The sequence below is a fragment of the Curtobacterium sp. MCJR17_043 genome (assembly GCF_003224315.2).
GTDB lineage: Bacteria > Actinomycetota > Actinomycetes > Actinomycetales > Microbacteriaceae > Curtobacterium.
Map to the genome: position 1 here is coordinate 516,383 of NZ_CP126259.1, position 56,053 is coordinate 572,435.

Genomic DNA, 56,053 nt, shown 5'->3' on the forward strand with positions numbered 1-56,053 from the left:
CGCGACGGCTGAGATCGCGGTGTCGACGATCCACGTGACGACGGGTCCGGCGGCCTCGACCGCGTGCTCGACGTGGTGCAGCAGCTCGTACGGGCCCGCCCAGAACGTCTCCGCCATGTTGGCGATGACCAGGTGCCCACCGACCCAGAGCATCGCCACGGTCCCGACGATGCTGATGAACCGGAAGACCGCGGGCATCGCGCTGACGATGCGGGCGCCCGTGCGCCGGGTGCCGCGCGACGGGTTCTTCATCATCTGCAGGCCGATGTCGTCGACCTTGACCAGGAGCGCGACGGCGCCGTAGACGATCAGGGTCATGCCGAGACCGATGACCGCCAGGGCACCGAGCGTCGGCCAGAAGCCGAGGTCCGGGTCCAGGCTCGCCAGGCCGATGAGCATGATCTCGGTGCTCAGGATGAGGTCGGTGCGGATGGCCCCGAACACGAGCTTCGGTTCGGAGACCGTGGTGTCGCTGCTGGCCTCGTGGTGGACGCCGAACCACTCGGTGACCTTCTCGGCACCCTCGAAGCACAGGTACGTGCCGCCGATGACGAGCAGCCACGGCAGCACCCACGGCGCGAACGCCGACAGCAGGAGCGCCAGCGGGATGATGATGACGAACTTGTTGAACAGGCTGCCGAGGGCGATCCGTCCGACCACCGGCAGCTCCCGGGCCGGCTGGAGGCCCTGCACGTACTGCGGGGTGACGGCGGCGTCGTCGATCACGACACCCGCGGTCTTCGCGCTGGCCTTGAGGGCCGCGCTGAGGATGTCGTCCACGACGGCGAGCAGTCCGACTGACATGTGGTGGTCCCCTCGTCGCTTCCCGAACACTGTCCGATCGCACAGACTACTGGCGGCTGCCCGCGAACTCGTCTCCCGGCCGCCGAGGCGCGAGGATGGCCGGATGACACGCGCCGAGACCGTCCGCGACGCCGTCGTGGCCGAGGTCGCCCGGACCGGCTTCCGAGCGCACGGTCTGCACGTGCTCGTGGGCGACGACGACGCCGAGCACCGCTGGACGCCCGACGTGCGGGAGGACGTGCAGTCCATCGCCAAGGGCGTCTGCGTCATCGCGACCGGCATCGCCGTCGCTGACGGGGCGATCGACCCGGACGCTCCGGTGTCGGCGTCCCTCACCGACGTGGACTTCGGAGCGGGTACCGACGCGGTCACACTGCGTCACCTGCTGACCATGACGAGCGGCGTCGACCTGCCGTGGTCGCCGACCCTGCTGACCGACTGGCCGGACCTGGCGCGCGAGTTCCTCGGCCGACCCTCACACGGGCGGGTGTTCCAGTACTCGAACGCCAGCACCTACACGGCCATGCGGGTCCTCGGGGCCCGGGTCGGCGACGTCGGCCGCTTCGTGCAGGAACGGCTGCTCACCCCGCTCGGCATCGACGACGCGGAGTGGGAGCGCTGCCCGAACGGCCACATCGCGGGCGGAGGCGGACTCCTGCTCCGGACGGCGGAGGTCGCACGTCTGGGTCGGCTCGTCCGGGACGGCGGCAGGGTCGCGGACCGGCAGCTCGTCGCGCCGGAGTGGGTCGCGGCGATGCACGGCGACTGGGTCGCCGCCGGACGGAGCCCGGCGTACGAGCGGTACGCGCTCGCCGGGTGGGACGGCCCGGGCCGGCTGTGGCGGATGCACGGGGCGAACGGGCAGCTGCAGCTGTTCGACGAGGCCGCGGGCGCGGTCGTGACGATCACGGCGGACGACCACGCCGGTGCCGACGCGGTGGCGGCGTCGGTCGCGGTGCTGCTCGCAGGCGGAGCCCGCTGACGCGTCGGCACACCACCGATGTCGGTGGTACCCGGCAGGCTCGTCCGCAGTTCGATGTTCCTGTTCGGGTCAGGCGCACGAGCCAACGGTGTCGGTACCTGTGGGCAGGTACCGACACCGCCTTCCGTCCGCGTCGCCCTGCTCGCGCTCAGCCGTCGGCGTCGCGCGCCAGCACCGCCACGGTCACGTCGTCCTCGGCGTGCTCCGCGGCGCGGAGGCGCACGGTCTGGAGGAACGCGGCGGTGTCCGGCGCGCGCCGCAGGGTCCGTCCGATGTCGGTCAGCGTGTCGATGGTCCCGTCGCCCAGGTCGAGCGCACCGTCACTCGTGACGACGAGCGTGTCCCCGGGCTCGAGGACGAGCGCTCCGGCCCGGAAGGGGATGCCGCCCGGGTGCAGGCCGAGCGGGAGGTCCCGCGACCGGCGGATCTCCGACGTGCCGTCGGATCGCAGGTGCAGCACGAGGCCGTGTCCGGCGTCGACGAAGTCCAGACGGCCGGTGCTCGGCGTCAGGCGCGCGTGGAACAGCGTCGCGAAGGCCGAGGCGCGGCTGAGGTCCTCGCTGATCCGCGGCTCGATCGCGGCGACGGCTGCGACGGGCAAGAGGTCCTCGTGCTGCCGGAGTGCTGCGCGGAGCCCGGCGGCGAGCAGTGCCGCGGGCTGCTCCTTGCCCATGATGTCGGCGAGGGTGAACGTCACGGCGTCGTCGCCCGCAGTCCAGTCGTGTACGTCCCCGCTGAGGTCGCCGTACGGCACGCTGATGCCGGCGAGACGGTAGCCCGGCACGTCCAGGGGCTGCGGAGCGAGGGCTTCGACGACCTCGAGCAACCGGTCGTGCTGGAGGCCCATGGCCAGGGCCCGCTCGGTCCAGTGACCGAGGTCGATGAGGGCCGCTTCGTCCTGGGGGGCTGAACTCCCGCGGCTCGACGTCCATCAAGCACAGGGTCCCGATGGCGACGTCGCCCGGCATGGTCAGGGGGGACACCGGCGTAGAAGCGGATGCCCCGGCTCGTGACGCCCGGCAGGTCGGCGGTGCGCGGATCGGCGGCGGTGTCGGGCACGACGGTCGGCCCGGGCCGCTGCACGGTGAGCTGGCAGAACGACCACTCGAGCGGCACGGTCGTGGCCTCGCCCGGGACGTTCGGCGTCAGCGTGTGCAGGAGCGCGTCGTCGAGCAGGTTCACGTACGACATCGGCACGGCGAAGAGGTCGCGCGCGATGCGGACGATGCGTTCGAGGCGCTCGGTCGGGGCCGCGTCGACGATGTCCAACGCCGCCACGAGTGCCGCGCGCGCGGACGGCGAACCGTCGGTGTCCATCTGCTCCCCCCACGAGGTCGATCGGAGGCATCCTCCCACGCCCGTCCCGGGCACGGTCAGGTGTCTCCCGGATCGGGCCCGCCCTCGGTGTCGGTGTCGGTGTCGACCGGACCGAGCGCGTCGAGAACGCGGTGCGAGACCGACCGGAGGGTCTCCGCATCCGCCGCCACGGGCCTCCAGAACAGCTGCTCGAGGGCGGCGGTGTGCGCGCGGATGCCGGCGAGGACCGCCCGGCGGCCGTCCGGGGTCATGACCACCCAGCTGCCGCGGCCGTCCGACGGGCAGTCGGCGCGCTCGACGAGTCCCCTGGCGACCATGCGCGTGACCTGGTGGCTGACGCGCGACTTCTCCCACCCGATGCCGGCGGCCACGTCGCGGACCCGCAGGCGGTGCTCGGGGTCGCGGTGCAGCCCGATGAGGATCTCGAACTCGGGCACGGAGATGCCCGCACCGCGCTGCACGGCCAGGTCCAGCGCCCGGTCGAGGCCGCGCCAGACGTCGTGGAACGCGTCCCACGTGGCCCAGTCGTGGCCGTCGACGCCGTGCTCCACCATCGGGCCAGCGTATCGACGGCGGCGGCGGTCGGGGCCGAGGATCATCCGTCCGGCTGACTCCTGGGCGGCACACGGCGGCCTCCGAGGAGACGTCGGGGGGAGCGGCCTACGATCGAGAGCATGCCGCCCGCACGCCTCCAGGACTGCACCGACGACGCACTCGCCCTCGTCGGGCGGTGGCTGGACGCCTCCCGGGGCGCGAAGCCCGACGCCGGGGCGGCCCGACTCGCCGAGGTCCTGCGCGACGACCGCGGTCTCGACTTCGCCCGCGGGTTCATCGACAAGGTGATCCGCCCTGACGACCCGAAGGTCGCGGCGCGGAACCTCGAGAAGGCCAGCCGGGACGTCCCCGACTTCCTCGCCTGGTACCTCCGCGGAGCGGTCACGGTCGGCGGCGGGTTCGCGACCATGGCACCGTGGGCCGTCATCCCGTCCGCGCGACGTGTGCTGCGACGACTCGCCGGGCACCTGGTGGTCGACGCGCCACCCGCGCGGCTCGGGTCGGCGCTCGCCAAGGTCGCCGGGACCGGCAGCCGCCTCGACGTCGTCCCGCTCGGCCCGGCCGTGCTCGGCCCGGACGAGAGTGCTCGCCGCCTCCGCTGGATCACCGACCTGCTCGGTCGTCCCGACGTGCCGGCCGTGTCCTTCGCGGTGTCCGAGGTCCTGCCGCCGTCGTCGCCGTGGGCGCTCGACACCGCCACCGAGCAGGCCGTCGAACGGCTCGTCCCGGTGGTCCGCGCCGCCGTCGCGGGGGGACAGCATGATCACGTTCCGGACCGGTGACCCGCGCGACCTCGACCTGACCGCGGCGGTCTTCCGCGAGCTGCTCGACATGGACGAGTTCGCCCACACCACCGCCGGGATCACCCTGCCGGCCGACCTCCCCGACAGCGCCGGGGTGCTCGCCTCGTTGACCGAGTGGGCGACGGCGCGGCGCCACCGTGGTGGGGCACCGGTCCGGGTCCGACTCGTCGCCGGTGCACGCGGTGCGTCCGGCCTGGCCGACGCGCTCGTCCACGACCGTCCCCTGGCCACGTACGCGACGCGCCAGGCGACGGACACCGCCCTCCTCCGCCTGCTCGACGCGGCGCTGACGCCCGAGCACACCGACGCGGTCCGGGTGACGCTCGCCGGACACGACCTGTTCGCGATCGCCGCCGCGCGGGTGCTCGCCGACCGCCGCGGGGTGGGCGACGCACTCGAGGTCGAGGTGCTCCTCGGGACGGCGGGCACCGCCCTCGACGCCGTCCGGGCCGACCTCGGGACCGTCATCGTCAGCACCCCGGTCGTGCAGCCCGACGAGTTCGACGCCGCGATCCCGTACCTCGCCCGACGGCTCCGCGAGGGTGCGACCTCGACGGCGTTCTCGATCGGCACGGACGACGCCGTGGCCGCACGGGAACGCGAGCGCTTCACCACCGCCGTCGCCGCGCTCGACGACCCGGCGCCGACGACCCTCCGCATGCAGGACCGCCGTGCGCCCCTCGGTCCTCCCCCCGATCACCGTCGTGCACCCACCCGCAGCGGACACCGACCCCACCGTCGCCGCGAACCGGGAGTGGGCGGCCGACCTGCTCCGTCGGGTGCCCCGGTCGCAGCTCGGCACCGCGACGATCCGCGGTGCCCGGGTCACCGACCGTCAGCGACTCGAACGGACCATCGCCCGGACAGCCCAGGCGGGCGTGAACTGGGGGGCGGCAGGATCCCCAGGACCGTGCCGAGCTGCTCGACCTCGTCGCCCACCAGCTCGAGGTCCGTCGCGCAGCCCTGGTCGAGGTCGTGGTCGCCGAGACCGCGATGACCCTCACCGACGCCGACCGGCAGGTCAGCGCAGCGGTCGACGCCGCGCACCACGCCGCCGACCGTGCCCGGCACCTGACCGACGTCGCCGGCGCCGTCTTCGTCCCACCGCGTCTGACCGTGGTCGTCCCGCCGTGGAACTCCCCGGTCGCGACGCCCGCCGACGGGGTGCTCTCGGCGCTCGCGGCCGGCAGCGGTGTCGTGCTGAAGCCGTCCCCCCCTCGCCAAGCGGTCCGGCGCCGTGCTCGCCGACGTGCTCTGGGACGCCGGGGTCCCGCACTCGCTCCTGCAGCTCGTCGACCTCGACGTCGACGAACTCGGCCGTGACCTCGTCGCCCACCCCGCGGTCGACCGGGTGCTGCTCACCGGCTCCTCCGACACCGCCCGGTCCTTCCGCTGGTGGCGGGCGGGCCTCCCGCTGATCGCGGACACCGGAGCGGTCAACGCGGCCGTGGTGACCCCGGCGGCGGACGTCGACCAGGCGGTGCGCGACGTGGTCGCCTCGGCGTTCGGTCAGTCCGGCCAGGCGGCCCGCGCGGTGTCGCTCGTCGTCCTGGTCGGGTCCGTCGGCGAGGACGACCGTTTCCGTCGTCAGCTCGCCGACGCCACCCGCGCGCTCCGGGTCGCCTGGCCGACGGACCCCGCCGCACAGGTGGGACCGCTCCTCGTCGAACCGACCGGCGCCGCCCGCGCCGCGCTGACCGAACTCGCGCCGGGGGGAGTCCTGGCTCGTCGAGCCCACCGTCCTCGACGAGTCCGGTCGGCTCTGGTCGCCGGGCGTCCGCGTCGGCGTCCGTCCCGGCAGCGCTTTCGCGCAGACCGCCGCGGCCGTCCCCGTGCTCGGTGTGGTGCACGTCGAGACCCTCGACGAGGCGATCGCGATCCAGAACGGCGCCGAACACGGCCTGGTGGAGGCCCTGCACACGCTCGACGTCGACGAGGTCGCGGCGTGGACGGACCGCGTGGCCGCTGGTTCCCTCGTGGTGAACCGGCCGACCACGGACCCGGTCGTCGGACGACAGCCGGCCGGGGGGATGGGGGGCGCGCCGCGGTCGGCGCGGGTGCCGCACGCGGGGGGACCGGAGTCCGTCGCCGTGCTCGGTCACTGGGCACCCGTCCCGCGCGCGGTCCACAAGAGCATCCAGCTGCACGGCCTGCCGCCGCGGGTCACCGCGCTCATCGAGGCCGCCCGCAGCGGGCTGTCGTTCGAGGAGTTCGACCTGGTCCGTGCCGGTGCGACGAGCGACGCGGAGGCCCGGCAGACCCGGTTCGGCCGCTCCCGCGACACCGCCGACCTCCGGGTCGAGCGGAACGTGCTCCGGTACCGCCCGCAGTCCGTGGTCGTCCGGCAGTCCGAGGGCGTCGGGACGGGTGAGCTCGTCCGGACCCTCGCCGCCGCGACCGCCGCCCGCGCGCACGTCCTGCTCAGCACCGCCCGCGCGCTGCCCGGCCCGCTGACCCAGCTGTTCGCGGGGCGTCGGTCACCGCTCGACGTGGTCGACCACCTGGTGGAGACGGACGAGGAGTTCCTCGCCCGGGCGGCGTCCGGTGCCCTCTTCCGCGAGGACTGGTCGGGTGGCACCGACGAACCGCAGGACGCGATCGACATCGTGCTGTCCCAGGGCTTCGAACCGCGGCCGCACACCGCGTTCGCCGGGCCGGGCTCCCGGATCCGGCTGCTCGGCGGGGACCCCCCTCGCGGTCGAGGAAGCGCTCGGCGCCGGCATCGACACCGCCATCCACGACGCGCCCGTCGTCGAGGCCGGTGTCGTCGAGATGGCGCACTACCTCCGCGAGCAGACGGTCATCGTCACGGCCCACCGTCACGGCGACGTCGACCCGGAGTTCGCCCGCCTCCGGCTCTGACCGCGTGGACCTGGGGCATCCCCGTGAGGGCACTGCCGGAGCGGCGTAACGTCGCGACCATGACTGCAGGAGAGCGTGACAACGGCGTCCAGACCGAGCCGATCATGGACGGTGCGAACGACGCGACGAACGACGACAAGCTGCACGGCCTCGTGGAGCAGGTCCAGCACGACCACGGCGACGAGGGCGCCGGCGTGATGGCCGACCACCTCCGTGACCGTCTCGACGAGACCGGTGTCGAGGCCGAGGACCCGGCGTCCGAGGTCGAGTAGCCCCGGCCCCCGCGCACGACGGAGCCCCGCCGACCACCTGGCCGGCGGGGCTCCGTCGCGTCGGCGTCCCCGTCCTCAGTCGACGACGTGCACGAGCGCGGTCTTCTCCTCCGTGGCCCCGGAGCCGTCCGGGACGAACAGGAACCGCACACCGTGGTGCCCCGCAGCGAGCGGGACGTCGATCGACCAGCGACCGCCGGACGCGCGGGTCTCACCGATCTTCTCGCGCAGACGGAAGACGACCAGGCGGCCCTCCGGCGCGGTGCCCTCGAAGTGCACCAGCCCGTCGTGGCGCTGGTACTCCGCCGCCTGCTCGAAGGTGAAGGGGGGTGCTCGGCTGTGCCGCGACGACGAAGGCCTGCCGCACGCTGTCGCTGACCTGGCCGCCGGGCTCCGGTCGCAGGTCGAAGCGCAGGACGAGCACGCCGGACTCCGTCGCGGGCACGTCGACGCGCCACCGCCCGTCCTGCACCGGCGCGGTCCCCAGCGGCACGCCCTCGGCGTCCGTCACGGTCACCGCACCACGGGTGGCGGTCCCACTGACGGTCACCTTCCCGTCGACGGGCTGCAGGGGGTGGGCACGGTCGACGTCGACGGAGAACGCGTCGTCGGACGGGATGGTCGACCCGTCGTCGCCGCCGTCGCCCTCACCGGGGCCGGGGTGCCCGCCGCCGTCGCCCTCACCGGGGCCGGGGTGCCCGCCGCCGTCGCCGGAGCCCTCGCCGGGTCCCGGGTGGCCGCCGCCGTCACCACCGCCGGCCTCGTCGCCGTCGAAGCGGTAGTGGTCCACGTCCACGTCCGAGGACGCGTTCCCGAGGGTCTGACGTACCGAGACCTCGTTCTCACCGCGGACGAAGTGGACGTGGACGGTGGCGATGCCGTCGGCGCCGGCCACGGCGGTCTCGGTCCGACCGTTCGCGGAGACCTCGACCTCCGCTCCCGGCACCGCGCGGTACCGGATCCCGTGCTCGGTGTCGCCAGCGACGATCGCCCGGCGGAGGCGCTCGAGGCCGCGCTCGTCGGTCTGGTCGACGGGTGCACTCAGACCGAGACCGTGGAAGTCCACGTCGACGGGCCGTTCCGTGCCGTTCGCGACGATCGTGTACCGGGCCGTGTCCGCTCCCGTGGGTTCGAGCCGGAAGACGGCGTCGTGCTGCGGCGTCGCCGACTCGGCCTGGACGACATCACCAGAGGCGTCGCGGAGCAGGACTGTGGCCCGCGCGGAGACGCTGACGGCGAGGCGCACCCATCGCTTCGCGCCGGAGGCGTGCTGCTCCTGGACGACGTCGGTGACGACGGAGGACGCGGCGGCCGCAGCAGCGGTGCGCACGGTCGGCGCGAGCGGAGCGGCGTTCGCCGGGGCGGTGAGGACCGCGGGGGGCGAGCAGACACGTGCCGAGCACGGCAGCCGAGCCGACGAGGACTGGGCGGATGTTCATGGTGCACCTTCCTGGAGTGTGTACGGACTCCTGGATGATGACGCGCGGCCATGAACATCACATGGGTGTGATGTATACCAGTCGCGCCGACGGGTGGACGATCAGCGGCGGCGCCCGGTCCCCACGAGGGCGACCTCCAACACCGTCAGCAGCGTGGCGATCCACACCTGCCGGACCGCGAAGCGTCGGGACTGCCGGTCGAACAGCGCGAGCGGGACCATCGTGAGCCCGTGCACGGCGTCCACGACGGCGCCGAGCGTGTGGGCCTCCGGGGTCCCGGCACGTCCCGTGATCGTCGCCTGCGCGAGCTGCCGGACGCCGAGGACCCGCCCGAGGACCGCGGGGCGACCGAGCGCCCGCCGTGCCCCGAGCAGGTGCGCCACACCGATGCCGGCGCGGAGGACCTCGACGACGGCGGCGCGGTCCACCCCGGTGGTGCTGGTCCGGCGGCTCATCGGCGGCGTCCTGCCGCGGTGGCGAGGGCGACCCCGGCGACGCCGAGCGCCGCTCCGAGGATCCCGTTGCCGAGTCGGCGGTGCTCGACCCACCAGGTCTGCGGTGACCAGTCGTGCGACTGCTCGTCGAAGGCCCCGTGCGCCCCGTGGTCACCGGGTACCGGCTCGTACAGGTTGACGCCGATCTCCTCGCCGTCCTTGTCCGGGATCTGCTGCCCGCTGACGAGTGTCTTCGCCGCGTACCAGTCCGCGAAGCGCCCGCTGATCCGGTTGGCCAGGATCGTGTAGACCGTGGACTCCCCCGACCCAGGTGCGACGACGGGGGGCGTTCGGCGGTGACGGCGATGGCGCGGGCACCGACCTCGGGCTGGTAGATCGGCGCGACCGGCTGCGCGTGGTGCGGGAGCGAGGACTGCACCCACCCGAACTGGATCGTGTTGAGGGCCGGCATGTCCACCCGGCTGATCTGCACCTTGCTGCCCTGCTCGATGAGCTCGGAGACGACCGACTCGGTGAACCCGACGATCGCGTGCTTCGACCCGCAGTAGGCGCCCTGCAGGGGGGATGCCCCGCGAGCCCAGGGCCGAACCGACCTGGATGACGTGCCCGGAGTCGCGCGGCACCATGCGCGTCAGTGCCGCACGCGTGCCGTTCACGAACCCGAGGTAGTCGACCTGGGTCGCGCGCTCGAAGTCCTCCGGCGCGGTGTCGAGGAACCTGCCGAACACCCCGACCATGACGCCGTTCACCCAGAGGTCGATCGGGCCGAGCTCCGCCTCGACGCGGTCGGCGGCGTCCTCGACGGCCTGGCGGTCGGCGACGTCGGCCACGAGCGCGAGTCCACGCTGCCCGGCCGCCTCGACCTCCGCGACGGCCGCGCGCACGCCGTCCTCACCACGGGCGAGCACGGCGACGTCCCACCCGCGTGCCGCGAGCTCCCGGACCGTGGCCCGTCCCAGTCCAGCCGATCCACCGGTCACCACAGCCACTCGTGTCATGCGTCCCTTCTACCGGACGCTGCGACCCGTGTGTCAGCCGGTGTCCCCCCGATCCCCGGCCCGCCGACGCGCTCGCGATCGGTCAGGCGCGCGGCCCCGCGAACCGCGTCACGACGCCGGGGGGAGTACAGCACCGAGTCCGGCTCGAGCTCGGTGAGCGCGGCGGGCAGGCCGGCGGCGCGGACCAGGTCGTCGCGCAGCCCGCGGAGCGTCGCCCGGTGCAGCACCCACGCGTCGTGCTCGTTCGGCCACCACGCGGTCCGACCGGCCCGCCCGACGTGCATGCCCCACCGTGCGGTGAGGAACGACTCGAGCGGGGTCGGCTCGGCGATCGGATCGCCGACCTCGACCTCCAGACGGGACCGCAGGTGCGTCCCGTGGCGGTGCACCGCGTACGCCGTCCGGTCGCCGTCCTGCCGTCGGCCGGTCCGCGCCCAGTGGTACGGCGTCCCCGTGACGACCCGGGCGGCGGCAGCGGGCAGCAGCTTCCCCGCGTCGAGCGACAGGAACACGACGCCGCGCCGTCCGGTGTCGTCCCGTGTGTAGACGCGGACGTTGACCTCGAGGAAGTCGCCGAGGCCGCCGGTCCGGCCGAGCGGTCCGAGCGGCGGGAACCGGGTGTCCTCGAAGCTGAACGCGATGAGCCCCACCCACGTCGTCGCCCCGTCGTCGGAGCCGTCGGGAGCCATGGTGTCCGGTCGGGTCCCGGCCGGCAGGAGCGGTGCGACCGCGGACACGTCCACCCGCCAGTGCACGAAGACGACGTCGCGCCAGGCCTGCTCGATCCACGGGCGCCCCGGCAGCGCGGGCGCGGTCGCCGAGACCGGGTCGACGGGCCCGCCCGGGAGGACCGGACCACCACCGGCAGGCACGGTCGCCGTCACCGCGTGCCCCCCGTCCGTCGCCTCGGGGTCGAGGTGTCCGACGGCCGAGACGTCGTCCCAGCCCTCCTGCGGCGTCGCACACGTGCCGCGGAACACGTACTGCGAGGGCCGCTTCCGCTCGTTCGACACCCAGTCGATCGCCGGCCGGCGACGCTCCGGCGGGGTGTACCCGATCCGGTAGACGGCCATCAGTTCGAGCTCCGGTGGCACCTCGAGCAGCTGCTCCACCTCGTTCCACGACTCCTCGATCTCCATCGGGAACGAGACGAACTGGATGCCGAGACCGAGCTCGGTCGTGGCGAGCCAGATGTTCTCCATCGCGGCGCCCATGCTGAACACCGAGTAGAAGGCGTTGCGGGCCTCCTTCCGGTACTCGTCCCGGTCGAGCATCACCCCGAGGAGCAGCGGCGAGCCGGCCACGAGCTTCCGGTTCTCCTCGCCGAGGGTCTGCGGCACCCGGAGCGCGTTCATGAGGAACTGCCCGCGCCTGGTGAACACCTGGCTCGTGAACGGGCGCAGCGGCGCGGGGAGCTTGTCGAAGAGCATGCCGGAGCGGCGCTCGTCCATCTCCGCTTGCGAGAACCGGAAGTACGGCTTGTACCGCTCGAAGAACGTCCCCTCGGACATGGTCTTCGTCATCGTCCGACCGCTGATGTCGGCGATCCGGTCGATCGTCTCGCGCTCCTCGACCAGGACGAACCGCCACGGCTGGCTGTTCAGCTGCGAGGGGGGCGCGACCCGCGAGTTCGACCAGCAGTCGCTGGTGCTCCTCGGACACCGGGTCGGGCAGGAACGCCCCGTTGGTGGTGCGACGGCGCCGGATGGCCTCGATGAGTTCCACTGCTGTCCTTCGGACTGGGTCGGCTGGGGCGGTCAGCGCCGCAGGAGGACCGCCCCCCAGGTAGGACGGCGCCGCGGCGACCGCGGTCTTCCAGTGTGCTCCGCTGCGGGGGGTCGGTCCGTGGAGCGAGCGCCAGCGGCACGAGCGCGGGCAGCAGGAACAGGCCGGCCCGCGACCGCGTCCACATCGGCGTCGTCGCGGCGGCACCGGTCAGCGCCGCGGTGACGACGAACAGGCCGTGGTGGACGACCCGCAGCCTGCGGGTGCGGATGAGGCGCACCGCCACGGCGGTGCCCCACAGGCAGTTGACGACGTACGCGACGGCCGCAGCGGTGACCATCCGCCGGGCGGTGGTCGAGCCGGGAGGCGTGCCCTGCCTCCCGGCTGTCGTCGTCCGTCCCATGGTCGCGAAGCTCCGCACCGGGCTCAGTCGGAGCCGCGGCTGACGAGCTTCGACAGCACGATCGCCGAACGGGTGTGGTCGACCTGGGGCGCGAGGCGGACCCGGTCGAGGGCTTCCTCGAGCGCCGGGAGGTCCCGCGACCGCATGTGCACGACGGCGTCAGCGCTGCCGGTGACGGTGCCGGCGTCGACGACCTCGGGCACGGCGTCGAGGAGCGTGCGGAGTTCGTCGGGTGAGACCGTGCCGCGGCAGTACAGCTCGACCCACGCCTCGGTGCCGCGGTCGTCCACCGCGGGGTCGACCTTGATCGTGAAGCCCTGGATGACCCCGTCGGCCACGAGTCGGTCGACGCGACGCTTCACGGCGGAGGCGGAGAGCCCGACGACCGAACCGATCTCGCCGTAGCCCGCGCGGGCGTTCTCCCGGAGCTGGTCGAGGATGCGGTGGTCGAGCGAATCCATTGTCCCGATCCTACGCGGGCTCCTTGCGAGACCAGCACGTCCGACGCAGGAATCGTGCGCCCGGAGCGCGGCGTCGGTGCTGTGCCGGACCTCCCTCCTGTGCCAGACTCAGGACAGGCGTCGACCTGGTCCGCCTCCGGCGAGTGAGCCTGCGTCTCGTCGGAGCTCTCACCGTGGTGGTTCCTGGCAGGCTCGGGCCCCGGTCCTGGAGGACCTCGTGTCGAACACCGCACCCCAGCCCACCGCCGTTCCGCAGCGCACGGCCACCAAGCGCACCATCCTCATGTGCAAGCCGACCCACTACACGGTCAGCTACCGGATCAACCCCTGGATGCACCCGGAGGAGCCGACCGACACCTCGAAGGCCGTCGAGCAGTGGCAGTCCCTCGTCGACGTCTACGAGCAGCTCGGCTTCGAGATCCACCAGATCGAGCCCGTCGAGGGCCTGCCGGACATGGTCTACGCGGCCAACGGCGGCTTCGTGCTCGACGGTGTCGCGTACGGCGCGAAGTTCCAGTACCCGGAGCGCCAGCCCGAGGGTCCGGCGTACATGGACTGGTTCCGCCAGGCCGGCCTGACCGTCGCCGAGCCCGAGGAGACGAACGAGGGCGAGGGCGACTTCCTCCTCATCGGCGACACCATCTACGCCGGCACCGGGTTCCGTTCGGACAGCACCTCCCACGAGGAGCTCGCCCGGGTGTACGGCCGCGAGGTCGTCACCCTGAAGCTGATCAACCCGAGCTTCTACCACCTGGACACCGCCATCGCTGCGCTCGACCCGGTGCCCGACGCCGAGGGGAAGTCGAACATCGCGTACCTCGAGAGCGCCTTCGACGAGCCGTCCCTCGCCATCCTGCGCGAGCGCTTCCCGGACGCGATCATCGCCACCGAGGAGGACGCCGCGATCCTCGGGCTCAACTCGTACTCCGACGGGTACAACGTCGTGATCGCCTCCCGGGCCACCACGTTCGCCTCGCAGCTCCGCGAGAAGGGCTACAACCCGATCGGCGTCGACCTGTCCGAGCTGCTCCTCGGTGGCGGTGGCGTGAAGTGCTGCACGCTCGACCTGCACCCCGTCGGCACCGGCACCTCGGTGGCGCGGTCCTGATGGCCGGCGCGCTCGGGGCGAACACGGCCGCCGCGCTCGCCGTGGAGGACCGCACCCTCGCCCACAACTACAGCCCGCTGCCGGTCGTCATCGCGTCCGGATCGGGGGGCGACCGTCACCGACGTCGACGGCCGCACCTACCTCGACGGACTCGCCGCGTACTCGGCGGTGAACTTCGGGCACGGCAACCCGCGCCTCCTCACCGCGGCCCGCGACCAGCTCGACCGCGTGACGCTGACGAGCCGGGCGTTCGTCACCGACCGGCTCGGCCCGTTCGCCACCGCCCTCACCGAGCTCACCGGCACCGAGATGATGCTGCCGATGAACACCGGCGCCGAAGCGGTGGAGTCCGCGATCAAGGTCGCCCGAGCCTGGGGCTACCGCGTCAAGGGCGTCCCGCAGGGGCAGGCCACGGTCATCGTCGCGAGCGGGAACTTCCACGGCCGCACCACGACGATCATCTCGTTCTCCGACGACCCCTCGGCGCGGGCGGACTTCGGTCCGTACACGCCGGGCTTCCGGACCGTCCCGTACGGCGACGCGTCGGCGCTCCGGGACGCGATGGACGACACCGTCGTGGCCGTGCTGCTCGAGCCGATCCAGGGCGAGGGCGGCGTGGTGATCCCGCCGGCGGACTACCTGCCCGCGGTCCGCGCGGTCTGCGACGAGTTCGGTGCGCTGTTCATCGCGGACGAGATCCAGTCCGGGCTCGGCCGTACCGGGCACACCCTCGCCGTCCAGCGCGTCGGCGTGACCCCGGACCTCATCACGCTCGGCAAGGCGCTCGGCGGTGGCATCGTCCCGGTCTCGGCCGTGGTCGGGCGCGCGGACGTGCTCGGGGTCCTGCGCCCCGGGGAGCACGGGTCGACCTTCGGCGGCAACCCGCTCGCCGCGGCCGTCGGCACCGAGGTCGTCGCGATGCTCGCCGAGGGCACCTTCCAGCAGCGGGCGCTCGACGGCGAACCGGTGCTCCGCGGGTACCTCGACGAGCTCATGGACGAGGGCGTGGTCGCACACCGGGTCGCCGGACTGTGGGCCGGGATCGACATCGACCCCGCGCTCGGCACCGGCAAGGAGGTCGCGGCGGACCTCGCGGACCGCGGGGTGCTCGTGAAGGACACGCACGGCTCGACGATCCGCTTCGCCCCGCCGCTCGTCGTCACGGACGAGGAGATCGGCACCGCGATGCAGGCCCTCGGCGCGGTCCTCCGCGCCCCCGCCACGCGCGGCGCCTGAGCGGCGGCCAGCCGGCTGGCCGGCGCCGAACGCCGGCCGGCGCGAGCCGCACCCGCACAACAGGAACCGGCTCGAACCACGGACGTCCGCGGTTCGAGCCGGTTCCTGTTGTGCCCCGCCAGTGCGCGCCGCGTTCCGCACCTCGCGCGCCGCGGCGGCCGGAGCCTGCCGCGCGCCGGACGGGAGGCGCGGGGCCAGACCGGCCGCGCCTCCCGTCCGACGGCGCTCGCTAGACGCGGCCCGGCGCGTACGCCTCGGCCAGGCGGTCCATGAGTGCGTCCTTCTCCTCGTCGACGACCTGCGCCTCCGGGTGGGCGTCGTACCAGGCGACCAGCTCGCGGGCACCCTCGCGGAACGTCGTCCGCGCCGCCCAGCCCGGCACGAGCGTCCGCACCTTGCTGTTGTCGAAGACCATGCTGTTCGCCTTGTCGCCCACGACCCCGGCGCCCCACTCGGCGTCGGCGGCCATGATCGCGTCCGAGGGGACGTGCACGATCGTCGGCTCGGGCGCTCCCGCCGCGGCTGCGACCTCCTGGTGGATGCGGTCCCACGTCGGCGACTCCTGGCCGGTGATGTGGAACGCCTCGCCGATCGCCTCCGCCCGGTCGAGCACCCCGACGAACGCGACCGCGAAGTCCCGCACGTGCGTGAGTGTCCACAGCGAGGTCCCGTCGCCCGGCACGATGACCGGCTTGCCGCGGCGCATGCGGTCCACGACCGTCCACCCGCCGTCGAACGGCAGCAGCGTCTCGTCGTAGGTGTGCGACGGCCGGATGATCGTCATCGGGAAGTCGTCCTGCCGGTAGGCCGCGACGAGCAGGTCCTCGCACGCGATCTTGTCCCGCGAGTACTGCCAGTACGGGTTCTTCAGCGGCGTCGACTCCGTCACCGGCAGGTGCGTCGGCGGGGTCTGGTACGCCGAGGCCGAGCTGATGAAGACGTACTGCCTGGTCTTCCCGGCGAACAGGTCGATGTCGGCCTGCACCTGGTCGGGCGTGAACGCCACGAAGTCCGCCACGACGTCGAACGTGCGGTCGCCGAGCGCCGACGCGACGGCGTCGCGGTCCGACACGTCGGCCTGGAGGCGCGTCACCGCGTCCGGGAGCGCCCGCTTCTCCGTCGTGCCCCGGTTGAGCACGCTGACGTCGAAGCCCTGGTCCACCGCCTCGCGGACGCAGGCGGCGCTGATGACGCCGCTCCCGCCGATGAACAGCACACTGGGTCCGGTCATGGATGCTCCCTTGCTCCCGGCGGTGCATCCGCGCACCGCGTCCCTTGCGATCCTGCACCTCAGGGGCTGGGGCGGGCGTCGAGGACCGCGGGGAGGCTCGTCGTCGCGGACGCCCACTCGGCGGCGATCGGGCTGACCCAGCGGAGCAGTTCGATCGCGTAGTCGTGGTCCCGGCGAAGGTCTCGCTGGTGGATCGGCTCGTGGTGAGCCGCGCGGTTGCGGACGAAGTGCAGTTGCTGCAGCCGGCGTTTCACCTCGTTCCTCCGGGATCGGAGATCAGCGGGTCCGTACGGGAAGGCCCGGTGGAGATCCGGGACCCAGAGGGACGTGTGGTATCTGGACTCGACGAGGTAGCGCCAGAAGCCGAAGGTCAACTCAGCGACAACGCGCCCGTGTGCTTCCTCCCTGCGGGTACCGCGCGCGGCCCGCACACGAGCCTTCGCGAGATCCGCTCGGCCGTGCGAGTCCAAGGGCACCGAGTCGAACCAGAGGTCGCCCTCCGTTCCACGGCGAGCCGCCCAGGCACGTAACTCCCGGTCGAGCGAATTCGACACAGGACCTCGACCATCCCGGTGAGTTCCATCACGCTCGCTGCGGCACGCATGTTCCACTCGTACAACCGCAGCGCTCCTCCACGTGAGTCCATGGATCGCTCGTAGGAGGACAAGCGCGCCGCGGTGAGGAGTTCGGCGAGCACGCGGTGATCCTGCGGCCGTAGACGTCCTTCCGTCATCGTTCCCCTCCGGTGTAGCATCCCCTTGAAGACCCCGGAACGATCCCTGGCCCCGGCCACATCGCCGGGGTTTCGTCGTGTCCGGCCGCCACTGATACTTCAGCGTACTGGTGTGTGGGCCGCTGCAGAGGCGGTTCACCCGCTGAGGACTACCGTCACGGGCGGTGCCGCACCGAAGCGGCCACGACAGGAGTGACAGCACATGGAGTACCGCTACCCCGGCAACTCGGGCCTCAAGGTCTCCGAGATCACGTACGGCAACTGGCTCACCCACGCCTCCCAGGTCGAGAACGACGCGGCGATCGCCTGCGTCAAGGCCGCCCTCGAGGTCGGCATCTCGACGTTCGACACCGCGGACGTCTACGCCAACACCGGCGCCGAGACCGTCCTCGGTGAAGCGCTGAAGGGCGAGCGCCGCCAGTCGCTCGAGATCGCCACGAAGGTCTTCGGGCCGACCGGTCCCAAGGGCCACAACGACACCGGGCTGTCGCGCAAGCACATCCTCGAGTCGATCGACGGCTCCCTCGGCCGCCTGCAGACCGACTACGTCGACCTGTACCAGGCGCACCGCTTCGACCACGAGACGCCGCTCGAGGAGACGATGCAGGCGTTCGCCGACATCGTGCGCCAGGGCAAGGTCCTGTACGTCGGCGTCTCCGAGTGGACGGCCGACCAGCTCCGTGCCGGTGCCGCACTGGCGAAGGACCTCGGGTTCCAGCTCATCTCGAACCAGCCGCAGTACTCCGCGCTGTGGCGGGTCATCGAGGAGGAGGTCGTCCCCACCTCGAAGGAGCTCGGCATCTCGCAGATCGTCTGGTCGCCGATCGCGCAGGGCGTCCTGACGGGCAAGTACCAGCCCGGGCAGCCGCTGCCCGAGGGCTCGCGCGCCACCGACGACAAGGGCGGCGCGAAGATGATCGAGCGCTTCATGAACGACGAGGTCCTCTCGGCCGTGCAGGAGCTCAAGCCGATCGCCGACGAACTGGGTCTCTCGATGGCGCAGCTCGCCGTGGCGTGGGTCCTGCAGAACGAGAACGTGGCGTCGGCGATCATCGGCGCTTCGCGACCGGAGCAGGTGCACGACAACGCCGGCGCTGCCGGGGTGCAGATCCCGGCCGAGCTGATGAGCCGCATCGACGACGCCCTCGGTGGTGTCGTCGAGCGCGACCCGGCGAAGACGAACGACAGCAGCCCGAAGACCCGCGAGGCGTAGGCCGCGCTGCCCGGCCGGGAGGAGCCTCCTGGCCGACGCCGCACAACAGAAAGCGGCTCGAACCGTGGATCCCCGCGGTTCGAGCCGCGTCCTGTTGTGCGGGGACGATCCGAACCGCGACCGCGAACCGAACCGCGACCGCGACCGCGGGCTGGCCGGCCCCACCAACGCAAAAGAGCCCCTCACTCTCGTGAGGGGCTCTTCACCGTGGCTGGACGCGGCGTCGATCCGCGGACCTTTCGATTTTCAGTCGAACGCTCTACCAACTGAGCTACCCAGCCGTGGCGACCCTGACGGGACTTGAACCCGCGACCTCCGCCGTGACAGGGCGGCACGCTAACCAACTGCGCTACAGGGCCATGTGGAATTGCTGTTATTGCTGATCTTGCTCGGTTTCGTTCTGTTCTGCTTGCTGTCCCCCCGATGAGGAGTGACCCCAACGGGATTCGAACCCGTGCTGCCGCCGTGAAAGGGCGGTGTCCTAGGCCACTAAACGATGGGGCCGCAAGCAGTGCATCGCGCTACCGATGGACAAGCATACGGACGGTCGGCCCTCTTGCCAAATCGAGCCCGTCCGACGCCGTCCTTCGGCGTGTCGCGGGTGTTCCCGCACGTCCGAGCGTGCTGACTCCCGCACCGCTCAGGACGTGCACCTCGACGGACCTTCAGCAAGCGAGCCGAGCGGTGTCCCACGGTGACGCCCGCCGCGGTGGAACCATCGACAGCGGCCACTCACCCCTCCACGGGGGGTGTCCCCGGGCTCGGTCGTGTTGTTACTGTTGCGTTTGTTGACAGTGTGACGCACGCCGCACCGCACCGTTACGAGATCGAGACCATGACGACATCCTCATCGCCCGCTCGCCCCCGCCGCCGCTTCGTCGCCGCCGGGGTGTCCGTCGTCCTCGCGGCCGGAGCCCTCGTGGCACTCGTGCCGAGCGGCGCCGCTTCCGCCGCGAGCTACCCGAGCTGGGACGACGTGCAGGCCGCCAAGCAGTCGCAGGCCGCACAGTCCGAGAAGGTCTCCGAGATCAAGGGCCTCATCGCCCAGCTCGAGTCCGCGTCCGCCGCCAAGGAGAAGGCCGCCGCTGCTGCCGGGACGGCCTACCAGGACGCCCAGACGGAGTACGACCGCAAGGCGCTCGAGCAGCGGAAGCTCCAGGCCCAGGCGGACGAGGCGGCCAAGACGGCTTCCGCGTCCGAGGCGCAGGCGGGACAGCTCGCCGCGCAGCTCGGCCGCTCGAACGCCGAGGACGTCACCACGGACCTCCTCACGAAGCCCTCGGCCTCCGGCGACCTGCTGTACGAACTCGGCGCCATGTCGAAGCTCACCGAACAGGCCGACGGCATCTACTCCGAGGCGAGCCAGGACCGCGGCACCGCGCAGGCGCTGGCCGACAAGTCGAAGGTCGCCGAGGACGCCCTCGGTGACCTCGCCGACGAGGCCCAGGCGAAGATGCGTGCTGCGCAGGACGCGGCCGACCAGGCGCAGGCCGCGGTCGCCGCCCAGCAGGCGAACCAGGACCGCCTGGAGGCCCAGCTCGCCGCCCTGACGTCGAAGACCGAGACGACGCAGGCCCAGTACGAGAAGGGCGTCCGCGCCGAGAAGGCGCGGCAGGCCCGCCTGGCGGCGGCCCGCGCCGCGGCGGCTGCCGAAGCGGCGAAGGCACTACCGCCGGCCGCGACGGCCGGAGTGCCCGCACCCGCGACCGGGAACGTCCCCGCGGCCTCGTCCGGGTGGGTCCGGCCCGCCGCCGGCTACCAGTCGAGCCCGTACGGCCTGCGCGTCGACCCGTACACGCACGTCTACACACTGCACGCGGGCGTCGACCTGGCCCCGGCCTGCTACTCGCCCATCTACGCAGCGGCATCCGGCACGGTGACCTTCGCGGGGAACGGCGGCGGGTACGGCAACGAGGTCATCCTCGACAACGGCGGCGGCATCTCGACGGCCTACGGGCACATCGTCGACGGCGGGATCATGGTCTCCTCCGGGCAGCACGTCACAGCCGGCCAGCAGATCGCCCAGGTCGGTTCGACCGGCTGGTCGACCGGCTGCCACCTGCACTTCGAGACCCGGGTGAACGGCGCAGCCGTCGACCCCGTCCCCTTCATGGCAGCGCGGGGGGATCTCGGTATGAGCACGAGCACTGCCAGGAGGCACTGACCCGATGAAGAAGCCTGCACGTTCCCTGGTCTGCGGGATCGCCACCGTCTCGATGCTCAGCCTCGGGCTGTCCGTCGCGGTCGCCGTCCCCGCCCAGGCCGCACCGTCCGCTCCGTCGTGGAAGGACGTGCAGGCGGCGAAGGACGACCAGGCGGAGCAGCAGCGCACCGTCGACGCGCTCACCGCCCGGATGGCGACGCTGCAGGACCGGGTGGACCGCACCGGTGCGACCGTGCAGGAGGCCGGGCAGACGTACGCCCTGGCGGCCTCCCGGCAGCAGCAGGCGAAGGACACGCTCGACGGCCTCACCGCGGAGTCGGAGCGGGCGAAGGCCGCGGCGGACGAGTCGGCCGGTCAGGTCGCGGCGCTCGTCGTCGAGCTGTCCCGGTCGGGTGGCGGTGACCTGTCGACCTCGATGCTCGTCGACTCGCGTGACGTCGACGACCTGCTCTACCAGGTCGGCACGATGTCACACCTGTCGGAGCGATCGGCCACCGTGCTCGAGCGAGCACAGGCCGACCGCCGCACGGTCGACTCCCTCGCGGCGCAGCAGCGTCAGGCGACGAAGGCCCTCACGGACGCCACGGACGCCACGAAGGACGCCTTCGACGCCGCGAACGACGTCGCCGCCGACGCGCAGTCGGCGCTGCAGGCCGGCCAGGAGGCACAGGACGAGGTGCTCGAGCAGCTCGCCTTCCTCAAGGGCACGACGGTCGCGACCGAGCAGGCGTACTGGTCGGCGAAGCAGGCCGAGCAGGCGGAGATCGAGCTCGCGGCGCAGGCGAAGCGGGCGGCGGCGCGTCCGACCCGGCCGGGTGCTGCCCGTCCCGCGGCGGAGACCGGCGCCGACGGTGCGGCCGCCGGTGGGGGGAACGCCACGGGGTCGACGCCGTCGAGGAACCCGGCGAACCCGTCCGTCCCGGCACCGGCAGCACCGAAGCCCGCAGCCCCGAAGCCGGCAGCTCCGAAGCCCGCAGCCCCGAGGCCCGCCGCACCGGCCCCGCAGCCGGCGGCGCCGAAGCCCGCCCCCCGCTCCTGCGCCCGCGCCGGCTCCGGCACCCAAGCCCGTGAGCAGTCCGTCGAAGGCCGCCGGCGCGATCGCGTACGCCCGCGGGCAGCTCGGCAAGCCGTACTCGATGGGCGGCGCCGGGCCGAACTCGTGGGACTGCTCGGGCCTCGTGATGATGGCCTACAACTCGCAGGGCATCGCGACCGGTGGCCACAACGTGGTCTGGCAATACAACTACTTCGGCTCGATCGGCCGACTCGTGCCGCTGTCGCAGCGTCAGCCCGGCGACATCCTGTTCTACTCGCACACCGGTACCGCTGCCGGCGGCTACCACGACTCGATCTACACGGGCGGCGGCATGATGGTCGAGGCCGCGAACCCCCGGGTCGGTGTGGTCGAGCGGCCGATCTGGCTGCCGGGCGACCTGCTGCCCTACGTGGCGCGGCCCTCCGGCGCGGTCTGACGCGAGCCGACCCGGAACACTGCCGCGGAACGCGCCCCACAACGAACAACGCGCCCCGTCGGAACGGGGCGCGTTGTGCGTTGCGGGGCGCGAGGCCCCGGCGTCAGTGACCAGTCGGCACGTACGCGGCCTGGCCGGCCTGCACGATGGCCTCGGCCTCGGCGGCGTCGCCCCAGCCCTCGGCCTTGACCCACTTGTTCGGCTCGAGGTCCTTGTAGCGCTCGAAGAAGTGCGCGATCTCGGCCTTGGTCTGCTCCGGGACGTCCGCGATGTCCTGGATGTGCGCCCAGCGCGGGTCCTTCGCGGGGACGACGAGGACCTTCTCGTCCTTGCCGGCCTCGTCGCTCATCTTGAAGACGCCGACCGGGCGGACCTTGACGCCCACACCGGGGAAGGTCGGGAACTCGAGGAGCAGCAGCGCGTCCACGGGGTCGCCGTCGTCGGCCAGGGTCTTCTCGAAGAAGCCGTAGTCCGTCGGGTAGACGAACGAGGTGAAGAGCACGCGGTCCAGGTACACGCGACCGGTCTCGTGGTCGACCTCGTACTTGTTGCGGCTGCCCTTGGGGATCTCGACGACGACGTCGTACGCGGCCATGTGCACTCCTTGGTTCTTCCGGTGGTGGTCTGTCGGCCGTCGGGACGGCCCGGCTAACGTTACCGGGTGAACACTCCGCGCCCCCCGGCTGGACCCCGCGGTCGCCGAGATCCGGCGGTCCGTCCGGTCCCTTCTCGAACGCGCCCGGGCCGACGGCACCGTCGCGTCGGGTGACCTCGTGCTCGTCGCCCTGAGCGGTGGCCCGGACTCGCTCGCGCTCGCGGCCGCCACCGCGTTCGAGGCGCCGAAGCAGGACCTCCGTGCCGGTGCCGTCGTCGTCGACCACGCGCTCCAGGCGGGGTCCGAGGCGGTGGCGGGACGGGCCTCCCGGCAGGCCGCCGAGCTGGGACTCGACCCGGTGAGGGTCCGCCGGGTCACCGTCGGCTCCGACGGCGGTCCGGAGGGCGCCGCCCGCGAGGCCCGCCACGCGGCCCTCACCGAGGCCGCGGTCGCCACCGGGTCACCCCTCGTGCTCCTCGGGCACACGCTCGACGACCAGGCCGAGACGGTGCTGCTCGGCCTGCTGCGCGGCAGCGGACCGGACAGCCTGTCCGGGATGGCGCCGTTGACCGTCCGCACCGCGGGGCCCGCGTACGGACGTCCGCTCCTCGGGGTCCGGCGGCACGTGACCCGGCAGGCCTGCGCCGCGTCCGGCCTGGTGCCGTGGGACGACCCGCAGAACAACGACCCGACGTACGCCCGCGTGCGGGTGCGGACCGCGCTGATGCCCGTGCTCGAACGCGAGCTCGGGGCCGGCGTCCCGGAGGCGTTGGCGCGCACGGCCGACCAGCTCCGCGAGGACGCCGCGGCGCTCGACCACTTCGCCGAGGAGATGGCCGAGGACCTCGCCGAGCACTCCGAGGCGGGGATCTCGCTGTCCGTCCCCGAGCTGGCCGCGAACCCCCCCGGCGCTCCGGCAGCGGCTGGTCCGGCTCGCGGTGGAGGGCGAGTTCGGGGTGACGCTGTCCCGGGCGCAGACGCTCGAGGTGTGCCGGCTCGTGACCGACTGGCGCGGGCAGGGGCCGATCGACCTCCCCGGCGTCCGGGCCATCCGGTCCGGTGAGCGGGTGTCCTTCGCCGCCAGGGAGCCCCACCCGGGCGGTTAGGGTGGTGTGGTGGAACTCTCCGACGTGCAGGCAGACCTCTCCGAAGTGCTCTTCACCCCCCGAGCAGATCGACGACAAGATCGCCGAGCTCGCCGCAGCGGTGGACCGTGACTACGCCGGGCGCGACCCGCTGCTCGTCGGCGTGCTGAAGGGCGCGGTCATGGTCATGGCCGACTTCTCCCGCCACCTCAAGATGCAGGCGCGGATGGACTGGATGGCCGTGTCCTCCTACGGCTCCGGCACGAAGTCGTCCGGCGTGGTGCGGATCCTCAAGGACCTCGACACCGACCTGCACGGCCGTGACGTCATCATCGTCGAGGACATCATCGACTCCGGCCTGACGCTGTCCTGGCTCAAGCAGAACCTCGAGTCCCGCGGGGCCGCGAGCGTCGAGATCGTCGCGCTGCTCCGCAAGCCCGAGGCCGCCAAGGTCGAGGTCGACGTCAAGTACGCCGGGTTCGAGATCCCGGACGCCTTCGTCGTCGGGTTCGGTCTCGACTACGACGAGCGCTACCGCAACCTGCGCGGCATCGGCGTCCTCGCGCCGCACGTCTACTCCTGACAGGCGAGCGGGAGTTCGCCCGCAGAGGACACCCATTCTCGCCACAGAGTCACCGCCGTATGCTGACTCGCACGCACTTCAGGCAGAGAAAGGTGTCGGGCCGTCGGGCCCGGATCACATGGACTTCAAGCGCATCCTCCGCGGGCCGTACATCTGGATACTGGTCGCGCTCGTGGGGATCTTCATCGGATGGACGTTCATCGCCCAGTCCGGCACCCAGGAGATCTCCACGCAGAAGGGCCTCGAGCAGCTCTCGGACGGCAAGGTCTCGGCGGCCGTCATCAACTCCACGGAGCAGCGCGTCGACCTGACCCTCCGCGGCGAGGGCGGCACCGAGCAGTTCTACTACTCGACGCCCCGCGGGCCCGAGGTCGTCGAGGCGGTCTCGCAGGCCGACCTGCCGAAGGGCTACAACGACCACGTCCAGCAGTCGAACGTCCTCGTGTCGCTCCTGCTGACGCTGCTGCCGTTCCTGCTCATCGGCGCGTTGTTCTGGTTCCTGCTCTCGAGCGCCCAGGGGGGGTGGCTCGAAGGTCATGCAGTTCGGCAAGTCCAAGGCCAAGATGAACAACAAGGAGAACCCGCAGGTGTCGTTCGCCGACGTCGCGGGCTCCGACGAGGCCATCGAGGAACTCCACGAGATCAAGGAGTTCCTCAAGGAGCCAGCGAAGTTCCAGGCCGTCGGCGCGAAGATCCCGAAGGGCGTGCTGCTGTACGGCCCTCCCGGTACCGGCAAGACCCTCCTCGCCCGCGCCGTCGCGGGAGAGGCCGGCGTGCCGTTCTACTCGATCTCCGGTTCGGACTTCGTCGAGATGTTCGTCGGTGTCGGTGCGAGCCGTGTCCGTGACCTGTTCGACCAGGCCAAGCAGAACTCGCCCGCCATCGTCTTCATCGACGAGATCGACGCCGTCGGTCGTCACCGCGGCGCCGGCATCGGCGGCGGCAACGACGAGCGCGAGCAGACGCTGAACCAGCTCCTCGTCGAGATGGACGGCTTCGACGGCAAGACGAACGTCATCCTCATCGCGGCGACGAACCGCCCCGACGTGCTCGACCCCGCGCTCCTCCGCCCCGGTCGCTTCGACCGGCAGATCGGCGTGGATGCGCCGGGCCTGCAGGGCCGCAAGCAGATCCTCGAGGTGCACGCGAAGGGCAAGCCGCTCGCCGCGAGCGTCGACCTCGAGTTGCTCGCCCGCAAGACGCCGGGCTTCACCGGCGCCGACCTGGCGAACGTCCTGAACGAGGCCGCGCTGCTCACCGCACGGTCGAACGCGCAGCTCATCGACAACCGCGCCCTCGACGAGGCCGTCGACCGCGTCATGGCCGGGCCGCAGCGCCGCACGCGCATCATGTCCGACCAGGAGCGCCTCATCACGGCGTACCACGAGGGTGGACACGCCCTCGCGGCCGCCGCGATGCGTCACACCGACCCGGTCACGAAGATCACGATCCTGCCGCGCGGCCGGGCACTCGGCTACACGATGGTCCTGCCGCTCGAGGACAAGTACTCGGTCACCCGCAACGAACTGCTCGACCAGCTCACCTACGCCATGGGTGGTCGCGTCGCCGAGGAGATCGTCTTCCACGACCCGACCACGGGCGCGTCGAACGACATCGAGAAGGCCACGGGCACCGCGCGCAAGATGGTCACCGAGTACGGCATGAGCCGTGCCGTCGGGTCCGTCAAGCTCGGCGCCGGGTCGACCGAGCCGTTCGTCGGCCGCGACATGAGCGGTGGCACCGGTCGCGACTACTCGGAGAACATCGCCGAGACCGTCGACGCGGAGACCCGCGCCCTGCTCGAGGCCGCGCACGACGAGGCCTACCAGGTGCTCAACGCCAACCGGGACATCCTCGACCGCCTCGCCGGCGAACTCCTCGAGAAGGAGACGCTCGACGCGCCGGAGCTCGTGGAGATCTTCAAGGACGTCCGCAAGCTGCCCGAGCGCCCGCAGTGGCTCTCGAGCGACAAGCGCCCGGTGAGCGACCTGCCCGCGATCGAGGTCCCGGGCAAGGCCGCCGCGACGGCCGAGGAGCCCGTCGGCATCGACGCCTCGAAGCCCCGTCGCCACCGCCCGTTCGGCAACCCCGGTATCGCCCCCCGCGTAGGCCGGCATGACGGACCTGCCGACGAGACGGTCGCGTCGGCTCGCCGAGGTGAGTCGAGCGCGCGAAGCAGCAGCAGGACCGGCGACGGTCGCGATCGACCTCCGAGCACCCTCCCCGGTGCCGGAGGTCGTGACCGGCCGTCGCCGCGACCGCTCCACCGGGGACGCCACCCGTGTGATGGGCATCCTCAACGTGACGCCCGACTCGTTCAGCGACGGCGGCCTGCACCTGGCCGTCGACGCGGCGCTGGAGCACGCCCGGACCCTCGTCGCGACCGGTGCCGACCTCGTCGACGTCGGCGGTGAGTCCACCCGGCCCGGGGCCGAGCGGGTCCCTGCCGAGGTCGAACAGCAGCGTGTGCTGCCGGTCGTGCAGCAGCTCGTCGCCGAGGGCGTCGCGGTGAGCGTCGACACCATGAACGCCAGCACCGCTGAACGGGCGGTCGACCTCGGTGCCGTCATCGTCAACGACGTCTCGGGCGGACTCGCCGACCCGGACATGGTCCACGTCGTCGCGGACTCCGGCGTCGGCTACGTCGTCATGCACTGGCGCGGCCACAGCGACCGGATGCACCGGAACGCCGAGTACACGCACGCGGTCGAGGAGGTGCGGCGCGAGGTGGAGATGCGCGTCGCGGAGCTCATCGTCCTCGGCGTCCGCCAGGAGCAGGTCGTCATCGACCCGGGTCTCGGCTTCGCCAAGCAGGGGCGGCACAACTGGGAGATCCTGGCGGGCTACGACCGCTTCGCCTCGATCGGGCTCCCGGTGCTCGTCGCCGCGTCGCGGAAGCGGTTCCTCGACGGCGTGGGCAGTCCGGCCGGGGCGCCACCGGCCGAGCGCGACCTGGCCACGGCGGCGATCAGCCTGCTCGCGGCCGAACGCGGCGCATGGGGCGTCCGCGTGCACGACCCGGCGCCGACCCGCGCCGTACTCGACGTCTGGGACGCCTGGAGGGCAGCTCGATCATGAGGGACACCATCCGCCTCGTCGGGGTCCGCGCACGCGGCAACCACGGGGTCTTCGAGCACGAACGCGCCGACGGGCAGGACTTCGTCGTCGACGTCGCGGTCGAGGTCGACGCCACCGCGGCCGCCGACTCGGACGACCTCGCCGAGACCGTGCACTACGGGGTGCTCGCCGAGCAGGTCGTCGCCGAGATCGAACGCGACCCGGTCGACCTCATCGAGACCCTGGCCGAGCGCATCGCCGCGGCCGTCCTGACGCACCGGGCGGCCCTGGCGACCGAGGTCACCGTGCACAAGCCGCAGGCTCCCATTCCGGTGCCCTTCACGGACGTGTCGGTCACGATCCGTCGGGAGCGCACGAGCGCTGCCGACGGGACCGAGGAAGAGGAATGACGCGCGTCGTCATCGCCCTCGGCGCCAACCTCGGCGACCGGGGGGAGCACCCTCCGCGCCGCCGCGCGAGCGATCGCCGCGCTGCCCGGGGTCCGTCCGGTGGCGTCGAGCTCCGAGGTCGAGTCCGTCGCCGTGACCCTCGACGGTCCGGACGCGGCGAAGCCCCGCTACCGGAACGCGGTCGTGGTCGTCGACACCGACCTCGAGCCGGACGAGCTCCTCGACGCCCTGCACGGCATCGAGGACGAGCACGGCCGGACGCGGGAGGTCCGGTGGGGCGACCGGACGCTCGACCTCGACGTCATCGCGGTCGACGACCGGCACATCGACACCGCGACGCTCACCGTGCCGCACCCCCGGGCGCACGAGCGCGCGTTCGTCCTCGCGCCGTGGGCGGACGCCGACCCGGACGCGATCCTGCCCGGGCGCGGACCCGTCGTGGCGCTGCTCGCAGCCCTCGGCGACGACACCGAGCGGGTCGACGAGCCGCGGCTGTTCGACGCGATCGCGCCGGCGGCGGGAGCCGCCTCGTGAAGCCGACGCGGGCCTCCACGCTGGTCAGCGTCGCGATCGTCGCCGCGGTCGCCGGGTTCGCCCTCGACACCGCCCTGACCGCACGGCAGTCCCCGACGCTCCTCATGTCGGTGCCCCTCGGCCTGACGCTCGCGTTCATCGGCATCGCGCTGCTGTTCATGGCCGCGCCGATCCGTCGGCAGACCCGGGGCCGCGCCGAGCGACGGGTCGACCCGATGTACGCGACCCGCGTGGTGTTCCTCGCGAAGGCCTCGAGCATCTGCGGTGCGCTGTTCGGCGCGTTCGCCCTCGGACTGCTCGTGTACCTCCTGACCCGGTCGGTCCTGCCTTCGCTAGGCTCGACCCTGCCGAACGCGGTGGCGTTCGGCGGCGGGATCGTGCTCACCGTGTGCGCCCTCGTCGCCGAGCGGATGTGCATCGCGCCGCCCCCGGACGAGGACGACCACGACGGGCGGGGCGCCACCACGGCCTGACCGGTGCTGCCGGTCGACGAGGACCGATCCCCGCAGACCAGGAGACCCCGATGCCGCTCGAACGCCTCGACGAGACCGGACTGGGTCTGCACGACGTCACGTGGACCCGGGTCTCCGCGAAGCTGGTCTGGACCGACCTCGTCGGGACCGTCCTGGTCGGCGGTGTCGTCACGGCGGGGCTCGTGCTCCTCGGCGTCGCGAGCGGTGGCACGGGCGGCACGGCGGGCCTCGTCTGGTTCGTCCTCGGCGCCGTCGTCGCCGTCGTCACGCTCGTCACCGCCGTCCTCACCCCGCGCCGCATCCGGTCCATCGGGTACGCGCTGCGCGAGGACGACCTGGTGCTGCGTCGCGGGCTGATGTGGCAGCGCTTCACGGCCGTGCCCTACGGTCGGCTGCAGCTCGTCGACGTGAACCGGGGCCCGCTCGACCGGGCGCTCGGGATGAGCGAGCTGAAGTTCGTCACCGCGGCGGCCTCGTCGAACATCCGGATCCCGGGCATCCCCGCGAGTCAGGCCGACGAGCTGCGCGACCGCCTCGTCGAACTCGCCGAGTCCCGTCGCGCGGGGCTGTAGGCCGTCGTGACGTTCCGACCCGAGGCCCCGATTCCCGCGCCGCCCCGCAAGGGCGACGCGGCAGCGGCTGCGCCCCTCACCGACGGCGAGTGGCACCGCCTGCACCCGCTCACCCCGCTGCTCAAGGGCGGCATCTTCCTGGTCGTCATCCTCGGCTACGTCCTCAACAACCTGCGCGACCAGATCGTCGAGGTGTTCATCCCGGGCGAGGGCGGCCCGCAGGAGGACGGGGACCCCGTCCGCTACGTCTACGAACACGGCGTGGTCGGCTGGGTGCTGCTCGGGATCGCGGTCCTGTTGCTCGTGCTCATCGGGCTGTTCCACCTGTCCTGGCGCATGCACGAGTTCCGCGTCACGGGCGAGATCGTCGAGGTGCGCTCGGGCGTCGTGTTCCGCACGCACCGCAAGGCCCGGCTCGACCGCATCCAGGGCATCAACATCTCGCGGCCGCTCATCCCGCGGCTGTTCGGCACCGCCAAGCTCGAGGTGGCGCAGGCCGGCAACGACGCCAACGTGCAGCTCGCGTACCTGGGGGGCGAAGGCCGCGGACGACCTCCGGCAGCGCATCCTCGTCCTCGCCTCGGGCGCGAAGGACCCGGCACGCGACCCGCGGGCCGCTGCCGCCGCTGGCAGCGGGGTGTACGGGCGCGTGGGGGGAGTTCCTGGCGCCCGAGCTCGACCCCGAGGCCGTGCACGCGACCCGGGTCGTGCGGGTGCACCCCGGACGGCTCATCGCGTCGATGCTGCTCTCCGGCACGACGGTCGTCATCCTGCTGCTCGTCGTGGCGATCATCGTGAGCATCAGCCTGACCGGGCAGTACTTCCTGCTCGTGTCGCTGTTCCCGGCGGTCATCGGCGCGGGCGGCTATTACGTCCGCAAGTTCTCGAAGTCGCTCCGGTACACGATCGCGGAGACCCGGGACGGCATCCGGATCGGCTTCGGGCTGTTCTCCACCTCGAACGAGACGCTGCCGCCTGGTCGCATCCACGCCGTGAGCGTCGCCCAGCCGCTGCTCTGGCGCCCCTTCGGCTGGTGGGACATCCGCATCAACCGGGCGACGAACGCCGGCAACGGCGCGACGACGAACCAGCAGGCCTCGTCGATCGTGCTGCCCGTCGGCACCGCGGCCGACGTCCGTCAGGTGCTCGAGATCATCCTGCCGGAGCTCGTCGGCGCGGCGGTCGTCGGACCGGCGGCGTCGATGGAGCGGTTGCGCGAGGGGTCGGCCGAGGCCGTGGGTGTCGTCGACGACAGCCTCACGACGACGGGCGACCAGGGCGGTTTCGTCCACTCGCCCCGTCGCGGCCGGTGGCTGCGCCCGTTCTCCGCGTCGCGCAACGGCTACCGCTTCGTGCCCGGAGCCGTGCTGCTCCGGCTCGGTGCCGTCTGGCGCTCGCTCGTCGTGGTCCCGCTGCCGCGCGTGCAGAGCGTCAAGGTGACGCAGGGACCGCTCGAGCGCGCGCTGCGCGTCGCGTCGGTGCACGTGCACACGGTCTCCGGTCCGGTGTCCGCCCGCGTCGGGGCGCTCGACGCCGGTGACGCGCAGCGGCTCTGGTCCGGCACGACCGAGCGCGCGGTCGAGGCGGCGGCCGCCGACACCTCGCACCGCTGGCGGGACGGCCAGGAGGCCCACCCCACCGCCGACACGTCGGCGCACGGTCCCGAGGTGGCCGGATCGCACGCGCCCGGATCGCACGCGCCCGGGCCGCACGTGACCGAGCCGGACGGCGGGGGGCCAGGCCGTCGGCGGACCGGCACCCGCGTGGCTGACGCAGGACGGGCCTCCCGGCTGGCACACCGTCCCGTGGCCGGGAGCCCTGCGATGAGGGCCGGGCGTCTCGGTGTCGGCATCATCGGCGCCGGACGGGTCGGCCCCGTGCTCGGAGCCGCCCTGGCGAACGCCGAGCACGCCGTCGTCGGGATCACCGCCGTCTCCGAAGCCGGACGCGACCGCGCCGAGGCGATGCTCCCCGGGGCGCCGGTGCTCGGCACGCCGGAGCTCGTCGAGCGCAGCGAACTCGTGCTCCTCGCCGTGCCGGACGATCAGCTGCCGTCACTCGTGCAGGGTCTGGCGGACGCGGGCATCTGGCAGCCGGGTCAGCTCGTGGTGCACACCAGCCCGGACCACGGGGTCGACGTCCTCGCCCCGGCGATGCGCGCCGGGGCGATCCCGCTCGCGATCCACCCCGCGATGGCGTTCACCGGGACCAGCGTGGACCTCGCCCGGCTCCGGGACGCGTACTGCGCCGTGACCGCGCCGGCGCCGGTGCTCCCCATCGCGCAGGCCCTCGTCGTGGAGATGGGTGCCGAGCCGTTCGTCGTCGCCGAGCGGGACCGACCCGCGTACGCCGACGGGGTGCGCGCGGCGGTGAGCTTCTCGACGGCGATCATCGACCAGTCCGTCGGCGCGCTGGCGGGCATCGGCGTGGAACACCCCGGGCGGGTGCTCGGCGCGCTCGTGCGCTCGGCCGTCGACAACGCGCTGACCGCGGCCGACGGGCAGTCGACGCTCTGAGGGACGGCGGGGGGGAGCGCAGCCGGGCGGGTAGCATCGACGCGATCCCCCACGACCTCCGGAGCCGCACCAGCATGACCGACGAGACCGCCCCCCGCACGCACCGACACCGCGGCCGAGACCGCGGTCGCCGACGCCGCCGCACTGGCCGAGCAGGAGACGAGCGAGCAGCGTCAGGTCCGACTCGACAAGCGCGCGCGACTCCTGGCGTCCGGAGTCGACGCCTACCCGGCCGAGCTGCCGATCACGACGACGATCCCGGCCGTCCGCGAGCAGTACGCGCACCTGGAGACCGGCGAGGAGACCCAGGACGTGGTCGGCGTCGCCGGGCGCGTCGTGTTCTCCCGGAACACCGGCAAGCTCTGCTTCGCCACACTGCAGGCGGGTGACGGCTCCCGAATCCAGGCGATGGTCTCCCTGGCCGAGGTCGGCGACGAGTCGTTGGCCCGCTGGAAGGAGTTCGTCGACCTCGGGGACCACGTGTTCGTGCACGGCCGCGTCATCTCCTCGCGTCGTGGCGAGCTGAGCATCATGGTCGACGAGTGGGCGATCGCGGCGAAGGCGATCCTGCCACTGCCGAACCTGCACAACGAGCTGAACGAGGAGACCCGGGTCCGGCAGCGGTACCTCGACCTCATCGTGCGCGAGGACGCGCGGAAGACCGTGCGGGCCCGCGCCGCCGTGATGTCGTCGCTCCGCCAGACCTTCACGTCGCACGAGTACCTCGAGGTCGAGACCCCGATGCTGCAGACCCAGCACGGCGGCGCCTCGGCCCGACCCTTCGTCACGCACTCGAACGCCTTCGACACCGAGCTGTACCTGCGCATCGCGCCCGAGCTGTTCCTCAAGCGTGCGGTCGTCGGCGGCATCGACCGGGTGTTCGAGATCAACCGCAACTTCCGGAACGAGGGCGCCGACTCGTCGCACTCGCCGGAGTTCGCGATGGTCGAGGCGTACCAGGCGTACGGCGACTACGAGCAGATGGCCGACCTGACCCAGGAGCTCGTGCAGAACGCCGCTCGTGCGGTCACGGGCGGACCGCTCGTCGTGACGCTGCCCGACGGCACCGAGTACGACCTCGGTGGTGAGTGGGCGCGCATGGACATGTACGGCTCGCTGTCCGAGGCCGCCGGTCGGGAGATCACCCCGGAGACCCCGCTGTCCGAGCTGCAGGCGCTCGCCGAGGCCGAGGGCGTCGAGGTCGCGCACGCCACCCACGGCAAGTACGTCGAGGAGCTCTGGGAGCACTTCAACTCGGACGCGCTGTACGCGCCGACGTTCGTGATGAACTTCCCGGTCGACACCTCGCCGCTGACCCGGCAGCACCGGACCCGTCCGGGCGTCGTCGAGAAGTGGGACCTCTACGTCCGCGGGTTCGAACTCGCGACGGCCTACTCCGAGCTCGTCGACCCGGTCGTGCAGCGGGAGCGCTTCGTCGAGCAGGCCCGACTGGCCGCGGGCGGTGACCCGGAGGCGATGCGCGTCGACGAGGAGTTCCTCCGTGCGCTCGAGCACGCGATGCCGCCGTCGGGCGGCATGGGCATGGGTGTCGACCGGCTGCTCATGGCCGTCACCGGCCTCGGCATCCGCGAGACCATCCTCTTCCCGCTGGTGAAGTAGGCCCGACCCCGCGGAGGAGGCCCGGTCTGCGTCGGACGCAGGCCGGACCTCCCGACCGGGCGGGGTACCATGAACGCGTGCCGAATGGACTCGTGAGTGGGATCGTCTTCGCCCTGACCCCGACCGTCCTGCTCGGGCTCATCTTCTGGTTCATCATGCGCGCGATCATCCGCGCCGACCGCACCGAGCGCACCGCCTACGCGAAGATCGAGGCGGAGGAGCGCGCCCGCTTCGAGCGCGAGCGCGGCACCGCCTCCGCGGCCCCCCACGAGCGCCGAGTAGTCCCGACCGACTCGGCGGAGTCGCTCGGTCCCCGCACGGCACCGGCCGGTGTCCTGCCGGTCACCCGTCGTTCACGCCGTCGTCGCCGTGCGGTGTGAGCATCGTCGGCATGTCCATCCTGCAGCCCTCCGCATCCCGCAGCCTCGTCGGCGACATCGAGAGCGAGTACGACGAGTTCGACCGCGACGCCGACCTCGAGGTCTCGAAGGCCAGGGACGGGTGGCTCGAACCGTCCTGGTGACACCGCCGCGACATCCTCTTCGGGGTACGTCGACCGGATCCCCCCGATCCGGCACGACGTACCCCGTTCCCGTTGTCCGGATGGCGTTGCACCCCGGGGTACAGGTGTCCCCCCCTCGGCGCTCAGCGGGAGTTTCACCCGTGTGATTCCGCGCCGATCGGCGTCGTGGCGGGGATCGAGGGCGGGACCACGGGGCCGGGACGGAGCACCGCCCGGTTGTCCCCCCGGTCATGAACCACGGAGATCCCTGGGAATCGATCCAGCGGGTTTGTGGGGTACAGCCCCCCGACCGCCAAACTCGGTCTCAGCCCACGAAGGACCATCCGTCACAGGCAGGGAGAGTCACCATGGCGATCGCAACGGCCGCACCCAGCACCACCTCGCGCCGCACCAAGAAGGCAGCGACCAAGACCACCTCCGCCGAGGTCACCACCCTCGACACCGTCGCCGAGGTCGAGGCCGACGAGCAGCTCGCCGGCGTCCGCGGCGCATCGGTCGACCAGGTCGGCGACTACCTCCGCCACATCGGCCGGCTCGCCCTCCTCACCGCCGAGGAAGAGGCGGACATCGCCCGCCGCATCGAGGTCGGCCTGTTCGCCGAGGAGAAGCTGCACAACGAGCCGGGTCTCGAGAAGTCCCTCGAGCGTGAGCTGCGCTGGCTCGTCCGCGACGGTGAGCGCGCCAAGGAGCGGATGATCACCTCGAACCTCCGCCTGGTCGTGAGCATCGCGAAGCGCTACTCGCAGCGCGGCCTGCCGTTCATGGACGTCATCCAGGAGGGCAACCTCGGGCTGGTCCGTGCGGTCGAGAAGTTCGACTTCACGCAGGGCTACAAGTTCTCGACCTACGCCACCTGGTGGATCCGCCAGGCGATCTCGCGTGGTCTCGCCGACAAGGCACGCACGATCCGCATCCCGGTGCACACGGTCGAGCTGATCAACAAGATCTCGCGCACCGAGCGCGACCTGACCGTCGACCTCGGCCGCGCGCCGATGCCCGACGAGGTCGCCGCCGAGCTGAGCATGAGCGTCGAGGAACTCGTCGACCTCAAGGGCCGCTCGCACGAGCCGGTCTCGATCCACACCGTCGTCGGTGACTCCGACGACAGCGAACTCGGTGACTTCATCGAGGACGAGGACGCCGCGAGCCCGAACGAGCTCACCGAGACGACGCTCCTGCACCGCGACATCCGCTCCATCGTCGCCGAGCTGCCGAGCGACGAGGCCAACGTCATCCGCATGCGCTACGGCCTGGACGACGACAAGCCGATGACGCTCGACGAGATCTCGAAGATCGTGCACACGACCCGTCAGGCCGTGAGCCGTGTCGAGTCGCGCGCCAAGCTGCGCCTGTTCGCCAAGGCGGTCTCGCAGGACATGCAGCTGTACCTGACCGAGTAGGTCAGCAGACTCCGGTCGGCCCGTACGGGTCGGCCAGGGGGATCCGGGTCGGTCCGTGGGAAGACGATCCGTGGGGTGATGGGATGAGGCCCGTCCGGTGCGAACCGGACGGGCCTTCCGTCGTCCCCGGGACGCGCGACCGGGACGCGCCGGGGACGGGCCGGGAGGCGCGGACCGCGTCAGTCCTCGGTCTCGCGTCGCAGCTTCTGCCGCAGGTCGTGCGGGATGAGCTCGATGAGCTGGTCCGGCCGCAGCGGCAGGTCCAGGAGGCCGAGCTTGAGCCGTCCGGTCCGACCGTGCCGTTCCGCGTCGAGCCGAACCACGCTGCCGGCGTCCTTGCGCAGCCGCACCTCGAGCTGCGCGCCGGTCGCGACCTCGCCGACGACCAACCCGTCGACCTCGAGCGCCGCGCTGCGGGTGCCCTCGGCGATGTCGAACCGGTAGCGCTCACGGGCGGCGAGCACCACCGAGCGGTCGATCCCCGCCATCGGGGCCACCGGCGTGACGACGGAGCCCGACAGTGCGGGGGGACAGGACCGGGCCGCCCGCGGCGTAGTTGTAGGCGGTGGACCCGGCGGGCGTCGCCGCGACGACGGCGTCCGCGCGGTAGTACCCGTACATGAGCCCGCCGACGCTGAGGTCCGCGGACACCTGACCGGCACCGGGGCGGCGGACGATCGTGATGTCGTTGAACGCCAGGTAGTCGGTCCGGGCACCACCCCAGGAGAGCCGGGCCTCGAGGGCGTGGTGCGGTTCGAGCTGGTACTGCCCGGCCGAGAGCCGTTCGAGCGCGGCCTCGAGCTCGGGCGGCTCGATCTCCACCAGGAACCCGACGTTGCCGTAGTTGACGCCGAGCACCGGCACGGGCCGACGGGCGACGAGCCGCATCGCGCCCAGCATCGTGCCGTCCCCACCGAGCGCGACGACGAGGTCGACCCGGTCGGTGAACTCGTCGTCGTCCACGACGTCGATGTCGCTCCGGAGCCGAGCGGCGTCGATGCTCCGCGCCATGAGCCGGCCCGCGCCGGACGCGTTCCAGCGGTCCAGGATGTCGACGGACTCCTGGACGTTCTTCGACGGGTGGACGACGAGGCCGACGACGGGCTGCTCCATGGTGCGGATCGTACCCGGCGGCGGTCCGGAATCGTCGGGCGGGCCTGCCTGCGGGACCCGTCCGCGGGAGCCGGGGCGGGCCTCCCGGCAGGGCCGGTGCGCCGCACGCACCGAGGTCACGCCCACGGCGAACAGGGGCAGCCCTGACGGGGAGCGCTGGTTAGTCTCGATGTACGTGACCGGACTCACACGAGTCCGGCTGTCGGCCCCCGTCCCAGCGGGGCCAAGGGAGAGCACATGTTCGAGAGATTCACCGACCGGGCCCGTCGTGTTGTCGTCCTCGCTCAAGAAGAAGCGAAGATGCTCAACCACAACTACATCGGTACGGAGCACATCCTCCTCGGCCTCATCCACGAGGGCGAGGGCGTCGCCGCCAAGGCGCTGGAGTCGCTCGGTATCTCGCTCGACGCCGTGCGCGAGCAGGTGCAGGACATCATCGGGCAGGGCCAGCAGCAGCCGACCGGGCACATCCCGTTCACGCCGCGCGCCAAGAAGGTCCTCGAGCTGTCCCTGCGCGAGGCGCTGCAGCTCGGCCACAACTACATCGGGACCGAGCACATCCTGCTCGGCCTCATCCGCGAGGGCGAGGGTGTCGCCGCCCAGGTCCTCGTCAAGCTCGGCGCCGACCTGAACCGGGTCCGCCAGCAGGTCATCCAGCTCCTGTCCGGCTACCAGGGCAAGGAAGCGGTCGCCGTCGGCGGCGAGCAGCAGCAGAACGGCCAGCAGCAGGGTTCGCAGGTCCTCGACCAGTTCGGTCGGAACCTCACCCAGGCCGCGCGCGACGGCAAGCTCGACCCGGTCATCGGGCGCGAGAAGGAGATGGAGCGGGTCATGCAGATCCTCTCCCGCCGCTCCAAGAACAACCCCGTCCTGATCGGCGAGCCGGGTGTCGGCAAGACCGCCGTCGTCGAGGGCCTCGCCCAGGCGATCGTCAAGGGCGACGTGCCCGAGACGCTGAAGGACAAGCAGCTGTACTCGCTCGACCTCGGGTCGCTCATCGCCGGGTCCCGCTACCGCGGTGACTTCGAGGAGCGCCTGAAGAAGGTCACGAAGGAGATCCGCACCCGCGGCGACATCATCGTCTTCATCGACGAGATCCACACCCTCGTGGGTGCCGGTGCCGCCGAGGGCGCGATCGACGCCGCGTCGATCCTCAAGCCGCTCCTCGCCCGCGGTGAGCTCCAGACCATCGGTGCCACCACGCTCGACGAGTACCGCAAGCACTTCGAGAAGGACGCCGCACTCGAGCGTCGCTTCCAGTCGGTGCAGGTCAACGAGCCGTCGCTGCCGCACACGATCAACATCCTCAAGGGCCTCCGCGACAAGTACGAGGCGTTCCACAAGGTGTCCATCACCGACGGGGCGATCGTCTCCGCGGCGAACCTGGCGGACCGCTACGTGCAGGACCGCTTCCTTCCGGACAAGGCCATCGACCTGATCGACGAGGCCGGCGCCCGCCTGCGCCTGTCGATCCTGTCGGCACCGCCGGAGCTCCGCGAGTTCGACGAGAAGATCTCGACGGTCCGCGGCCAGAAGGAAGCCGCCATCGAGGAGCAGGACTTCGAGAAGGCCGCGAGCCTGCGCGACGAGGAGAAGAAGCTCCTCGGCGAGCGTCTCCGCCTCGAGAAGCAGTGGCGTGCGGGTGACGTCGCCGCATCCGGCACCGTCGACGAGGGCATCATCGCCGAGGTCCTGGCGCAGGCCACGGGCATCCCGGTGTTCAAGCTCACGGAAGAGGAGACCTCGCGTCTCGTCTTCATGGAGAAGGCACTGCACCAGCGCGTCATCGGTCAGGAGGAGGCCATCTCGGCACTCTCCAAGACCATCCGCCGCACCCGTGCCGGCCTGAAGGACCCGAACCGCCCCTCGGGCTCGTTCATCTTCGCCGGCCCCACGGGCGTCGGGAAGACCGAGCTCGCCAAGGCGCTCGCGGAGTTCCTGTTCGACGACGAGGGCGCGCTCATCTCCCTCGACATGTCGGAGTTCGGCGAGAAGCACACCGTCTCGCGCCTGTTCGGTGCCCCTCCCGGGTTCGTCGGGTTCGAGGAGGGCGGCCAGCTCACCGAGAAGGTGCGCCGCAAGCCGTTCTCGGTGGTCCTGTTCGACGAGATCGAGAAGGCCCACCCGGACATCTTCAACTCGCTGCTGCAGGTCCTCGAAGAGGGTCGTCTGACCGACGGTCAGGGCCGCGTGGTCGACTTCAAGAACACCGTCATCATCATGACCACGAACCTCGGTTCGCAGGGCATCGCCGGTGGTCCGGTGGGCTTCCAGGTCGAGGGTGACTCGGCCGTCGGCTACGACCGCATGCGCTCGAAGGTGAACGAGGAGCTCAAGAAGCACTTCAAGCCCGAGTTCCTGAACCGCGTCGACGACACGATCGTGTTCCCGCAGCTCTCGCAGTCCGAGCTGCTGCAGATCGTGGACCTGTTCGTGAAGCGCCTGTCGGACCGTCTGCTCGACCGCGACATGACCGTCGAGCTCACGCTCCCGGCCAAGGAGCAGCTCATCAAGGTCGGGTTCGACCCCGCCCTCGGTGCACGACCGCTGCGCCGCGCGATGCAGCACGAGGTCGAGGACCAGCTGTCCGAGCACATCCTGCAGGGTGAGCTCACCGCTGGTGACCACGTGAAGGTCGACTTCGCGGACGGTGCGTTCCAGTTCGAGACCGGGCGTCAGCCGGGTCGCGAAGAGGTCCTCGCCGGCGCCCCCCTCGCTCGAGAAGGCGCCCGAGGCGCCGACCGGCGAGGTCGAGGGCTAGTCAGCCCAGGCACGTCACAGACGGGAGGCCCGGTACCAGCTGGTACCGGGCCTCCCGTCCGTGTGGGAGCAGAGTCCGGACATGACAGGAGGCGCGGTACCGAGCGGTACCGCGCCTCCTGTCAGCGCTGCGGGTGCGTCCTACGCCTGGACGTCACCGCGCCAGCCGTCGGCCGTGGGGGGCCGCCTCGACGCGCTCCTTGTAGTTCTGCAGGTCCTTCTTGACGGCGTGGCCGCCGACGCCGACCGCGGATCCGAGCTTCTCGAGGATGCCCGAGGGCTCCCAGTCGATCTGCACGGTGACGCGGGTCTCGGCGTCCGAGAGCTTGTGGAAGGTGACGACACCGGCGTGCTCGGTCTCGCCGTCCTTGACGGTCCACGCGACGCGCTCGTCCGGGTGCTGCTCGGTGATGAGGGCGCGGAACGAACGCTCCTGGCCGGCGACCTTGACGGTCCAGTCGGTGGTGGTGTCGTCGACCTGGACGATCTTCTCGACCTCGTCCAGGAACGTGGGGAACTCCTCGAAGCGGGTCCACTGGTCGTAAGCCGCACGCACGGGGACGTTGACGTCGACGGTCTCGATGATCTGGGGCATTGGTGCTCCTCCTGCTCGTCGTACTGGTGTACCTGGGACGGTAGGCCGGTGCGGCTGTGGGACGTCCCGGTGTGTGTCCCCCCGATGACGCGCCCCGATCGTCGCCCGCGCCGTAGGCTGTGGCGGATGACTGAGCACGGACGGCATGCGTTCTCCGAACGGGACGAGCACGGGATCCTGGTGCGCCCCGCGTTGGCGTCCGACGTCCCGCACATCCAGCGGCTCATCGCGCCGTACGTCGACCGGCGGATCCTGCTCGGCAAGGAGAACGTCGTCCTGTACGGCTCGATCCAGCAGTTCCGGATCGCCGAGGGACCGGACGGCGTGCCGATCGGCTGCGGAGCCCTCGCGGTGTTCTGGGACGACATCGCCGAGGTCCGCACACTCGCGCTCGACCAGGACTGGATCCACAAGCGGGTCGGCCACCGCATGCTCGAAGCGCTCGAACACGACGCCCGGGAGCTCGGCATCGCGCGGATCTTCTGTCTGACCTTCGAGGTCGACTTCTTCGCGAAGCACGGGTACCTCGAGATCGGCGAGACCGTCGTCCCGCCCGAGGTGTACGCCGAACTCGTCCGCTCGTCGGACGAAGGGGTAGCGGAGTTCCTCGACCTCGCCCGGGTCAAGCCGAACACCCTCGGCAACACCCGCATGCTGAAGATCCTCTGACGGCTCCGCCCCTGCCTCGGCGGGGGGTCCCCGACACGTGCCGTGCAGGTGTCTACCCTGCGCGCATGTCGTCGATCCGCCACCCCGTCGGTCCCGAGCGCCCCGGGGTCTACTGGCGCCGCCGCGCCCTCGTGCTCGGGGTGGTCCTGCTCGTCGTGGTCGTCGTCGTCCTCATCGTCGTCGGACGGGGGGAACGGGGCTCCCGGTGCGGGGCCGACCGCATCCCCGTCCGCGTCGTCCGCCGCCCCTGGCGCGGGCGTGACGCCGGCCGCTGGAGCGCCGTCCGCCCCGTCGTCGTCGGCTGCGGCGTCGTCCGCTCCGGCGTCGTCCGCTCCGGCGCGGAAGGACGGAGCGGCGTGCGCCGAGGACCAGATCACGCTGACGCCCGTCGTCGACGAGCGCGTCTACGCGGCCACCGACGACCCGCAGATCGCCATGACCATCGAGAACACCGGGTCGAACTCCTGCCACATGGACCTCGGGTCCGCGCAGCAGGTGCTCACCATCACGTCCGGCACCGAGCAGTACTGGACGTCGAAGGACTGCCAGACCGGTGGGACGAACCAGGACGTCACGCTCAAGGCCGGTCAGGAGCTCACGACGCCGGCGATCACCTGGGACCGCACCCGGTCGTCGGCCACGACGTGCGACGCCGCACGGGCGGCCGTGCCGGCGGGCGGGGCCAGCTACCACCTGCAGGTCACGGTGGGGGGAGATCGAGTCGGCGGAGTCGGTGCAGTTCGTGCTGGAGTGACGCAGCCGGTCGTCGCACGCTGGTGGGTGCCGGGCGTCGGTGGGACGACGAAGCGCCGGGCGTCGGTGGGACGACGAAGCGCCGGGCCGGAGGATTGCTCCTCCGACCCGGCGCTCACGATGACCGAGGTCAGCCGATGACGGTGATGTTCTCCGCCTGCGGGCCCTTGCGGCCTTCGGTGATCTCGAATTCGACCTTCTGGTTCTCCTCGAGCGACTTGTAGCCGTTGCCACCGATCGCGGAGAAGTGGGCGAAGACGTCAGCGCTGCCGTCGTCCGGCGCAATGAAGCCGAAGCCCTTTTCGTTGTTGAACCACTTGACAGTTCCAGTTGCCATTTCGGCGTTCCTTACTTTCTTACGTGCGCGGCGAGAGAATTCCACCACCGCGGGTTTCGACGACGTTGCCATCGAGTTGTGTGCGGCACCCGGCATCGAGCGGGGCGACGGAGATCAGAGGTTCAGTGCAATCGGTAGGCACTGACCATCGGGCAGGTGAACGGGTCGCGCGCTGCGAGACCGACCCGGTTGAGGTACCGGACGACGATCCCGTAGGAGCGGAAGATCGTGGTCTCCGTGTACGGGACCCCGTGCTGTTCGCAGTGCTCACGCACGAGGGCCTTCGCACGACGCAGGTTGGGCCGCGCCATGCTCGGGAACAGGTGGTGCTCCGCCTGGTGGTTGAGGCCACCGAGCAGGTGGTCCACCCACACGCCACCAGTGATGTTACGGGAAGTCCGGACCTGGCGCGAGAAGAAATCGATCTTGGCACCTTCGGCGATGACCGGCATGCCCTTGTGGTTGGGTGCGAACGACCCGCCCATCATCACGCCGAAGACCGCCATCTGGACGCCGAGGAAGGCGAACCCGATGCCGAGTGGCATCACGGCGAACACGAACCAGGCCAGCAGGGCGAAGCGCGCGAGGAGCAGGACGGCCTCGAACCGGCGCTCCTGCGGGGTGCCCTTCGCCGCCTTGCCGGTGACGACCGCGCGGATCGAGAGCCAGTGCAGGTTGGCGCCCTCGAGGGTCAGGAGCGGGAAGAACGCCCAGCCCTGGACCATCGCGAGGCGGCGGAGGAGTCCGCGACGCTCGACGGCGTCCTCCTCGATGAACACGACGCCGTCCGGCGCGATGTCCGGGTCCTTGCCGATGGTGTTCGGGTTGCCGTGGTGGCGGTTGTGCTTGTTCATCCACCACGAGTAGGACAGGCCGACGACGAAGACGCCGAGCCAGCGACCCGCGTGGTCGTTCCACTTGCGCGAGGCGAAGATCTGGCGGTGCGCGGCCTCGTGCGAGAGGAACGCGAACTGCGTGAAGAGGACACCGAGCACCGCGGCCGGGATGAGCTGGAACCAGGAGGCCCCGAGCATGACGGACACGACGAAGGTCGCGGCGGTGAGGACGGTCAGGACACTGAAGACGGCCCAGTAGAAGCCGACACGGCGTTCCAGCAGGCCTTCGGTGCGGACCCGCTCGAGCAGGTCCTTGTACGTCGACGTCGGTGTCGGCGCTCCCGGGGTCCGGGCGGTGGTCGGTCGGTAGAGGGTGGGCGATGGTGCCGGCATGGAAGCTGCTTCCCCATCAGGAACAGCCCTTCGGCCGTACAACGAGAGTTCCCGCGATTGCGATTGCTCCGAAGCTAGTGGCGTTGGCTGAGTTCTCACCCCGAGGGGTGGCCTGAGTGCGCCTACAGGATCATCGCGGGCTGGACTCCGATCATCGCGGCGTAACGTCACGACCATCGACGAAGGGCTGGGCCATGAAGTACCTCATCTACGGGGTCGCCTCGGTCATGACGAGCGACGAGGCGGCGTACGCCGTACTGGACTACGCGACGGCGCTCGCGCAGTCCGGACTCGCGGACCGGGTGGACGTCCCGTCGGTCGACGACTACGGCATGGCCGCCACGTCGAGCTTCGTCCTCGCGCCGGCGATCGGTGTGCTGGTCCAGTCAGCACCGGACGACGAGCTGGCACCGGAGACCGACGCCTTCACCGCCGACCTGCGGTGCCGCACCCACGCCGTCCAGGCGGGTCGCGCCTCCTGAGCGGACGCCCCGCGGGCAGCGTCGGGCTGCTTGACTAGGGGTGATGGCACAGAAGGAACAGCGCTTCCGGAGCGAACAGCTCGAGGAGGCCCTCGCGAAGCAGGACGTGGCCGCGGTCGCGTACGCCCTGCGCAACGACATCGTGATCGTCCCGCGGCTCGTCACCGGGAAGAAGGACATGCAGGTCCGGGTGTTCGGCCGGGAAGGGTCGGACAAGCGCATCCTGCTGCTGTTCTCGTCGGCGGACGCCTACACCGCGATGGTGCCGGGGGGAGAAGCTCCGGCAGGTCATGGTCTACGACGCCGAGCGGCTCGAGGAGTTCCTGGCCGCGCACCTCGACTCCCTCGAAGGCGTGTTCTTCGACATCGCCGGTCCGCACACCATGCAGGCCGAACCCGCCGACCTGCTCGCGGCACTGCGCGCGTAACGACCGGTCCCGTACCGGACCCGGTCCCTCCGGATAGCGTCGGTCCATGGGATCGATCGTGCCCGGCGTCATCGCCTTCGCCCTCGGCACCGTGCTCGCCGTCGCCGGGCTGGTCCCGTGGGCCGCGCGCGAGTACCGGCGACACGGGAAGCTCGGCGTCCGACGCGGCCTGCTCGCGTTCGGGACGCTCGTCTACGCGCTCGCGCTCGTGACCTACACGCTCCTCCCGCTGCCAGACGACATCGCCGCCGTCTGCCGTGCCGATCCCCAGCCGCAGCTCCGGCCGTTCACCTTCGTCGGTGACATCGCCCGCGAGGGCGGCATCACCGGCCCGCGGTCCCTGCTCGGGAACCCCGCCGTGGCGCAGGTGCTCCTCAATGTGCTGCTGTTCGTCCCGCTCGGTGCGCTCGTCCGGCACGCGGTGCTCCGCCGCCGACTCGTCGTGGGCCTCCTCGTCGGCGGTGCCGCGGGCTTCGTGCTGTCGCTGCTCATCGAGTTCACGCAGCTCACCGGCGACTGGTTCCTGTACCCGTGCGCCTACCGTTTGTTCGACGTCGACGACCTCATCGCGAACACCGCGGGCGCCCTGCTCGGCACGCTCTTCGCACCCGTCGTCGGCTTGCTCGCCGGATCGGCGCGGACGACGGAGGAGGCCCGGGTGCCGCGACCGGTCACGGCCGGCCGGCGGTTCTTCGGCATCCTCGCCGACGTCCTGGCCATCTGGTTCACGACGGGCCTGCTCACGTCGGTCACCTCGGTCGGCCTCGCGCTGCTCGGGGTGCCGGACGGCGGGCCGCTCGCCGTCGGTCTCGGCATCGTCGCCGCCGTCACCGCGCCCGCGCTGCAGCTCGTCATCGTCCTGGTGTCGGGGCGGACCTTCGGTGAGCACGTCGTGCGGCTCCGACCGGTGCCCGTCCCGGGAGGCGCGGCTCGGCTGGTGCGGTGGGCGCTCGGCTCCGGCGGGTGGTCGGCGCTCACCGCCAGCGGGCTGCCGTTCTCCGGCTTGATCGCGTTCGCGCTCGCGGTGGCAGCGGTCATCGGCGTGTGGGCGACGCGGGACCGGCGTGGGTTCGCCTCCGCCGTCGCGGGCACCGGGATCGAGGACGACGTGGACACCGAGGTGCCCGCCGCCGAAGTGGTCGCCGGCGACCAGCGACCGTGACGGCGTCGGTTCTCTCGCGCGGTCAGAAGGCGGCGTCGAGCTCGCGTTCCCGCGGGGACTTCGTCATCGAGAACGCGACCCGCAGGGCTTCCCGGAGGTGTTCCGCGTCGGCTCCGAGGACCGTCGTGAAGCCGAGTCGTCCAGCCTCTGCCACGCGCTGTTTCGCGCCGGTCGCCGTCCGGATCTCGCCGGCGAGGCTGATCTCGCCCACGGCAGCGAGCGTGTGCGGGTACGGGCGGTCACGGGCCGCACTCGCGAGCGCCAATACGATGGCGAGGTCGGCGCCGGGTTCGGTGAGCTTCATACCGCCGACGGTCGAGACGTAGACGTCGGCGTCCGAGAGCTTGATGCCGGCTCGTCGTTCCAGCACCGCGAGGAGCATGGCCACACGGGATGCGTCCACCCCGTTCACGACGCGACGCGGCTGCGGTGCCGAACTGGGGACCACGAGGGCCTGGATCTCGACCGGCAGCGCCCGCCGTCCCTCCATCGCCACCGTGATGCACGTGCCGGACACCGGGGCGCCGTTGCGGGACATGAAGAGGCCGCTTGGGTCGGGTACCTCGTGGATGCCGTCGCCCGCCATGTCGAAGCAGCCGACCTCGTCCGTCGGTCCGAAGCGGTTCTTCAGAGCCCGGACGAACCGGAGTGCGGTCTGGCGGTCACCCTCGAACTGGCAGACCACATCGACGAGGTGTTCGAGCAGACGGGGTCCGGCGATCGTGCCGTCCTTCGTGACGTGACCCACGATGAGCACCGGGAGCGCCGCCTGCTTCGCCACCCGGATGAGCGTGGAGGCCACCTCGCGCACCTGCGACGTCCCACCGGCGATGCCGTCGACGGACGCTGACGAGATCGTCTGCACCGAGTCGGCGATGAGCAGGTCCGGCTGCACCTGTTCGATCTGGCCGAGGATGACGCCGAGGTCGACCTCGCTCGCGAGGAACAGTTCGTCGTGCATGGCGCCGGTGCGTTCCGCGCGGAGGCGCACCTGGTCGACGGACTCCTCCGCACTGACGTAGAGGACGCGTTTGCCCATCGAGGCCGCACGGGACGCGACCTCGAGCAGGAGCGTGGACTTGCCGACCCCGGGCTCGCCGCTCAGCAGGACCGCGGCTCCGGGGACGATCCCGCCGCCGAGCACCCGGTCGAACTCGCCGATGCCGGTCTGCCAGCGCTGCACGGTACCGCCGCGGGCTTCCGTGATCGGCCGGGCGATGCGGCTGCCGGTGACGGCGATCGACGCTGTCCCGCGGGTGCTGGCGGTCGCAGCCGACGCGTCCTCCACCGTCCCCCCACGACTGGCACTCGCCACAGCGACCGACCCACTTGATGCTGGTCCACCCGCACTCCGTGCAGCGGAACGAGGACTGGGGACGGGCCATGGGACGAGGTTAGGCGGCTCCGCCGACATCGGTCCGGTCGGCTCGGCAGACATCGGTCGGTTCGTCGGCTCGGTCGTCGGATCCCTCGTCATCGCGGTCGCCGCTGGCGTGCGGACCCGGCAGCGGGACCGAGCCGGTGACACGCTGACGCAGGCGGTCGAGTGGATTCGGTCGGTTCGCCGTGTCGAGCGCCGCGGCGTCGTCGGTGTCCTGCTCTGCACGGGCGTGCGCGACGTCGCCGGCCTGGCTCCCGAGCTCCTCGGCTTCCCGCGCGGAGAGGTACCGACGGATGGCGGCCACTGTGTCCACCCGTGCGTCGACCGCCGGTTCGAAGGCGCTCGCCCAGATCTCGTACCCGCGGTCGTTCGGGTGGAACAGGTCGCCGTACGTGTTGAAGAAGGTGCGCCGGATGCCGACACGCTTCGTGATCGCGTGCAGCGGTGCCACGGTCAGACCGAGCTCACCCGCGACCCGGTGGATGATCTCGTTCGCGACCGCGACCTTGCGCTCCCGGTCCGGCACGAACATGCACGGGAGTTCCCCGACGATCGCGTGCGACGGCACGGCTCCGTAGATCGCTCGGATGTTCCGCTCGAACTTGTCCGGGTGGAAGTCCGCGATGTCGTTGGCTCCGATGGACACCGTGCAGACGTCCGGGCTGTACTGGTGCAGCTTCGGGAGCTGGTGCTGCTTCGCCCCCCACGTCGTCGCACCGGACACGCTGAGGTTCACGACCCGCACCGTCAACCGCGAACGGTGTCGGATGCGACGAGCGAGCAGGCCGACGTACCCGCGACCCGGGGCCGTCGCGCCGACCCCCTGCGCCGCGGAGTCGCCGATCGCCACGTAGGTGAGCTGGCCGTCGTGGTGCAGGCGTTCGCGCCACCAGTCCGCGTGCACGGGGAGCATGTCGACGATCCGCTGGGACGCTGCCCGTTGCCCGCGGATGCCTGCCCGTGCGCCGATGCCGGCGGCTCCGCTGACGACGGCCGCGCCGACGACGGAGGACAGCAGGGCGACGAGGGTGCGCGTTCTCATGGCGGAGACGGTACGCGCGGTGCCTCGGTCTACGGCCACGGTCGTGGCGGCTTGGGGAGGAGAAGGCGGACTCAGCCGCATGTGGAGGGGGAGGTGCACGGGGTGTCGTCACGGGCCTCCCGGATCGTGTAAACTCTTTCCCGGTACCGTGTCCGAGCGGCCTAAGGAGCATGTCTCGAAAACATGTGTGGGGGGCGACTCCACCGTGGGTTCAAATCCCACCGGTACCGCCACAGGGCCGTTTGTGTTTCTGACCTCAACGGTTTGCGAAACTCAGCCCAAAAGAAGAACCCCCGGCTCCGGCCGGGGGTTCTTCTCGTTCTCAGGGGTGTTCTGGCGGACGATCGCGGCCGTCAGTGGGCCATTCCGGTCTTGTCCTGCCGTCAGAGGGCTGCGCGCTCGAGTTTACGGGCGCGCCAAAGCACCTCGGACGCCTCTGGAGCGTTTCTGGGCGGTGAAGCGTCCGGGGTGCTGGTGGTGCTTGTTCGGTTCGGAGCGGCGTGCCGGTTTACGTCCGCTGGGGGGGGGATGAGCTTTACGGGGGTCGGGGTTGGCCTTGCAGTTCGAGCGGTTGAGCCGGTCACGTCGGCGAGGCAGCAGTTCGTGCTTCTGCTTGCGGCGCTGTGGTGCTCGTCCTTCTTGGGTGCGCTTGTCGAGGATGTAGAGCTGGTGCTCGAACTCGATGATGCGTTTCATGTTCGCGGCGACCATGAGAAGCGCGAAGGCGAACTGCTGTCCGGCCATACCGCGCATGGGGCGGTGGGAGGACTTGTCGAGTTCGATGTCGTCCTTGACGGTGTCGTTGAGGCTCTCCACGGTGTTCCGGCCAACCCGGTACGTGCGCCACCACTCCTTGCTGTGCCAGCGAAGCTTCTGCCGGTTCTTGACGTTGTCGCTCGCCTTCACCGTGATGGTGTTCTGCAGCAGACCCGGTTCTCGGCCGCGAGCTGCGGCATGTCCCGCTCGTAGATTCGCGGCCGGTCCGCTTCTTCAGACGGCTTTGCTTTGGAGCAGTTCACGCAGGGGGGCAGTCGACCGTCGATGACGGTCCCAATGCGGGTCAGACGAACCTCATCTTCGAACCGTCTTTCACGCGGTCGTGCAGGTGCAGCTCGTAGTCCTCGCGCTAAAGGACCTCTTTCCGGTGCAGCTCTCCGGTGATGGTGCCTTCGTCGAAGTGCTTCCCAGTCGCGAGCAGATGCTTCGCAGTTCCGGCGCAGAAGAAACGGTCGCCAGCGAAGGGGGGCGACGCCGACGCCGTTGCTGATACCGAGTCGCGAGCCGTGCTTGCCGGCGAGGGGCTGGTGGAACTGCTCCATTGTGAGCTGGCTGTAGCCGGCGTCGAAGACGAGTCGGGTGATGTCGTATCCGCTGTCGAGGAGCGAGTCGACGAGGGCGATGCTGTGCTCGCCGGTGCTTGTTGGGCGTGCCGGGGCTCGCAGCGCGGATGAGCGGCGGCGGAGCGCCTTCCTTGTCCGCGTAGGGGTCTTCGTGGACGTCCATGATGATGTTCGCCATGAACACCATCTCCCAATCGGAGGCTTTGATGTGCCTCCTTCTTCTGCGGCATCGCGGTTCTTTCGGCTCTTCTTATGTGGGAAGAGGTCTGCTTCGAGTTAGAGAACGGGTTTGTCGACTTCCTTGCCGGTGTACTCGTTCTGCATCGGCAGCTCTTGCTTGGTGTAGCTGTCGTCGATGTGTGCTTTGCGCCCGCCAGGGGCTGCGCCGGAAGCAGCGCGGTCCTCGGCTCGCCACCGTTGGATGCGCGAAATCACCTTCGACATGTGCACCCGGCTGAGCCACGTCAGCACCAGGTCCGCGTCGATGAGGGACCGAGCGCCGGCACCTGCTGCACTTCCCTGTCCGTGACTGAGTCGCCGGTGGCCTGGCGCAGCGGGGGCAGGCTCGCGGCGACCTGCGTGTCCCACATGTTTCCGGAGTCATAGGCGCTCATCGGAAGTCACCTACGCCGATGGTGGCGGAGGGGTCATTGTGGCCGAGGCCGCGGACCTGCGACATGTTCGTCTCGTGCGTGATGATTGAGTCGTCCCGCGCTGGCGTGCGGAGCGCCGTCTCGTACTGGCCAAAGACGTCGAAGGAGGCTGCGTCGAGGTAGCGCTGCAACGAACTGAGTCCTCCCCCCGGCGACAGACAAGACGACGGGGAGAGGGAGGTGGCTGATGATATCCATCAGCAACGCTGCTCATGGGACTCTGCGTCGTCGGCGGGAGTGCCTTCGATCCGCGCATAAGGTCGACGCCATCGTGTGTGGCGAGCCAGGCGTCAACGAGCGGCACGGTCAGTTTGCCGCGTCGGACGCGTGGCGGACCCGCTGACGGATGCGGCCACGGGCTGCGACCTCGTATTCGTCCGCCATCGCCCAGACGTGGATTTTCGCGAGCTCATTCGGGTCGTTGTGTGTCCTCGACGAGGCAGACGTGGACGCAGTGCGGGAGCTGCGACCGAAGACCTTCCAGTCTCCGCGGGCAGAGAAGTACGCTATCTTGAGCGAATGTCAGTAGCAGGGGGGCGGGGCGCCGCTTAGTGCGCACCGAGTGCAGTATCGGGTCGGGCACGGTGGGTTCCATGCCACTACTGTCGCGCAACTGGGGGGTGAGTCCGCTGACCTACATCTACGACGTCGGTGCGGCGCCGCGTGTGGGCAAACTTGAATCAGCCATTCGTGACTTGGCGAAGGACCTAGTTGATCGAGGCGTGGCGCGCATTGACTTTATCTTCGTATCACATCTCGACGAAGATCATGTGAATAGGTTGCAGTTTCTTGCGAGGGAGATGAGTCGGTCAACGATATCGGTCGGGAGGCTTGTCATACCCTGGCTCGGACCCGTATCGAGGCTCTTCGGCATGCTCCGACAATCTCATCGAGCAGGGAACGCTGCGAGCATGAGCCTCCTGCAATCTGACGCAAGCATCGCTGCGTTCGCGGCAAACCTCGGATTCGCGGAAGTTCTCTTGGTGCAAGACGGCCTCAACGCAGCCGACCCGGACGTTGCTGTTGACCTTGCCCAGCAGGTAGACGCCGACGGAGCGGTTGTTGCCGCACCAGTACGAACGATCGCCTCGGGAACAGATCTCACTCCGGCAGGTATGCCGTGGATGCTGCTCGTCACACAACTCACGGTTCCGAAGAAGACCTTGAAAGAGGTGGCGAAGCGGATCAAATCGAAACTGAAGCTCGACGTCAGCCTGGAAGCGGCCCGCCAGAGCGTGGTCCGGTCGCACGCCCATCGACGCGCTGCTCGCGCCATCATGGAAGAGGTTGCGCATGCTCACGGGATCCCGCGCGGTCGAACGACCATTACCAACTGGTCATCAATAAGCCTGTACAGCGGATCTACAAAGCCTCCTGCCAAACACCCTTTTGTTCCGTCGAATCCAGGACACTTCGCACATTCATGCACAGATGGATGGGTCCACACGGGGGGATTTGCCGCTCAATGTCGGTCTTGTCTGGCATGCATTCGCGGCGGAATGGCATAAGTGGTTGCCGTCGCCCGTTCGGACGTGCGTGGTGACGGCTCCTCACCACGGATCAATGAACGGCCACAACATAGCGCTGTTCAACCTGTTCAATCCGGATCATGCGGTGTTCACATACGGACTCGAGAAGGGTTCGACAAGAATCAGGCCGCGGTGGGCAAAGAAGGTTGACCCGACGGGCGCCCTTCATGAGGTGAAAGCCCAGACCGCCGCTCAAGTGTGGGAACTATCGAACTGACGAAGCGTTCTGCGCAACGAGCGTAGGCACCCACCACGAGTCGTTGTTCTGCACTGCGCAGACACGTCGGATGTCCATGCCATCGAGGCGCGTTGCAGCCGACGCTGGGCTGCTGCGGCGACGTAAGCGCCGGCGATCAATCCGGCCGCGACCAGGACGGTCACCAAGTGGGGAAGAGCTGCCTCCATCACGTTCGACTCCTTACGCTGACCTTCCAGATGAAGGGTGCTCACAGCAGGAAGAGACCGGCCCGTTGAGGGATACCTGCCCCAACGACAGAATGACCGCATGCCGCGACCCCGACCCGAACCAGCCCGCCACGACACCCAGCAGCAGCTCGGCTGGGAAGTCAGGCTGCGCGATGAGGCGCTCGGGCTGAGCGTCGAGGCCGTTGCCGCCGCAGTCGGCAGAGACCACCGCGTCGTCCGGGCACTCGAAGACGGAAGAGAGCTGCCATCAGAAAGCCTCTGCGCGGAAAGACTCATCGCAAGCCGTTACAACGGAGTGGTCGTGGAGAAGGGGCTCGACCGGTACTACCGGTCGTTCCCCGTCCTGACCGCAGCGCCCGACGCCGGCCCACTCTGACGCCTCGACGTTCATCTCAGAGACGATCTACGACGGCCAACTGATGGCCACAGGAGAGCCGTCTTTGCTTCCTCGAGCTGCGAGAGGCAACAACGCAGACCGGCGAGTTCACCTTCTTGACATGGCGTTGCAGCGGTAGCGATGCGCAGCTGTGCAATGAACTGTCGGTGAGCACGCAAGTCCTGGAGGAGGACGTCTGCTGCCGCGAGCAACAGACGAGCGAGGTCGGCGTCCGAGGCGTTCGAGAAGTCGTAGTGCGGCGATGGTCGGTGCGTTCGATGAGCAATGCAGCTTGTGCGGTGTTAGCCGTGTGGGGACCGATGCGCGGTGGGGTCCACCGGGCTGAGATGCACGCCGGGGTGGCGGGCCGGTCGGTTATCCGAGGGACATTTGCGCGTTCGTGCGCCGTTCTGAGAGCATCCGCGGGCATCCGAACGCCTCGAAATCGCCGGCGATATGTGTTGCCGGCTCCGGCCGTACTCCCTCCCAACCGCAAGCGTCGGCTCCGAGCCGCTGCCCTGCGACCAACGCCCTTTCCCAGTCCGGTTCACCTCCTGAGGTGAACAGAGCATCGATGATGCCAGCGGATGTCCAATCGCCGGCTCCAGCGGAGTCAACAAGAGCTGTTACCGGATGACCCGGAACGTCGGTCCACACGCCGTCGATACGGATTCGTGCGCCAGCCGGTCCGAGGGTCTCAATCAGGGTCGTCAGGTCCGTCGGCAGCCGCTCAGCGAAGGCAGGGGCGCGCTCGGCGCTGTACTTCACGACGTCAGACACGTCGACCGCCCGGTCGAAAAGCGCAGGCCGACCCAGTCCGGCCGGTTCGAAGAAGACCAGCGACCCAGCTTCCTTCCACCGACGAGCAAGTTCGATGGTGAAAAGGCTGACTCTGTCGAAGAAGAAGACGTCGGGAGCGGGCAACTGCTCAACCACCGCCGTAGCGTATGCCACCTCTGACGGCCGGTGCTTGGCGAACCTGGCGCCGCACGCTGGACACGCGAAGCGCCACGCGTGGTCATCGCGGCGGCGTTCCTGCACGACGATGGGGGTCTTCCACTGGTCAAAAAGCCGCAGCGAATGCGTTCCTACCCCGTCGGCTTCCAGCGATTCCGCAAGGAAGAGTCCAGCTGGGTCGGTGCCGATGGTTCCTGCCACTTCGGAGTGCCATCCAAGGCGCGCGAGGATTGCGGCCACGTTCACCGCCGTGCCGCCCGGAGAGGCGCAGACGCTTCCGTTGATCATCACGTCGACGGCGGCGAAGCCGCTGGTCACGACGGTGTGGGACGTTGCCGGCAACTCGGAGTAGCTCATCACGTCCCATTCTTCACCTTCGGAGGGACCAGTCTTGTCACCCCGTTAGAAGTGTGCAGCATTCCGACGACATCGAGGAGAGCATCTGGTCCACGCTGGCCAGACCGGCCAAGCGGCCAGCAACGATCCAGCGCAGGCGAGCACCGGTCGACGCTGACACTCAGCTTTGTTGCCGTGAGTAACGCGAAGTCGTTACCGCCGGGCGCGCCTTGATCGCCGACGGCCAGCGCGGCTCCGGATCGCTGTTGTAGTTTCCGAAGGAACGGTGCCTTACCGCTGTCAGCTGCAACAACATCAACACTGTGGCCGCTAGATACGACCTGTACGGGCGCGTCGAGGAGCTCAACGACAGAGTTCACAATGCTCCGCGCAGCGGCGACGGACGCGCCGTTCCCGGCGGGCTCGACGCCGACCTGCTGGTGCCCTTGCCGGACGACGATGGCGCCGAGTTCAACAAATGCAGCGAGGGAAGCACAGACTTCTTGAACCCACGCGGATTCATCTTTTGGCGGGGTCAGCGGCGCGTCGAGCGCCTGCTCCCAAGCGCCGTTGTGTAACCCGAGCTGAACTTGCGAGCGGAGATGCTCCGGCACCCACGCTTGAAGCGCCGTGTAGAGGCTGCTCCCACGGCCAGAAGCGAACGCAAGCTGAAGGCCGTTCTGTAGGAGTTGCAGAAGGGCGTCCCGGATTTCTGCCCGGGGCAACTCGTACCGAGCCGTGGTGTCCACGCACGTGCCGTCGTAGTCCAAGACGATCGTCGTGAACCGCTGGCGCCCTACCCACAGTCGCCACCGGTCGTACGCTACCCGCACTAGCGGTAGCGCGTCGGACGACGTTGTGCCGATGGCACGTGCCTTCCGCGTGACGGGATTGTCCTCCGGGGTCGGGAACAACCGTTTGAACGGAAGATGGTAGAGCTCGCGCCCAAATGCGGGAACCGGCGGCTTGCTGAGCGCCAAATTCTGCGCAGCGGCGCGCAGCGTCGGCGTCTGCATTGCGGCGGCGAGTAGCTGCAGTGATCCGGCAACGCCTGGTGTAGTCGTTCGAATTCGGACGATCCGGATGGCGCTCGGGACGGTGCGGAGCGTGCGCTCAGCGATCGCTTCGACTTCCGGAGTGATCAGCGCTAGCACTGCGGCGTGCGATGCGCGCCGCTGCAATCCCACATGCCTTCCATGTGCGAAGTTGCGGTAGTCGGCAAGCTCTACCGGAGCCAAACCGAGTTCTTCGTATCTGATCTGGATGTCTAACGCCGCCGGGTAACCCCCGGAGCCGTAGAGGACGACCAACGGCCCTTCAGAAGTCAGTTCTGGCAGGGCGGGAAGGCTTAATGTGGGGGGGAAGGGTGCTTTCGTAGGCGCGTGCGACCACGGTACTCATCGACAGCACGCTCCCGGTGGCAAGGAACCCGTCCTTGGGTCGGGCGGTCGGTACAGTGATTACGTGCACCCGAAAGCTGTTGAAAGGGGCAGCGAGCTCCGATGGTGAGCGTGTTGTCAACAGAACGACATGAAGGCCATGAGCGAGAGCGTGACTGACCGCCATTGATGAGTCCGGGTGACGTGCGCGCGCCGAGAACACCACGGCAATTGAATCAGTTGGTAATGCTCGGCGCTCGATGAACGCGAGCGGGGGAGACGACTTCCGCTGATGCGCCGTTGTCGGAATGTAGCTTCGCTGCGATGGCTGCTGCGGGCGCGGCGCCTCCGGACGCGATCATGTAGGCATGCCGCGACGACATTAGTCGGCGCAACGTTTTGTCGACTGTCACTGCAGCTGCGAGGCGGTACACCTGCGGGAGTTCGCCTGATTCGGCCCGGTAGTCCGCAGTCGGATCAGACGGCATACGGTGCTCCTAATAGCCATGCGGTTGAGATATTGACCGTTCGTCTACCCGGAGGTGCCTCGTGCAGCCGGTACGACATGGGACGGGCATGCGCTAGAGAGAGACCTCGTTCGTGCGCAGCGAGGACGACGCCGAGTCCGAGCATCTTGCTCGTATGTTCACTGACGACAACGGCGGTCGACCCGAGCGGACGGAGAGCCTGGCGGTACCGGTCCGCGAGGTTGACCAGCTGACGGTACAGATCGAAGGGATTGGACTCGCTCGCGTAGAAGACGTTCCGCTGCTCGAGCTGCAGCTCATCGAAAAGGAGTTGCCGATGCTCAAGCAGGAGATCGTCGCCGGTCCTGGGATCGGTGGCCGGGAACGGGATGACCGCGCACACCTCTTCAGGCTGCAGGAAGGTGCTGAGAGCTTGGACTTCATCGACGGAGCTGCGTCCGAGTACGGGGATCCAGATCGTGGTTGCCGCCGTCTCATCGGCACCCGCGAACCCGGGGAGCATCTCGGGTTCGTCGAGCTCGGACGCGATGATCCTGCTGTCCGTGACGGGGTCCTCGGATGCGATCGCGAGGAGGTTTCCGGCGAATCGGTTGATGTGCTGACCGGCCTGGGTGAGCAGCAGTTGCAGGATCGCGAACGACACCATCGAAGGCAGGCCCGACATGTCCAGCAAGATGGTGTCGTACTGCAGAAGGGCGTAGTCCCGCACGAGGGCCCGGGTGAGCTTTGCGGACTGGCTCGACGGATCCGAGGATGTGACTCGTGGAACGAACCGAAGTTGGGATGAGAACAGGTTGCGCAGTTCGTCCTGGTGCGTAGCTGCCACTTGGTCGGCGGTGTCGTGGGAGCCGGGCGGTGCGAGTTCGAGGGCGAGGACATCTAGGTCGGTGATGCTTTGCGCGACTCGGTGGGGGGACGTCGAGCGTACGCGGGTCGAAGCCGGCGCCGCAGAGCAGCAGTGTTCGGCCGCCCGCTTCCGCGGCGGCGCGCCAGAAGTGGACGGACTCATCGGAACTA

The 56,053-nt window shown here is 70.4% G+C and carries 51 protein-coding genes, 4 tRNA genes and 11 pseudogenes (1 of these 66 only partly in view); 35 read left to right on the forward strand and 31 right to left on the reverse strand.

What is annotated here, in order from left to right; genetic code table 11:
• A protein-coding gene (locus DEJ15_RS02655; RefSeq protein ID WP_284175558.1) for a DUF808 domain-containing protein crosses the window boundary here: on the reverse strand, positions 1-804 show its 5' portion. It extends 102 nt beyond the left edge of the window; the window shows 804 of its 906 coding nt (coding positions 1-804); the start codon lies at positions 802-804; the stop codon falls past the left edge of the window.
• Positions 805-907: 103 nt separating this feature from the next.
• Here DEJ15_RS02655 and DEJ15_RS02660 point away from each other — a divergent pair, with 103 nt between their 5' ends.
• A complete protein-coding gene (locus DEJ15_RS02660) occupies positions 908-1,786 on the forward strand; it encodes a serine hydrolase domain-containing protein (RefSeq protein ID WP_110825690.1) in 879 nt (292 codons plus the stop codon).
• Between the two features lie 148 nt (positions 1,787-1,934).
• On the opposite strand, the gene DEJ15_RS02665 is transcribed toward DEJ15_RS02660, so the two are convergent.
• Genes DEJ15_RS02665 through DEJ15_RS02675 form a run of 3 tightly spaced genes read right to left on the reverse strand, consistent with a single transcriptional unit; the run spans position 1,935 to position 3,657 of the window.
• Positions 1,935-2,483, reverse strand: a complete 549-nt coding sequence (locus tag DEJ15_RS02665) for a SpoIIE family protein phosphatase (RefSeq protein WP_284175559.1) — start codon at positions 2,481-2,483, stop codon at positions 1,935-1,937.
• Positions 2,480-3,103 (reverse strand): GAF domain-containing protein, encoded by a 624-nt coding sequence (locus DEJ15_RS02670; protein WP_284175560.1) that lies wholly within the window; start codon positions 3,101-3,103, stop codon positions 2,480-2,482. Before DEJ15_RS02670 ends, DEJ15_RS02665 begins: the two co-directional genes overlap by 4 nt.
• Positions 3,104-3,159: 56 nt before the next feature.
• Complete coding sequence (locus DEJ15_RS02675) at positions 3,160-3,657, reverse strand: MarR family winged helix-turn-helix transcriptional regulator (protein WP_181419496.1); 498 nt, start codon at positions 3,655-3,657, stop codon at positions 3,160-3,162.
• A 120-nt stretch (positions 3,658-3,777) separates the two neighbouring features.
• Here DEJ15_RS02675 and DEJ15_RS02680 point away from each other — a divergent pair, with 120 nt between their 5' ends.
• From DEJ15_RS02680 to DEJ15_RS02700, 5 genes and pseudogenes are all read left to right on the forward strand, one after another.
• Positions 3,778-4,440, forward strand: a complete 663-nt coding sequence (locus tag DEJ15_RS02680) for a proline dehydrogenase family protein (protein WP_284175561.1) — start codon at positions 3,778-3,780, stop codon at positions 4,438-4,440.
• The gene (locus DEJ15_RS02685) at positions 4,418-5,458 is read left to right on the forward strand and encodes a proline dehydrogenase family protein (protein ID WP_284175562.1); all 1,041 of its coding nucleotides are present in this window, start codon (positions 4,418-4,420) and stop codon (positions 5,456-5,458) included. Before DEJ15_RS02680 ends, DEJ15_RS02685 begins: the two co-directional genes overlap by 23 nt.
• Positions 5,380-5,784 carry an aldehyde dehydrogenase family protein gene (locus tag DEJ15_RS02690; RefSeq protein ID WP_284176277.1) on the forward strand — a complete coding sequence of 135 codons (405 nt, stop codon included), beginning with the start codon at positions 5,380-5,382 and terminating at the stop codon, positions 5,782-5,784. Before DEJ15_RS02685 ends, DEJ15_RS02690 begins: the two co-directional genes overlap by 79 nt.
• Positions 5,711-6,064: pseudogene (locus DEJ15_RS02695) on the forward strand (aldehyde dehydrogenase family protein); the annotation flags it as partial. The gene DEJ15_RS02690 and the pseudogene DEJ15_RS02695, both read left to right, overlap by 74 nt.
• A 202-nt stretch (positions 6,065-6,266) precedes the next feature.
• A pseudogene (locus DEJ15_RS02700) lies at positions 6,267-7,595 on the forward strand (aldehyde dehydrogenase family protein); the annotation flags it as partial.
• Positions 7,596-7,670: 75 nt separating this feature from the next.
• Here the strand turns inward: DEJ15_RS02700 and DEJ15_RS02705 are convergent.
• The 7 genes and pseudogenes from DEJ15_RS02705 to DEJ15_RS02735 all read right to left on the reverse strand — a co-directional run bounded on the left by DEJ15_RS02705 (position 7,671) and on the right by DEJ15_RS02735 (position 13,076).
• Positions 7,671-7,874 carry a hypothetical protein gene (locus tag DEJ15_RS02705; protein WP_284175563.1) on the reverse strand — a complete coding sequence of 68 codons (204 nt, stop codon included), beginning with the start codon at positions 7,872-7,874 and terminating at the stop codon, positions 7,671-7,673.
• Positions 7,807-8,925, reverse strand: coding sequence for a hypothetical protein (locus DEJ15_RS02710; protein WP_284175564.1), 1,119 nt, complete (start codon positions 8,923-8,925; stop codon positions 7,807-7,809). Before DEJ15_RS02710 ends, DEJ15_RS02705 begins: the two co-directional genes overlap by 68 nt.
• A 210-nt stretch (positions 8,926-9,135) precedes the next feature.
• A complete protein-coding gene (locus tag DEJ15_RS02715) occupies positions 9,136-9,489 on the reverse strand; it encodes a hypothetical protein (protein WP_110825684.1) in 354 nt (117 codons plus the stop codon).
• Entirely contained in the window at positions 9,486-10,487 is a 1,002-nt protein-coding gene (locus DEJ15_RS02720) for an SDR family NAD(P)-dependent oxidoreductase (RefSeq protein WP_284175565.1), read from the reverse strand. Before DEJ15_RS02720 ends, DEJ15_RS02715 begins: the two co-directional genes overlap by 4 nt.
• On the reverse strand, positions 10,484-11,371 hold the full coding sequence (locus DEJ15_RS02725; RefSeq protein WP_284176278.1) for a YqjF family protein: 888 nt from the start codon (positions 11,369-11,371) through the stop codon (positions 10,484-10,486). The genes DEJ15_RS02720 and DEJ15_RS02725 overlap by 4 nt, the downstream gene beginning before the upstream one ends.
• Positions 11,372-11,413: 42 nt before the next feature.
• Positions 11,414-12,212, reverse strand: a pseudogene (locus tag DEJ15_RS02730) (nitroreductase family protein); the annotation flags it as partial.
• Positions 12,213-12,638: 426 nt separating this feature from the next.
• On the reverse strand, positions 12,639-13,076 hold the full coding sequence (locus tag DEJ15_RS02735; RefSeq protein WP_110825680.1) for an Lrp/AsnC family transcriptional regulator: 438 nt from the start codon (positions 13,074-13,076) through the stop codon (positions 12,639-12,641).
• 217 nt (positions 13,077-13,293) lie between these two features.
• Between DEJ15_RS02735 and ddaH the strand changes: the two genes are divergently transcribed.
• Positions 13,294-14,184 (forward strand): dimethylargininase, encoded by an 891-nt coding sequence (ddaH, locus tag DEJ15_RS02740; protein WP_220032665.1) that lies wholly within the window; start codon positions 13,294-13,296, stop codon positions 14,182-14,184.
• Positions 14,184-15,420, forward strand: a pseudogene (rocD, locus tag DEJ15_RS02745) (ornithine--oxo-acid transaminase). The gene ddaH and the pseudogene rocD overlap by 1 nt, the downstream one beginning before the upstream one ends.
• 229 nt (positions 15,421-15,649) lie before the next feature.
• Here rocD and DEJ15_RS02750 read toward each other — a convergent pair.
• Together DEJ15_RS02750 and DEJ15_RS02755 are read right to left on the reverse strand one after the other, a co-directional pair.
• A complete protein-coding gene (locus DEJ15_RS02750; protein ID WP_110825678.1) occupies positions 15,650-16,651 on the reverse strand; it encodes an SDR family oxidoreductase in 1,002 nt (333 codons plus the stop codon).
• Positions 16,652-16,710: 59 nt separating this feature from the next.
• On the reverse strand, positions 16,711-16,905 hold the full coding sequence (locus DEJ15_RS02755; RefSeq protein ID WP_146232832.1) for a hypothetical protein: 195 nt from the start codon (positions 16,903-16,905) through the stop codon (positions 16,711-16,713).
• Between the two features lie 681 nt (positions 16,906-17,586).
• Here DEJ15_RS02755 and DEJ15_RS02760 point away from each other — a divergent pair.
• Entirely contained in the window at positions 17,587-18,597 is a 1,011-nt protein-coding gene (locus tag DEJ15_RS02760) for an aldo/keto reductase family protein (RefSeq protein WP_110825676.1), read from the forward strand.
• Between the two features lie 208 nt (positions 18,598-18,805).
• Here the strand turns inward: DEJ15_RS02760 and DEJ15_RS02765 are convergent.
• From DEJ15_RS02765 to DEJ15_RS02775, 3 genes are all read right to left on the reverse strand, one after another.
• Positions 18,806-18,878: transfer RNA gene (locus DEJ15_RS02765), tRNA-Phe, on the reverse strand.
• Between the two features lies 1 nt (position 18,879).
• Positions 18,880-18,956: transfer RNA gene (locus DEJ15_RS02770), tRNA-Asp, on the reverse strand.
• Between the two features lie 72 nt (positions 18,957-19,028).
• Positions 19,029-19,101 (reverse strand) — tRNA-Glu (locus tag DEJ15_RS02775).
• A 331-nt stretch (positions 19,102-19,432) separates the two neighbouring features.
• Here DEJ15_RS02775 and DEJ15_RS02780 point away from each other — a divergent pair.
• Positions 19,433-20,761 carry a M23 family metallopeptidase gene (locus DEJ15_RS02780; protein ID WP_284175566.1) on the forward strand — a complete coding sequence of 443 codons (1,329 nt, stop codon included), beginning with the start codon at positions 19,433-19,435 and terminating at the stop codon, positions 20,759-20,761.
• A 555-nt stretch (positions 20,762-21,316) separates the two neighbouring features.
• On the opposite strand, the gene DEJ15_RS17510 is transcribed toward DEJ15_RS02780, so the two are convergent.
• The gene (locus tag DEJ15_RS17510) at positions 21,317-21,820 is read right to left on the reverse strand and encodes a hypothetical protein (RefSeq protein ID WP_349814791.1); all 504 of its coding nucleotides are present in this window, start codon (positions 21,818-21,820) and stop codon (positions 21,317-21,319) included.
• 77 nt (positions 21,821-21,897) lie between these two features.
• Here DEJ15_RS17510 and DEJ15_RS17515 point away from each other — a divergent pair, with 77 nt between their 5' ends.
• Entirely contained in the window at positions 21,898-22,233 is a 336-nt protein-coding gene (locus DEJ15_RS17515; RefSeq protein WP_349814929.1) for a C40 family peptidase, read from the forward strand.
• A gap of 103 nt (positions 22,234-22,336) precedes the next feature.
• On the opposite strand, the gene DEJ15_RS02790 is transcribed toward DEJ15_RS17515, so the two are convergent.
• A complete protein-coding gene (locus tag DEJ15_RS02790; RefSeq protein WP_110825673.1) occupies positions 22,337-22,828 on the reverse strand; it encodes an inorganic diphosphatase in 492 nt (163 codons plus the stop codon).
• 109 nt (positions 22,829-22,937) lie between these two features.
• On the opposite strand from DEJ15_RS02790, the pseudogene tilS reads away from it, so the two are divergent.
• The 15 genes and pseudogenes from tilS to DEJ15_RS02865 all read left to right on the forward strand — a co-directional run bounded on the left by tilS (position 22,938) and on the right by DEJ15_RS02865 (position 35,601).
• A pseudogene (gene tilS / locus DEJ15_RS02795) lies at positions 22,938-23,934 on the forward strand (tRNA lysidine(34) synthetase TilS).
• Between the two features lie 9 nt (positions 23,935-23,943).
• A pseudogene (hpt, locus tag DEJ15_RS02800) lies at positions 23,944-24,496 on the forward strand (hypoxanthine phosphoribosyltransferase).
• A 118-nt stretch (positions 24,497-24,614) separates the two neighbouring features.
• Positions 24,615-26,595: pseudogene (ftsH, locus tag DEJ15_RS02805) on the forward strand (ATP-dependent zinc metalloprotease FtsH); the annotation flags it as partial.
• A gap of 187 nt (positions 26,596-26,782) precedes the next feature.
• Positions 26,783-27,574: a dihydropteroate synthase gene (gene folP, locus DEJ15_RS02810; RefSeq protein WP_110825806.1), complete on the forward strand. Its 792-nt coding sequence runs from the start codon at positions 26,783-26,785 to the stop codon at positions 27,572-27,574.
• Positions 27,571-27,963: a dihydroneopterin aldolase gene (folB, locus tag DEJ15_RS02815; protein WP_110825669.1), complete on the forward strand. Its 393-nt coding sequence runs from the start codon at positions 27,571-27,573 to the stop codon at positions 27,961-27,963. The genes folP and folB overlap by 4 nt, the downstream gene beginning before the upstream one ends.
• A 99-nt stretch (positions 27,964-28,062) precedes the next feature.
• Complete coding sequence (folK, locus tag DEJ15_RS02820) at positions 28,063-28,497, forward strand: 2-amino-4-hydroxy-6-hydroxymethyldihydropteridine diphosphokinase (RefSeq protein WP_284175568.1); 435 nt, start codon at positions 28,063-28,065, stop codon at positions 28,495-28,497.
• Complete coding sequence (locus DEJ15_RS02825) at positions 28,494-28,970, forward strand: DUF3180 domain-containing protein (protein ID WP_146232834.1); 477 nt, start codon at positions 28,494-28,496, stop codon at positions 28,968-28,970. The genes folK and DEJ15_RS02825 overlap by 4 nt, the downstream gene beginning before the upstream one ends.
• 50 nt (positions 28,971-29,020) lie before the next feature.
• Positions 29,021-29,542 carry a PH domain-containing protein gene (locus DEJ15_RS02830; RefSeq protein ID WP_110825666.1) on the forward strand — a complete coding sequence of 174 codons (522 nt, stop codon included), beginning with the start codon at positions 29,021-29,023 and terminating at the stop codon, positions 29,540-29,542.
• A gap of 6 nt (positions 29,543-29,548) precedes the next feature.
• Positions 29,549-30,340, forward strand: a complete 792-nt coding sequence (locus tag DEJ15_RS02835; protein WP_284175569.1) for a PH domain-containing protein — start codon at positions 29,549-29,551, stop codon at positions 30,338-30,340.
• Positions 30,283-31,038, forward strand: a pseudogene (locus DEJ15_RS02840) (PH domain-containing protein); the annotation flags it as partial. The gene DEJ15_RS02835 and the pseudogene DEJ15_RS02840, both read left to right, overlap by 58 nt.
• Before the next feature lie 327 nt (positions 31,039-31,365).
• Entirely contained in the window at positions 31,366-32,058 is a 693-nt protein-coding gene (locus tag DEJ15_RS02845) for a Rossmann-like and DUF2520 domain-containing protein (RefSeq protein WP_110825805.1), read from the forward strand.
• 144 nt (positions 32,059-32,202) lie between these two features.
• A complete protein-coding gene (lysS, locus tag DEJ15_RS02850) occupies positions 32,203-33,678 on the forward strand; it encodes a lysine--tRNA ligase (RefSeq protein ID WP_110825804.1) in 1,476 nt (491 codons plus the stop codon).
• A 77-nt stretch (positions 33,679-33,755) separates the two neighbouring features.
• Complete coding sequence (locus DEJ15_RS02855; protein ID WP_284175570.1) at positions 33,756-34,058, forward strand: hypothetical protein; 303 nt, start codon at positions 33,756-33,758, stop codon at positions 34,056-34,058.
• Between the two features lie 11 nt (positions 34,059-34,069).
• Entirely contained in the window at positions 34,070-34,201 is a 132-nt protein-coding gene (locus DEJ15_RS02860) for a hypothetical protein (protein ID WP_258365850.1), read from the forward strand.
• 347 nt (positions 34,202-34,548) lie between these two features.
• A complete protein-coding gene (locus tag DEJ15_RS02865) occupies positions 34,549-35,601 on the forward strand; it encodes a sigma-70 family RNA polymerase sigma factor (RefSeq protein ID WP_110825663.1) in 1,053 nt (350 codons plus the stop codon).
• A gap of 179 nt (positions 35,602-35,780) precedes the next feature.
• Here the strand turns inward: DEJ15_RS02865 and DEJ15_RS02870 are convergent, their stop codons facing one another.
• Positions 35,781-36,089: a hypothetical protein gene (locus tag DEJ15_RS02870; protein WP_284175571.1), complete on the reverse strand. Its 309-nt coding sequence runs from the start codon at positions 36,087-36,089 to the stop codon at positions 35,781-35,783.
• Positions 36,049-36,714 (reverse strand): NAD(+)/NADH kinase, encoded by a 666-nt coding sequence (locus DEJ15_RS02875; protein ID WP_284175572.1) that lies wholly within the window; start codon positions 36,712-36,714, stop codon positions 36,049-36,051. Before DEJ15_RS02875 ends, DEJ15_RS02870 begins: the two co-directional genes overlap by 41 nt.
• Before the next feature lie 237 nt (positions 36,715-36,951).
• Here DEJ15_RS02875 and DEJ15_RS02880 point away from each other — a divergent pair.
• Positions 36,952-39,399 (forward strand): annotated as a pseudogene (locus tag DEJ15_RS02880) (ATP-dependent Clp protease ATP-binding subunit); the annotation flags it as partial.
• A gap of 216 nt (positions 39,400-39,615) precedes the next feature.
• Here DEJ15_RS02880 and DEJ15_RS02885 read toward each other — a convergent pair.
• A pseudogene (locus DEJ15_RS02885) lies at positions 39,616-40,069 on the reverse strand (SRPBCC family protein).
• Positions 40,070-40,195: 126 nt separating this feature from the next.
• Here DEJ15_RS02885 and DEJ15_RS02890 point away from each other — a divergent pair.
• Together DEJ15_RS02890 and DEJ15_RS02895 are read left to right on the forward strand one after the other, a co-directional pair.
• A complete protein-coding gene (locus tag DEJ15_RS02890; protein WP_181419499.1) occupies positions 40,196-40,738 on the forward strand; it encodes an amino-acid N-acetyltransferase in 543 nt (180 codons plus the stop codon).
• A 258-nt stretch (positions 40,739-40,996) separates the two neighbouring features.
• The gene (locus tag DEJ15_RS02895; RefSeq protein ID WP_284175573.1) at positions 40,997-41,632 is read left to right on the forward strand and encodes a hypothetical protein; all 636 of its coding nucleotides are present in this window, start codon (positions 40,997-40,999) and stop codon (positions 41,630-41,632) included.
• Here DEJ15_RS02895 and cspE read toward each other — a convergent pair.
• Positions 41,622-41,828 carry a transcription antiterminator/RNA stability regulator CspE gene (cspE, locus tag DEJ15_RS02900; protein ID WP_065963953.1) on the reverse strand — a complete coding sequence of 69 codons (207 nt, stop codon included), beginning with the start codon at positions 41,826-41,828 and terminating at the stop codon, positions 41,622-41,624. The two genes, DEJ15_RS02895 and cspE, sit on opposite strands and share 11 nt — an antisense overlap.
• Positions 41,829-41,950: 122 nt before the next feature.
• A complete protein-coding gene (locus DEJ15_RS02905; protein ID WP_110825658.1) occupies positions 41,951-43,057 on the reverse strand; it encodes a fatty acid desaturase family protein in 1,107 nt (368 codons plus the stop codon).
• A gap of 194 nt (positions 43,058-43,251) precedes the next feature.
• On the opposite strand from DEJ15_RS02905, the gene DEJ15_RS02910 reads away from it, so the two are divergent.
• The 3 genes from DEJ15_RS02910 to DEJ15_RS02920 all read left to right on the forward strand — a co-directional run bounded on the left by DEJ15_RS02910 (position 43,252) and on the right by DEJ15_RS02920 (position 45,129).
• Positions 43,252-43,539 carry a hypothetical protein gene (locus tag DEJ15_RS02910; RefSeq protein ID WP_110825657.1) on the forward strand — a complete coding sequence of 96 codons (288 nt, stop codon included), beginning with the start codon at positions 43,252-43,254 and terminating at the stop codon, positions 43,537-43,539.
• 290 nt (positions 43,540-43,829) lie between these two features.
• Positions 43,830-43,967: a hypothetical protein gene (locus DEJ15_RS02915; protein ID WP_284175574.1), complete on the forward strand. Its 138-nt coding sequence runs from the start codon at positions 43,830-43,832 to the stop codon at positions 43,965-43,967.
• A gap of 46 nt (positions 43,968-44,013) precedes the next feature.
• Entirely contained in the window at positions 44,014-45,129 is a 1,116-nt protein-coding gene (locus tag DEJ15_RS02920) for a VanZ family protein (protein ID WP_110825655.1), read from the forward strand.
• A 22-nt stretch (positions 45,130-45,151) separates the two neighbouring features.
• Here the strand turns inward: DEJ15_RS02920 and radA are convergent.
• Both radA and DEJ15_RS02930 read right to left on the reverse strand, forming a co-directional pair.
• A pseudogene (gene radA, locus DEJ15_RS02925) lies at positions 45,152-46,514 on the reverse strand (DNA repair protein RadA).
• Positions 46,515-46,523: 9 nt separating this feature from the next.
• A complete protein-coding gene (locus DEJ15_RS02930; protein WP_181419500.1) occupies positions 46,524-47,552 on the reverse strand; it encodes an SGNH/GDSL hydrolase family protein in 1,029 nt (342 codons plus the stop codon).
• A 142-nt stretch (positions 47,553-47,694) separates the two neighbouring features.
• Between DEJ15_RS02930 and DEJ15_RS02935 the strand changes: the two genes are divergently transcribed.
• Positions 47,695-47,785, forward strand: a tRNA-Ser gene (locus tag DEJ15_RS02935).
• 172 nt (positions 47,786-47,957) lie between these two features.
• Here the strand turns inward: DEJ15_RS02935 and DEJ15_RS02940 are convergent.
• The 3 genes from DEJ15_RS02940 to DEJ15_RS02950 form a co-directional block, all read right to left on the reverse strand.
• Positions 47,958-48,458, reverse strand: coding sequence for a hypothetical protein (locus DEJ15_RS02940; protein WP_284175575.1), 501 nt, complete (start codon positions 48,456-48,458; stop codon positions 47,958-47,960).
• 710 nt (positions 48,459-49,168) lie between these two features.
• Positions 49,169-49,363 (reverse strand): hypothetical protein, encoded by a 195-nt coding sequence (locus DEJ15_RS02945; protein WP_110825650.1) that lies wholly within the window; start codon positions 49,361-49,363, stop codon positions 49,169-49,171.
• 139 nt (positions 49,364-49,502) lie between these two features.
• Positions 49,503-49,676 (reverse strand): hypothetical protein, encoded by a 174-nt coding sequence (locus tag DEJ15_RS02950; RefSeq protein WP_284175576.1) that lies wholly within the window; start codon positions 49,674-49,676, stop codon positions 49,503-49,505.
• 780 nt (positions 49,677-50,456) lie between these two features.
• On the opposite strand from DEJ15_RS02950, the gene DEJ15_RS02955 reads away from it, so the two are divergent.
• Complete coding sequence (locus DEJ15_RS02955; protein ID WP_284175577.1) at positions 50,457-51,053, forward strand: hypothetical protein; 597 nt, start codon at positions 50,457-50,459, stop codon at positions 51,051-51,053.
• A gap of 526 nt (positions 51,054-51,579) precedes the next feature.
• Complete coding sequence (locus DEJ15_RS02960; protein WP_146232836.1) at positions 51,580-51,876, forward strand: helix-turn-helix domain-containing protein; 297 nt, start codon at positions 51,580-51,582, stop codon at positions 51,874-51,876.
• Positions 51,877-52,251: 375 nt separating this feature from the next.
• On the opposite strand, the gene DEJ15_RS02965 is transcribed toward DEJ15_RS02960, so the two are convergent.
• The 3 genes from DEJ15_RS02965 to DEJ15_RS02975 form a co-directional block, all read right to left on the reverse strand.
• Complete coding sequence (locus DEJ15_RS02965; RefSeq protein ID WP_110825801.1) at positions 52,252-53,190, reverse strand: carbohydrate kinase family protein; 939 nt, start codon at positions 53,188-53,190, stop codon at positions 52,252-52,254.
• Positions 53,190-54,479 carry an HAD family hydrolase gene (locus DEJ15_RS02970; RefSeq protein ID WP_284175578.1) on the reverse strand — a complete coding sequence of 430 codons (1,290 nt, stop codon included), beginning with the start codon at positions 54,477-54,479 and terminating at the stop codon, positions 53,190-53,192. The genes DEJ15_RS02965 and DEJ15_RS02970 overlap by 1 nt, the downstream gene beginning before the upstream one ends.
• A gap of 546 nt (positions 54,480-55,025) precedes the next feature.
• Positions 55,026-55,745 carry a hypothetical protein gene (locus DEJ15_RS02975; RefSeq protein WP_284175579.1) on the reverse strand — a complete coding sequence of 240 codons (720 nt, stop codon included), beginning with the start codon at positions 55,743-55,745 and terminating at the stop codon, positions 55,026-55,028.
• Between the last annotated feature and the right edge of the window lie 308 nt (positions 55,746-56,053).

Coding starts and splice junctions, on each gene's coding strand:
- DEJ15_RS02660 (WP_110825690.1), top strand. CDS start 908: ATGACACGCGCCGAGACCGTCCGCGACGCCGTCGTGGCCGAGGTCGCC.
- DEJ15_RS02670 (WP_284175560.1), bottom strand. CDS start 3,103: ATGGACACCGACGGTTCGCCGTCCGCGCGCGCGGCACTCGTGGCGGCG.
- DEJ15_RS02675 (WP_181419496.1), bottom strand. CDS start 3,657: ATGGTGGAGCACGGCGTCGACGGCCACGACTGGGCCACGTGGGACGCG.
- DEJ15_RS02680 (WP_284175561.1), top strand. CDS start 3,778: ATGCCGCCCGCACGCCTCCAGGACTGCACCGACGACGCACTCGCCCTC.
- DEJ15_RS02685 (WP_284175562.1), top strand. CDS start 4,418: ATGATCACGTTCCGGACCGGTGACCCGCGCGACCTCGACCTGACCGCG.
- DEJ15_RS02715 (WP_110825684.1), bottom strand. CDS start 9,489: ATGAGCCGCCGGACCAGCACCACCGGGGTGGACCGCGCCGCCGTCGTC.
- DEJ15_RS02720 (WP_284175565.1), bottom strand. CDS start 10,487: ATGACACGAGTGGCTGTGGTGACCGGTGGATCGGCTGGACTGGGACGG.
- DEJ15_RS02735 (WP_110825680.1), bottom strand. CDS start 13,076: ATGGATTCGCTCGACCACCGCATCCTCGACCAGCTCCGGGAGAACGCC.
- DEJ15_RS02750 (WP_110825678.1), bottom strand. CDS start 16,651: ATGACCGGACCCAGTGTGCTGTTCATCGGCGGGAGCGGCGTCATCAGC.
- DEJ15_RS02760 (WP_110825676.1), top strand. CDS start 17,587: ATGGAGTACCGCTACCCCGGCAACTCGGGCCTCAAGGTCTCCGAGATC.
- DEJ15_RS02780 (WP_284175566.1), top strand. CDS start 19,433: ATGACGACATCCTCATCGCCCGCTCGCCCCCGCCGCCGCTTCGTCGCC.
- DEJ15_RS17515 (WP_349814929.1), top strand. CDS start 21,898: ATGGGCGGCGCCGGGCCGAACTCGTGGGACTGCTCGGGCCTCGTGATG.
- DEJ15_RS02790 (WP_110825673.1), bottom strand. CDS start 22,828: ATGGCCGCGTACGACGTCGTCGTCGAGATCCCCAAGGGCAGCCGCAAC.
- folP (WP_110825806.1), top strand. CDS start 26,783: ATGGGCATCCTCAACGTGACGCCCGACTCGTTCAGCGACGGCGGCCTG.
- folB (WP_110825669.1), top strand. CDS start 27,571: ATGAGGGACACCATCCGCCTCGTCGGGGTCCGCGCACGCGGCAACCAC.
- DEJ15_RS02830 (WP_110825666.1), top strand. CDS start 29,021: ATGCCGCTCGAACGCCTCGACGAGACCGGACTGGGTCTGCACGACGTC.
- DEJ15_RS02845 (WP_110825805.1), top strand. CDS start 31,366: ATGAGGGCCGGGCGTCTCGGTGTCGGCATCATCGGCGCCGGACGGGTC.
- DEJ15_RS02860 (WP_258365850.1), top strand. CDS start 34,070: ATGTCCATCCTGCAGCCCTCCGCATCCCGCAGCCTCGTCGGCGACATC.
- DEJ15_RS02865 (WP_110825663.1), top strand. CDS start 34,549: ATGGCGATCGCAACGGCCGCACCCAGCACCACCTCGCGCCGCACCAAG.
- DEJ15_RS02870 (WP_284175571.1), bottom strand. CDS start 36,089: ATGGCGGGGATCGACCGCTCGGTGGTGCTCGCCGCCCGTGAGCGCTAC.
- DEJ15_RS02875 (WP_284175572.1), bottom strand. CDS start 36,714: ATGGAGCAGCCCGTCGTCGGCCTCGTCGTCCACCCGTCGAAGAACGTC.
- DEJ15_RS02890 (WP_181419499.1), top strand. CDS start 40,196: ATGACTGAGCACGGACGGCATGCGTTCTCCGAACGGGACGAGCACGGG.
- cspE (WP_065963953.1), bottom strand. CDS start 41,828: ATGGCAACTGGAACTGTCAAGTGGTTCAACAACGAAAAGGGCTTCGGC.
- DEJ15_RS02905 (WP_110825658.1), bottom strand. CDS start 43,057: ATGCCGGCACCATCGCCCACCCTCTACCGACCGACCACCGCCCGGACC.
- DEJ15_RS02910 (WP_110825657.1), top strand. CDS start 43,252: ATGAAGTACCTCATCTACGGGGTCGCCTCGGTCATGACGAGCGACGAG.
- DEJ15_RS02915 (WP_284175574.1), top strand. CDS start 43,830: ATGGTCTACGACGCCGAGCGGCTCGAGGAGTTCCTGGCCGCGCACCTC.
- DEJ15_RS02920 (WP_110825655.1), top strand. CDS start 44,014: ATGGGATCGATCGTGCCCGGCGTCATCGCCTTCGCCCTCGGCACCGTG.
- DEJ15_RS02930 (WP_181419500.1), bottom strand. CDS start 47,552: ATGAGAACGCGCACCCTCGTCGCCCTGCTGTCCTCCGTCGTCGGCGCG.
- DEJ15_RS02955 (WP_284175577.1), top strand. CDS start 50,457: ATGAGCCTCCTGCAATCTGACGCAAGCATCGCTGCGTTCGCGGCAAAC.
- DEJ15_RS02960 (WP_146232836.1), top strand. CDS start 51,580: ATGCCGCGACCCCGACCCGAACCAGCCCGCCACGACACCCAGCAGCAG.
- DEJ15_RS02965 (WP_110825801.1), bottom strand. CDS start 53,190: ATGAGCTACTCCGAGTTGCCGGCAACGTCCCACACCGTCGTGACCAGC.